The organism is Sulfurospirillum sp. HTRB-L1, from assembly GCF_059415125.1.
Genome location: NZ_JCAHZR010000001.1, coordinates 1 through 57,671 on the forward strand (window position 1 = coordinate 1; position 57,671 = coordinate 57,671).

Sequence of the window (57,671 nt, forward strand, 5' to 3'; positions counted from 1 at the left end):
GAAAATGAAAGCCCAAGACCAACTTAACCAAACAGTCGAGAGATTGATTGAAAAAATCGAACAATGCGGCACAAAATGGATTACCCCGTTTAACTCCAGTTTTCCCCAAAATTACAAAACCAATACAAGCTACAACGGCTTAAACATCATGAACCTTTGGGTGGAAGCAGAAGAGCAAGGCTACAGCACAAACAACTGGCTTACTTTTAATCAGGTAAAAGAGCTCAAAGGACAAGTCAAGAAAGGCGAAAAAAGTACCCCTATTTTCTTTTTCAAACCAATCAAAAAGCTAGTTGAAGATGAAGAGACGGGCGAGCGGGTAGAAAAAACAATCCCCGTTTTAAAAATGTATTACGTTTTTAATATCGAGCAAACCACGCTAGAAGTTCCAGCTCAAGAGCAAAAGAGCGAACGCAGGGAGGAAATAGAGCAGTTAATCCAAAACTACGGAATCCAAATCAAGAAGAGCAACAATCGCGCGTATTATATGCCCGCCAGTGATTATATTGGAATGCCAAATCAAGAAGACTTTTTAAGCCCAGAGCTTTACTACGCTACATTTTTCCATGAATTAGCGCACAGCACAGGCCACACAAGCCGCCTAAATAGAGATTTTAGCGGTAACACCATGGGAGGGCAAAAAGCGCTTAAAGCTTACGCCAAAGAGGAATTAATCGCAGAGACTACAAGAGCATTTTTACAAGTTCACTTTGGCCTAAACACCACCGACATGGAAGAGCAAAACGCCGCCTACCTCAAGGGATGGCTAAAGCCTTTAAAAGAAGATCCAAAAATGCTTTGGAAAATCTTTTCGGATGCATCCAAGGCCTTTAATTTTTTAATCCAATTTACCAAGAGCGAAGAGGCCGCAGCGTAACGCTGCACCTCTTTTTTCAAAAAAACAAAAAGTAACTGAATAAGGCCAAATCAAAAAGGAGACACAAAAAAATGAAAAAAATTCTTTTTTTCCTGCTGCTGCTAGCTAGCGCAGCGTGGGCGGTAGGTGTAACTTCGCGCCTAGGGTATGGCGGGCTAAAAATAGAAAATGAAGTGAGCCTCACAATGCGCGCTTTTTCTTTTGTTTTTGCCCTTTTACCGTTTTTCGCAGCGAGCGCTTTAGCTTTGCAGCAATACAATTTTTTGGTTGAGCGCGAAGAGCAGCAAAACCAAACCACGGCGGCTTTTGTGCGCGCTACGCGTATTTTTGGAGGGTTTATCGCCGGAGCACTTATCGTTTACTGCTGCTATGGTGTTTTTGGTTTGGTTTTTTTGGGCCGCGATTTTAACGCAACTTGGGGTGCGCTTGTCGTGACGCACTGGCTTGATTTTTTTGGAATTGCACCGGGGCCGACGGTAATTGAACTTTTTTTACAGGAGCTAGAAAAAGGCAATATCCCTCTAGACTAAAAAAGTAACTGAATAAGTGCAAATCAAAAAAAAGGAGAGAAAAAATGGAAAAGAAATTTGAAAAATTCGCAATGACGCAAAAGCAAGTCGATGCGGGCGTTGCGCAGTGGCTTAAAATCGGGTTGATTTTAAACCCCAGAGAAGATCGTAATCGTGTTGCGGGAGGCGTAACGCACGCGTTGCACGAGCTCAGCAACTACGCGCCTTTCATTCCAAAAATCCAGCACAGCGCGCGCGGCGCTTCGCTTGCGCTGCTCCACTATGACCGTGGCGCGCACTTTTGCATAGCACAATACGACCTTAACACGCCCTACAACGCTGTGGACGTACTGAGAGACAATCAAATCCACGAGAATTTCATTCTCATGCTCAAACCGCACGATTCGCTTGGAATCAAAGAGCAATTATTTCTTCAAACTAAATGTAAAAACTTTGGCGTTTGGTATGACGCAGAAGATCATTTGCAGAGCAGAAACAGCCTAAATCGCGCTCTTGCGCGAGTTGGCTTTAATGATGTTCCAATGCCCACCCCAATTGTCAAGCAGTCAAAAAAGCGCAGCTTTGAAGAAAGCTTCGCTTGTGCAAAACAAGAGCTTATCGGACATTTCGAAGAAAAGCTAACTTCGTTTTGCGCGGCGCTAGAAAAAGTAAAAAAAAGCGGAATCAAAATCGAAGCGAGCGAACTCGACAGGATGATCGAAGAGCTAAATCTAGCAGCTAGAGACATAGTGCCCGCAAGCGAAGCTCAAGGCAAAATCGTCTTAAACGCTAAAAAATTTCAAATCAGAGAAATGGCGGGTGAGAAATGAAAAAGCAAAAAGCAAAGGCAAAAAAGCGAAATTACGTCCAAACGGATATTTACTATTTTTTGAATCTAAAACCAAAAGGAGAGAGGAAATGAGAGTAAAGACATATAGCGCTCTAGCTCAAAGTTACAAGGAGATAGGCGAAACAGAAATTGCAGAAGCGCAAATGTGCGAATTTTTCGAAGAGAAGCGCAAAAAAATTGTAGAAAAAAACGAAATTTTTTCGAAAATCAAAAGCATAGGATGGGCACTGGTGGTGCACGATCATTCAATTAGCGTGCTGGATTTTAGCAAAAAAGGAGATCGTGTTTACGGCGTGAGGGTTGCGATCGAGGGCAAAATCGAAAAAATACATGAAGACGTGACGGACGAAGACGTTCAAAAAATAGCAAAAATTTTAAAAATGGAGGTGTGAAATGGAAGATAAAAAAAGTCTTGAAGAAGTACTTGAAGAGATTCGAATAGTGGTGCCGGAATTGCAAGATGCGGGCAAGGCAGGACAAGACTTGCTGCGCGCGCTTAAAGAGCTCAAAGTTCAAGAAGCACAAACGGCGAAGAGCATAAGCTCAATCGCTCAAAGCGCAGAGCTTATCAGCTCAAAACTAGGAGCGGTGGAGGAAAACGAAGAAGCGATGCAGGCGCTCTTTGAGCGAATTCGCGATGTCAAAAATGCGTTTGCGAAAAAGAGCAGCGCAAATACTGTTCTTGTGGGTTTCGTCGCGGTTGTGGCGTTTACGCTTGGCACTTACACAGACTACGCGAATTTTAAGCAAACAGGTTTTATGGGCTTGCTAAAGCCCGCACAGCAAGTTGTGCAGCAGGGTGTTGCTCCAGAAAAATACGCTGAAGCTCTAGCACAAATCAACAGAATAGAAAACGAAAAGTTTCCTTTTTTTTGGAAAAATTGGGATGGTAAAGATAGCGATATTCACAGAGTGCATATCGAATTGCCTCATGGGTGGAGCGTGACATATGAAGATAAAAACATGATTTGGGTTGGCAAAAAAGCGAACTGAATAAGTGCAAAAGAGTAAAGAGTTGCCCCCCTGCGGGGGCTTACATGTAAAACCAAAAAGGAGAGAAAAAATGGAAAAGAAAAATATTATAGCGGTTATCGGAACAAAAGGAGGCGTTGGTAAAACCAAAATTTCAACACAAGTTTTGCCCGTGGCGCTTGTAGGAACAGAATTCGAACTTATCGAAATGGACAATAATAATAGAACTGCAACTGCGCTAAACAAGAGCGCTTTTTTGGAGGGAAAATTCAAAAGTGTAAATATGCAGGCGAGCGAAGAGGAGCTTGAAAAAATCTTTATCGATTTAATAGACGATGAATCTAAACGCTACATTATCGATGTTGGCGGAGGGGACGATACGATTAAGTTTTTAAAGTTACTCGAAGAAAATAATCTCACGAACAATACACTTTTTTTAATTCCCTACACCCCTGATTTTGAAGCGATTTCAAATCTTTTTGAGACGATAGAAAAAGTAAATCAACATGATTTCATGTTGATTTTGAATAACATTTTTGAAGACAAAAAAGATCATATGATGTTTGCGCATGGTGATTCAGAATATGGGCTTGTTGATATAGAAGAGCAAGTCGGTAAAGAATTCTTTTTTAAACTACCTTCAACCACGCTTTTTTCGCTTGCTGTAGCAAAACACAAAGCTACTGTTTGGGATATTGCAGAATACGCGCGGAATCTGTCTAAAGAAGAACTTCACGAAAGCTTTAAACCCCTTGCAAAAGATGAGCGGCTCCTTCTTTTGCGAAAATGGAAAGACGCGCAAAAGATACTGTCATATTTTGAGGGAATAGAAGTAAAGCGCTTGATCGACGCGGTTCAAAAATATATGGGACTGGCATGATCACAAGGGGGGCAAATCCCCCCTTGTGTATCCCCCCGATTATCAAATCGGGGATGATTACTTCAAAGGAGAGAAAATGAAGCTCGAAAGATGGCTTAAAGAAGTCAAACCGAAAGTTCGAAGCAAGCTAGATACCAAACTCGAAGAAATCGCTACGCTAAGAGAACGAGGATATACCCAACTCCAAATCACAGAATTTTTGAGATTGAATGGGGTTGAGACATCACAAACAAATATCTCTTTTTTTCTCGACAAGAAAGTCAAAAACAAACCCAAAATGGAAGAAGTTCAAAAACCCAAAACAGAAGAACCAAAACAAACTCCTGCAACGCAAGAAAAAGTTGAACCAAAAACGACAACTGAAAAGCCAAAAAATAAGCTTCAAGCTCTCATGGATTCGGAAATCAAGACAGACTGGGAAGCTAAATTATCCGAATTGCTCAAATATCGAAAAAAGCCCTAGATTTAGGGCTTTAGCAATGTTTACCAAACTCGTAGCAATATCTAACGAATTCATAGCAATGTTTACCAAACTCATAACGAACTCATAGCAAATTCATAACAACTCAAAGAGCACCACACAGCACGCCCTGGCGGGTGCTTTAAGAGTCAAGAATTCAAATACAAGTGTTTTGAAGTGAAGCAGATCCGGGATTAAGGGCGATGTGCTTGTTTGATTTGGATTCATTATTTTGATACCATTCCATTCATCGTATTATTTACTCACTCACGGTTCACCTCGGTTTAGGCTGGTGCACCTCAGCGAAAAAGGGTCAAAAAAATGTACAAGACTATAAGTGTTTTTATTGGTGCACTAATGTTTTTGTCTACTATTGCAATGGCAGAAATGCCAACAAAAGATGAGCTTGCTAAGCTAAGGCTATACTTTGCTTCAATACAGCCCACTCTACTACCAGAACAAAGTAAGCAAAAAACAAAAGAAAACGTGGGATATTGGTATATGGAAAAAGCCGCTCATCGCGACGAATTTTCTGAGGCAAAAGAATTTGGGGATACGCATAAGTTTTTGGAATACTATGACAAATTGGTTGAAAGGGTTGAGCTATTTAGTGACATATTGGATCAAATGAAGCAAAAAAACTACACTCACTATTTTTTTGGGCAACTAGGGAAGTACGATGACAATATTGAAGGATTTAAGGTATATGCTGATGATTTTCTGGACAAACAATTCATGTACGAATTTGACAATAGTGTCGAATCTGAATTTGCAAAATTTAATCAATATGGTCGTTGGATTAAGTACAAGGTATCAAACTATAATGAAGAGCATTTGCTTTTGCGGTTTGGCAAAGAGAACTCTCGTAAATTTCTGAAAGATATCCGAGAGTTCTCGGAAAAAAATCGCTTAGACCACAATAGATTTGTTGTAGCGGTAAATTACAAACTTAAGTCTGCAACACCAATGACTAGGTCTATTGGTATAGACAGTCTTGTAATGGAAATACAAAGTATAGAATTTTACTTGCGAGGCAACAATAAAGAGACTCCTCTTATAGGTCCTCTGGCTACCAATACTATCCAATAAATTATCCTTTGGAAACTCTACCCAGTCGACCCGCATCTGCTGGGTAGGTTGGGCTCCAAGGCGAATGATAAGTTCATCTAGTTTGGGTTGACTTCTTAACTCATATCTTTGAATAACTTGCTACAACCAACGTAAACTTCCCTTGTAGCCTAGCTTCTTAATCTCTTTATAAATAACTGTTAAAGGAACTTCACTTTTTGTCCCTTTTGCCATCTCTAGCATCTTGGCAATATGGGGAATTTTCGTGCAATGCCACTTTTGCTCAATTCTTCGCTAAAAACTTCTTTATCGTCTTAATTTCAGCTTTTTTAACACTCAATTCCTTTTCAAAAATTTAAAAATGGAGTTACCAATTTAACTTGGCTCCTTAAGGCTTTAAATCAAAATTTTACGCGTATATTTGACAAAAATATCAATAAAACTAGAAAAATTCCCACTTCGTTTTTTTCTCCTAAAATAATACAAATTCCCAAAAATACACAGCTCACTTTCTTTTTTCCTGCAACGAGAAAAGCAACTGAATAAGGCCAAATCAAAAACAAAAAAGGACCAAAATGCTATCAATTTCCAAGTTCCAAACAAGCGGTCAAGCGGCCCAATATTTCCAAAAAGACATAGATTATTATCAAAAAAATCAAGAGCTTGGAGAGTGGTCCGGCTCACTTGCTGCTGCGCGTGGCCTCACTGGCGAAATCACTAAAGAGAGCTACCAAGACTTTGCAGATCTCATTGAATCAGCAGACAATGAGCGAAGCGGATTCGATATGACATTTAGTGCGCCGAAGTCAGTATCAGCTCTTCATGCTGCAGCCAACCCAACTGTAAAACGCTTGATTGAAGAAGCCCAGCAAGAGGCGAACGGAGAAACCATGGAATATGCGCAGCGATATATTACGTATCGTGAGCGCACAGAAGAAGGCCGCCACCATTTCACGAACAACGGCCTTGCCATTGCTTCATTCCATCACTTCACGAACAGAGACGAAGAAGCGCAGATTCACACGCACAACTTCGTAGCAAATCAAACCATCAATAGCAAAGGCGAAACTGTAGCAATCGACAACCGCCAAATTTACCAGAACCAAATCCTCTTAGGACAAATCTATCACCAAAAACTCATGCAAAAACTACAAGAAAAACTTGGGCTCGACTATGAAATTCGCGATTACAAAAAAGACATTTTCGAAATCAAAGGCATAAGCAAAGAAGCTAGAGAAGCTCTCTCTTTAAGACGTGCTGCAATTGTAGCGCGCGTAGAAGAGATGAAAGCAGAACCAAAGTTTAAAGAAAAATACGGAAGAGCGCACGAGCGCGAACTGTTTCGAATTGCAACTCTTGAAACGCGGAATGCAAAAAAATCGCATGACTACAGCGAACTCGAAGAGCTAGAGCAGCGTAACCGCGATACGCTAGCCGCTCATGGAATCACAGAGGACTACGTAGATACACTAATCCAAGAAGCCCAAACCCAAGAAGCAAAACAACCAACAATCACAGTCGAAGACTTAATAGCCGAAGCGGGCAAAATCGTCACAGAGCAAGAATCAACTTTCACTCACGAAAAACTCCTAGCCGCGTCGATCAAGCTCAACGCCTTGCACGGATTCACACACAAACTAGAATCTATTGAAGCCCAAATCCAAACCCATCAAGACATCATCAAACTTGATGAAAAAACCTACACGACAAAAAATATCCTAAAAATTGAAAGCGAAATCAAGAACAAAATAGTTGAATCTCAAACAGACTACGAACCTCTAGCGACCAAAGAGGCAATAGACGCACACCTGAGCCAATATATTCACTGCACCAGCAAAACTCTCTTCGATCACATTGAAAAAGGCGAAAAAGCAATCAAGTTGGATCAAGCAAAAATGATTCGCGAAGTCCTCACAAGTGAAGCTTCAATCAACATCATTCAGGGTGACGCAGGTACGGGCAAGACCGCTGCGGTTAAGGTCGCAAAACAAATAATAGAAGAGCAAAACCCCGATAGATTCGAATTCGTAGGCCTTGCGCCAACAAGCCAAGCAGCCTTGGGGCTTGAAGAAGACAGCGGAATCAAATCAGACACGATTCACGCTTTTTTAAAGAACCAAGACGAACCACAAAAAGAACGTATATATATAGTAGATGAAGCGGGTATGATTGACAGCCCACTGATGCACCAGCTCCAGCAAAAAATCGAAGAAAAAGGCGGGGGAAAGATACTCTTCATTGGCGATTCAAAACAGTTTCAAAGTATCGGGGCAGGCGGGATTTTTACGCACTTGCAAAAAGAGATTCAAATCTCAGAGCTCAATGACAAAACAAGACAAAAAACCGAAGTTTTGCGCCAAGTCGTCAAAGCCATTGAAGAGCAAGACACCGTCAAGGCGTTGAAAATCCTCACAGACACAAAAGCAGTACACGAGAGCCTAGACCTCGCCAAAATTGCCCAAAAATGGGACAAAGACACTTTCATTATCGCTTCCACAAACGCGCTCAAGGACCAAATCAACGCGCAAGTGCGCTCAAATCTAGGGCTCCAAGGCGAATCCTTCATCACTCGTCAGAGCGAGCGAATACAGGGGCTAGAGAGCCGAAATATCCATAACTACAAGTCCGGCCAAGTGCTTTTCGCACAGCAGGGAATGAAAAGCATGAAAGCGGGCCAAGAGGGTGAAATCCTCAAAGTAGATACCACAAGCCACACAATCACCGTTGAAATCAAAAATGCAAAAGGCAAAACTCACGAAGCGATAATCGACGTGCGCGAGCAGGGCGGAAACATACAAGTCTACAGAGAAGAGCAGCGCAATCTTGCGCTTGGCGACCAAGTCGTTTTTTTGAAAAAAGACCGAAAGCTAGGCGTTGCCAATGGCACTAGGGGCGAAGTTGTCAAAGCGGATGAAAAAGGCAATATCGAAATCAGAACTTCCAAGCACAAGACAGTCAAGTTTCATATATCTCAATACGCATATCTCGATCATGCTTATGCCTTGACAGATTTTAAAGCCCAAGGGGCAACAGCCAAGAACGTCATAGTCGCTGCAGATTCACGAATCGCAACAAACAACTCTTTCTACACTCAAATCACCAGGGCAGCAGAGAGCGTAGAGCTACACACCGACGACATCCAAAAACTCACTGAAAACGCAGCAAGACGCCAGCTCAAAACTTCTACGCTTGGCTACGACGCAGAGCTAGAAGTAGAGCCCAAAGAACAAGAGCGAACCCCAGAGCCCCAAGCGAAAAAGCTTGAAAAATCAGCCCTTAAGGCAATCCCAATCACGCAGATTATGCTCACCAAGGCCAAAGCTATGGTAGACAATCTCAAGCTTGGATTCAAAGTCGCAAAACTCCACAACCAATACGCTTACAGCAAATTCAAAGACCACAATCACAAAAGCTATATTCGCACAATTCAGCGAAATAACGCCGTAGCTGTTACGTTAAACAATGGCAGCACAATCAAGCTTGCAGGAGTGCGAAACACCAAAGACGCTGCAGCGCTGCTGCAAAAGCACGGAATCGAGTTCCTAAAAATCGAAAAAATCGAAGCAGCTAAGGTGGGTTTTGGAGCTATCTTTTTAGACGCTCGCGCAAATTGGGTAAACGAACTGAATAAGCAAGACGAAACAAAAGTCGCTGCACAAGCAGCCAGCCAACCAAAACCAAAAGGAGAAGAAAAAATGGAACTAACACGAGAAACAATGCTGAATGCGCTTGAGCGTCAGCATGAGCTTGAAGACGCATTCAAAGAAATGCTTAGAATCGAGGGCGATGAAACACAAGCAGATCACGCAGAACATATTCGCTGGTCGATTGAAGAGAAATTGAGTGCGAATGCGCTTGATAATGATCAAATTCACTTTGCCCTCGAAAACGAGCGCTACGAAATTATGGTTGCTTGCGCTGAACTCGTCAGAAACAACGAGATGGACGAAAGCGAACTGAATAAGTTTTTCGAACAAGACGAAAGCTATCGAGAGACATACGAAGTCGCACAAAACGCGCTAGAGCAGAAGCCCTTCTATGAAGCAGCAGAGCTTAACTACGCAGAAGCAAAAGAGCTTAATAGCCAACAGCAAATGCGTCAATAGCACCAGTTGCCCCCTTTTGGGGGCTTACATGTAAAAAACCAAAAGGAGAGAAAATGACAAGCTTGACAGGCTTTGCGCCCTTGGGTCAAGAGATAGTATCAGCTGCAGCGCTTGCGCTAATCACTTACTATTTTTACGTTACTTACTTCAAAGTAGTTGAAACGCCGGTACTCAAAAAGCACCGTTTTGGCTATTTTAACCCTTCGTATTTTGCTTTTCGTTCCCAACTACGCGGGTTGCGATGGGCGCTTCCTGCAACGGTCAAAAACAGTTTGGGTGAGGGCGACGTATACATTAACAACTTTGCTTTTGCGGATGAAATTCGCTTTTTTCGCACCAAGTTTTTGCGCAAAATCACTAAAAACGTGAGAGCTCATTTAGAGATAAAGAAACTGGCATATCAGCTTTTGGTTTTTGGAGAGATGGGAACCGGTAAAACAGAGTTCTTTTGGAATCTTCTTTTTGAATTACGCAAATATCGCACTATCGTTTACGACACTAAGGGTGATTATCGCAATGTGCTTGTTAACGGCACAAGGGGTTGGAGCGCAAATTTTTACGATCAAAACGGGCGTGTTTGGCATATCTTTAGAGAAAAAAACTTCTACGATATAGTAGATTTTTTTAGCAAAAACATTATCACCGCAGCGATTGGCAATGACGATAACAGTAACTTCTTTGCAAATAGCGCCGCAGAGCGGATAAAGGCCATACTCGAAAAAGCCTACTTGCGCCAAAAAGACAGCAGCGGCGCGTGTCCTTGGAAGCTTTTTTTGGAAGAAATTACAACATACGAAAACAGCGTAAAAAATCAAAGCGCAAAAGAGAATCAGGATGTTTTTAACAACGTAATCTTAGTGCTTGAATTCCTCAAATTTTGGGCGTGGAGAGCCCGCCAGAGCGATACTCGCTTCTTTACTATCAGCGATTTTTTCAACTCGCGCGACAAAATGATCCTGCACGCGCCAAATCGCAAAATTCAAAGCTTCTACGCGGGGCTTCTATCTGTTATCATTTTTGAACACTCAAAACAGCAAGATCTCAAAGACAGAGACGAAAACGAGCAAGACGATTACACTGTTTACTTGTTAGATGAATTTTTACAAGTTGGCCTTGACGCCGGAGCGCGAACGAAACTTCACACGTTTTTACGTTCAAAAGGCGGAATTCCGGTAATCGGAACCCAGAAGTTGCCAGATAATGACAAAGACGCGGGAGAGCTTGTGAACTCTTCTTACGGAATCATTCTGTTTCAAATCAGTGATGAAAAAACCCGAAAATACCTTGAGGGCCAGTTTGATAATGTGGAATACCACGAGTATCAAAAACAGGGTAAAGAGCTGCGGCGCGATGTGAGGAATAAGCCCTTTATTTCGGCCCAGCAAATCCTTGAAATTCCAAAATTTCATCACCTTTGCTTATTGAAACGAGCAGAGAAAAAATCAGGCACGACTTTCATTGATAGCTTTTTGAGCGACTTCATGAACAAAGAAGACGTGGGCGGGAATGGCATTTATTATTTAGCAAAAAACGAACTAGTCGACAAAAAAGAGTTCAATATTTTCAAAGTCAAACCAATTGTTGAAATCAACGAAGACAACTTTAAACGTGAATTACACAAGTTAGACGCCAAATCACTCAAAGAAGCCGCAGATCGAAAAGCAGAAATTGAGCGCAAAAACAGTGAGAAGCGAAACGCAGTGGAGAAAAAACATGCAAAATAAAAAACTTCTCAATAACATACTTGCAGCCCTTGGGCTGCTTATCGCAGCTACATCACTCGTTACGCTGATTGTGGCGCTAAAGGTGACAGCAACAATCCCGTTTCACGGGCCCGTGACAACCCCGTCAGCGCTGCTACTTTTCTTTGTTTATTTTGGCGGCATGATGATTTTTGGCGTAGGAAAATGGCAGGCCGACGAGGCTCAAAAACAAATCGAAAAAGAAAAAGGAGACAACAATGTTGCTAGACAAAACTAATCAATTACGGGCAAATATTTTAACAGCGCGCGTGGCGCTTTTTTCAGGTGTGGCGGGACTTTTTGCTTCGCTGTTTTCACTGCATCAAGCGTTTTACTCACCGTTTGCGTTTGCAACAAACGCTGTAGTCGCTGCACTATTTGTAGCTGCGGTTTTAAGCTTTGGGCTAATTCTTTGGGCTCAAAAAGCAAGCGCGAAAGCTGCGCGAGAATGGACTGAGCACGCAGAGGAAGAAGAGGCGAAGAAATGCCCAGCCGCTGCGCTTCGCTTGGCTTCAAAACGTGCCCGCGCCCAAGAGAAAATGCAAAATCAACTGAATAAGGGCAAGAACGATTAAAAAGGAGAGAAAATGGAACGTTTAGCTTGGGGAGTTTTTGCCTTGGGGTGCTTTTTTAGCATCCCTTTTTTGTTAGATAGCAATTTTTTGCTACAAAATAACATGTTTGGCAGATGGGATTTTTATCTCAAAGGCCTTGCGCTGCTGCTTACTGCTCACTTGATTCTAGGCTGGTTTGAGAAGGAGACAGCATGAAACGCTTACTCCTTTTTGCTCTTGCGCTTATGCTTGCGCTACCCGCGCTAGCCACTACTCAAATCAATGAGATTCTCCAAACAAGCAACAGAATTCCGGCGTGGACCGCGCCGCGGTGGGATATGTTCAAACCCGCCGATTATCAAGCGTGGAATTCAAGCCACAATTTTAATGATCAGAAATTTCGTGCAGAGATTTACTTCCGCGACCCTGCAAATCCGGGCGCGCAAGTTGGGCGCGAACGCTCTTTAAACCTCTTTGCTGGCCGCGAGCCCAGCAGCGCGAACATAACTGACGTGTTGTGCCCAGTTGGCACAATTAGCGGAAACGGCGGGGTAGAGTTACTTGAAACGCGCGTTAAAGGTTTTACAAACTCAGACGTTGTTTGTTCGTACATGATGTCAAACAAAGACATTGTTGATTTTTCTTATCGCAAAAGCTATTTTGCAGAGCGTACAAGTCCAGACAGAATCAAAATAGAAAAGCGCTTTTTTGGCATTGATCAGCTTGAAATCCACAATGCTGCTTGGAAAAAAAACACAGACGAATTCTATTCAAAAATGATTACAGAAGTAGACAACTTCGTTAAGAATAATCCAATCGACAGCAGCTATACACTTGCAAACGTCATGACAGGAATCATCACGCTGGATGAAAATTACGCACTTGGAACAGACGCAGAATCACGCTTGATTTTAGCCCCAAAAGTGTATGAAAACTTAAGTCCAGAAACGCTTGCTTCTATGAATCTTACGCAGCTTGGGATGATATGGAATGTCTCTAAGACAATTTGGTCGGTCATGATTGATTTTGCGCTCGTTTTGGGACTAATGGGAATGGCTTACAGCGGACTAGTTAGACCCGCGGTTGAGGCGCACAGAAACGACACGACTTTGGATTTTAGCAGTAGTTTTGGTAGCACAAAAGGCCCGCTAGCTTCGCTTGGAATGATTATCTTAATGTCTCCAATTTTTCCCACAACAGCAATGATGAATGAGGGAAAGCAAGAGCTTGATGCTCAGCAAAGCGCGTTTCAGTACATGGTGCAATATGGCACGCAGACAGGCAACACGATTGCGAACAAGCTAGCCCTTGAGCTTGATCAAGTCGTTCAAAAAAACTTAATTAACAGCGTTCGCATTAGACACGTGTCTCAAAACGACGCTTTCTTCAAAATGATTCAATACGATGTGCCTTTGTGGATCGCAGCCGTTGATGACTATCGTATATGTCAATTTGCGGACCCCGGCAAATTCATACGCTCAATCGCAGAGCCGTTGCCCGCTTGGCCAAAGGGCGCGCTTGTGACTTACGAAGCGTGCAGGGACGCTGAAAAAATGCTAAAACAGCGCCGCGCCACGACGCAGAATAATATTATCACATACATGCAGATGTTGGCGCGGCAAAGCGATACAGAATTTAAAGATGGGTTTTACAATATGTGGGTTTCATCCACCCGTGAGCGGCGCGAACATGGCTGGTGGCAAATCGTTACGAATTTTCCTGCAAGCTCGATTCTTGCTACAAAATACATAGCACGTTGGAGCGAGGAAAAGCACGCTTACGCTGAGAACAGCGAAGCTCAATTCTTAAATCGAACAAACATCAATCACGATGAAGACGAGATTAGTCGCTTCATCCCCGACCCCGTAGCCATGGAGCGCGAAGGAGCGCTGGCGCGCGCTAGCAAAAACCTTAGCGGTGAGGAAGGGATAAAAGAGGGACTACAAGTGCTTACGTCTACAGCTGCGTATCATTTAATACCTGGATTCACGGGCTTTCAACGCGCGATAGGCGACGTGGCGCATGAAGCTGCAAAGCAAGGCGCTATAGGGACAAACGCAGTTGGCGGTTGGATCAAAAAAGCGGGGGCAGGCCTTGCTGTTGGCACAGGCGTGCAAAGCCTTGGCGTTGGCGCGGTAATTGGTGGGGTTGCGTATGTTGTGGGTACACTCGTCGAGTGGGCGAGCGCAGTTGCGCCCGTTATCGCTAAAATTATCGCGATGATCACTGCCGTTGAGATTTTTGATCAACTTTTAGAAGCTATAGTCGTCACAGTTTTGATTTTGGCGATGATTTTGAAAATTATGCTTTGGATTCTACAACTAGCAGTGACTATGTTAGTTTCTCCTTTAGTTATTTTCTACTCATATTATGTGAAAGACAAAGAAGTTGTGAAGACTTTCTTAAGTCGTACAATGTTTGTTACGCTTCTTTACCCCGCGCTGATTGTGATTGGCGGAACACTAGCGTGGGCGGGAATATTCTTAATCGATATGTTATACAATATGATTTTTTCGGGCGCGCTTCGCGGACTTGAAAATTCGGTGGCTGCAATTGCCACAACCGGCGCGATGGGATTGATTGAAGAATTTGCACAAACCGTCGTGTTTTATTCGATTGGATCTCTTCTATTGAAAGTCGTGAAGATAGTGTGGATCCTATACATTATTTTCCGTTTGCCAACATGGCTAGAAAAACAGCTTGGCATGGATGGCTCAATGGATATAAGCAATTGGAGCATGAACGACGCAATGCGCGGAATGAGAGCATAATCTCTCCCCTTGGGCGGCCCAACCGCCCCTAAAAGGTTGGGTGCTTGCGCACCCTTCCACCTCTTTTTTTTCTGCTGCTCTTGGATAATAAGAAAGCATCTCACTCAAAATCTCCCGTCTTCGCTTATCTACTTTCATCTTCGCACCTATATCCTACCATCTACTCCCTCGCATTTCAAGGGGCAAGTAGCGAGCATATCCTCACTTCGTTGCGGTATCCCTCTCTATGGCTTGCGCCACCCCCTGAAATACTCTCTCGCAGATGCTAACGGTCGGCGCCGAAGATGAAGATAAGCGAAGACGGGAGAAAGATTTAGAGAGCGAAAACACTCTTTTTTATTAGAGCAGCAGGAAAAAAGAGAAATTGCCTCAGAATCAGAAAAAGCTCAACAAGAGAAAGTTTTTAAAAAGCGAACTGAATAAGTGCAAAAGAGAAAAGAGTTGCCCCCCTTTTTGGGGCTTACAAAAATTCAAAAAAAAAGGATATGAGATGGATTATAGAGCAATACATAGTGCAAACAAGAGAAATGCTTTTTTGCACAGACAAAGCAAACGCACGATAAGAGCGAAAGATTTTAAAATTGAAAATCTTCTGAACGAATATGGCAATATCGACAGAACAGCAAAAACAGATAGTTTTGAAATTGGGATAGCAGATGAAAAAGGACAAAAGTTCTTAAGTGAAATTGGTGTCAGTCATTATAAAAAAAATAATGGTTTTGAAAAAGTCTATGGAAGAAATGGAAAAATACATTATGAACCAACTTTTTTAAAAACTACTTTTTTTTCCAAAGCAGAATTTGTTGAAAAATTACCAAAAAAGCGAAAAAAAGAGGCAATTGAAGTTTTTGGGGAGAAGGTTGTAAATTTCAAATTCGAGAAAATTACAATTTTCGATTATTTTGAAAAAACTAGAGCTAATTTTACAAGAGAAAACAAGAAAAGCATACTTGAGAAATACTCAATGAGCTACAAAACACACGACCTAAAAAAAGAGAATGCAAAAGTAAGTGATTCAAACTCACAATACTGGATTTTTCCACACAAGAGAAGAAAAAACGATTTTGTAATCGTTAGAAAAGCAAATCATTGGGGGGCTGTCGCGAGTTGTGAGTGGAATATAGATAAAGAAGACTTTAGCTACACATTTGGCGTTGCAAAGTTAGCTGATTTTGAAAGAATTGAACCCATCCTAATTTAAATAAAAGGAAAAAAAATGAAAAAGAGTAAAAAAGTTTTAGGGGTTTTGGGTGCGGTTGTGGTGCTTGGTTTAATCTTAATTGCAACAACCGGGGGTGAAAAAGAAGAGCGCTGGAAAGCGAGCGAACGAGTGAATTACTACAAATCGCAAGGACATGATCTTGATGCTGCGTGGGACTTGATGAACGAGGAATGGCGCAGAAAATTTAAGGCCGAAAACGACGCATTCAGAACGCACAACGCTAGAAGTTTCAACTACTGAAAGGAGAGAAAATGAAGAATAGAGTTTTTGTTTTTGCGCTAGCCCTTTTTTTGGGCTTTGGCGCTTTTTTGGCAGGTGCTGCTTCGTCTCACAATGGTGCGAAAGAAGAGCTCAAACAAGCTAGGCTCAAGCTTGAGCAAGACTTCAAGCTTGAGCTCGAACGACGGCTAAAAGTGGCGAAAATGGAGCAAGAAGCATTAAAAAGAGAGATAGAAGTTCGTAAACGTCACGGCGGCTGGACTGAGGCGGAATTGGGGCTTGTGTGGTTGGGCGAAAAATGCCCAGAATGGGCGGTTGACGCGATGGTTGAAGGCACAGCACCTTTGCGTTACAAATGCGTGTATCAAGTCGAGCAAAAAAGGAGAGAAAATGGAACTCACTGAAATCAAACGGCGCGGCGAAGAAGAGGCGCTTGGGTGGAGTTTCATCAACAAAAAAGGTGAAGAGTACGTTTTGTGGCGAAAGATTGTAGATCACTCTCTTAGCGAAGAGGAAGCGCTTGCGCTTGCAACTGGAAAGACGATAGAACTCAAGGGCTTGACGAGCAAAAAAGGCAATAAATTTGATGCTTTTGCTAGTTATTGCACGAAAGAAAAAAAAGTGATTCTTAGCTTCCCAGAGCGTGAAACTCCAGCAGCGCCAGCGCAGTCTGTGCAGGAAAAGAGCGTGGAAGATCGTGTTGCTGACTTTTTTCCAGTGGAAGACGCAGACGAATACGAAGATGACGGAGATGACGGGGATGAGCCTTAAGCTCTCCCCCTACTTTGCACGTAAAAACAAAAAGGAGACCCAAAAAATGCCTAGAGCAAAACACATATATCCACCAAGAGGAAGTGTGCTAGATGCACACGTGGAAGAAGCACGATACATGATTAATTCTTGCGGGCGCTCAAGGCGCGCTGCTTGGATCCAGATCAACAAAAAATTAGAGAAGAAATTCACATACGACGGATTTTGTAAATGGTGGCGAAAATGGAGTGAAGAATAAAAAAGAAGCGGCGCGGGGTAACTAGCCCCACGCCTTGAGCTACATTAACTTGAGTATATAATATAACGCAAGCATAACATAACCGACTATTGCAATGAGTTCTAGGCTCATTATGGCATTACCTCCTTTCTCGGTAATCCCACCCCAAGCCCGAAATAGCCAAAAAAAAAGCCCCATGCCTCATAAGAGACACAGGGCACCTTGAAAGGGGGCACGGCGGTAGTTAAGCGCCTTGCCACAATTTAACCTAGAATTGCAATAGTCTGTTTGCAGTTCGTTGACCTGCACGGATGGCGAAACTGCAAAGTAGTGAATTATCTCGATTTAGAACTTAAAAAGTGTTGAATTCACAAGCCATCTAACCAATCCGCCCACCACTGTACCAGGGCTTTTTTTTCTTCGAAATATTTCATTTTATTGCTTCTATTGTAAGCAGCTTTAACTTTATTTTGCTCTGCATGGGCAAGGCAAGCTTCAATTATATCGCTAAAAAAACCATGTTCTGATATTTTTTCGTGTGCTATCGTAGAAAACATTGATCTAAAACCGTGACTAGTCATTTTATCTTTCCAGCCCATCCTTAGAATTGCGTAATTGAGAGTATTTTCACTCATGGTCTTGGTATTCGTGATTGCACTTGGAAAAACGTATTTGCTTCGCTCAAAAGAATAGGGCTTAATTGTATTAATTACGCCAAGTGCTTGTTTTGAAAGAGGCAGTATAAAATCCTGCTTCATTTTCATTTTTTTTGCAGGAATATCTAAAAATCCTTTTTCAAAGTTAACTTCATTCCACTCAAGATAGCGAAGATTATAAGGCCGCAGAAAAACAAAAGGGGCAAGTTTGAGGGCAAAAATAGTGCTAATATCAGCGCGCGAGTCACGTTCAAATATTTTAATATCATCCATCAGACTTTTAATGTCTTTCTCGTTTGTGAGCGCGGCCACGTGACGGACTTCTTTTCTCTTTAATGCGCTTCGCTTATCTATGTCACCCACGATATTATGTTCAACGTATCCATAGGTAACTGCATACTTGTAAATTCTCTCTATATTGTTCAGTATGCGCGAAGTAAGTTCAAATATTTCTTTCTGCTGCATTGCGCCCACAATATTTAAAATATCAAGACGTGTTATCTCTTTAATATCTGTATTTCCAATTGCAGGAAAAACGTGCTGCACTAATCTACTTCGTGTTTTTGCTAAAGTTATAGCGCTCCACTCGCTTTCCATTATGTTTAACCATTTCTCAGCGATAGCTTCAAATGAGTTTAGGATTGGGTTTTTCGCTAAGGCAGGGTTAATTCCATCCTTTAGTCGTTCTTTGGCCTGGATTGCTTTTTCGCGTGCCTCTTTGAGTGTTGTGCTAGGGTAGGTGCCCAGAGAGATTGATTGGCGCTTATCGGCAAAACGATAATCAAAACGAAAAAATTTTGTACCGCTTGGACGAATCACGAGGTAAAGATTGTTTCCATCACTTAGCTTAACGACTTTGTCTTGTGCTTTTGCTTTGCGTATCGCGGTATCAGTGAGTGGTGTAGTCATTTTTGGCATTTTGACGGTACTCGCTTTTTAAGAATTGTTCAGTACCGTCAATAGTACCGTTAAAATTTTGAGATTTAGCTAAATAGCATGATATAAGTTGAGACAGGGTGAGACAGTCAAAGTTCGATTTGATGGACGTTTTGAAGCGATTTAAGACTTTAAGAAACAAGGAGGTGGTACCTGAGGGCGGACTCGAACCGCCACGACATCACTGCCACTGGATTTTGAATCCAGCGTGTCTACCAATTTCACCACTCAGGCGTTTTAAAAAGAGAAGAGAATAGTACAAAAAAAAAGCTTAAGGCTTTGTAAAAAACCCTAAGCTTTAGAAAAAAATTAACAATTTAGAGATTATTTGCCTGCTACTGAATCTTTCAGTTTTTTTCCTACTTTAAATTTGACAGCCTTGCTTGCAGGAACATCAACAACTTTGTCAGTTCCTGGTACGCGAGCTTTGCGTGCAGCACGAGTTGCAGTACTAAATGTTCCAAAACCGATAAAGCTTACGCTTTTGTCAGCAACAAGTGCATCACCGATTGTCTCAAGTGCGGCATCAATTGCCTTTTGAGTATCTTTTTTTGAAAGCCCTGCTTTCTCTGAAACCGCCTGAATAAATTCAGCTTTCTTCATTAGCCATCCTTTAATGAGTTGTAATTCGGGCATTGTACAATGTTTTTTTGGAAAACACAATAATATTTTCAAAAAAATAGTAAAGAAATATACCGTATCGTCGATGTTTGACACAGTGGAATCAAAATTGCTTATTACCTATAAAGAAAAACAGGAGACGTTTCATGCGTATTACAAACCAACTCTTTTTCAATAACAACCTCGGCAACTACCAAAACAGCATGAAAGGGATGTATGATACCAATCAGCAACTCGCCAGTGGACTAAAAATCCAATACAGTTTCCAAGATACGGGAATCTACGTTGATGCTATGCGTTTAGATTATGAAGCCAACACCTTGGCTCAAGTGAAACAAACTAGCGCCAAAGCGCAAACCTTTGCTAACAACACAGACAAAGCCTTTAACCAGTTTGCCAGTTCCCTCGACCAGTTTAAAATCAAACTGACCCAAGCGGCCAATGATGGGGCCATGTCCCAAACAAGCCGTGAAGCAATTGCCAATGAACTAGAAGCCATTAAAACCAGTCTTATGAGCATTGCTAATACGTCCATTAATGGTACGTTTTTATTCTCTGGAAGTGCTACAAACATTAAGCCAATTAGCGCGGACGGTTCTTACAATGGCAATGGTGAATCTCTTAGCGCCCTTGTGGGCTCACAAGTAGAGCTTGCTTATAACATTGATGGGCAATCGCTCTTTTTGGGATCAAGCGGGGACTACAGCAAGAAAGTCTCTAGTAATATGCCTATGTTTAACTTGACGCAACTTTATCCAGCCGTTATGCAGGGCAACGAAGGCGAAATCTCAACCCAGGCGTACCTCAAATCCACCGATACGATTCGCGATATGGTGGGCGATACGGACGCCGATACTACCAATGACCCCAATACTGTCTTTTACCTCTCCGGGGTTAATAGCTACGGTGAGTCATTTGAAACAAAAATAGAAATGACAAGCGATGCCTCGGTGGAGGATTTTTTAGAACGCATTGGCCACGCCTATGGCAACACTTCAACCAATAAACTCGTTGATGTTTCCTTGAACGATTATGGTCAAGTCGAAGTAACAGATTTAAGAAAAGGAAGCAACCAACTTGAGTTTCATGTTTTTGGCGCCATTGATCGCAGCGCAGCTGCGGGTACGGCGGGCAATGCAGACGTGACTGATTTGGATTCTTTATTTGCCAACCCTGATGTGGATGTGGTGGAATTTATGCGCAGCGATTTTGGTGCTAATGCGAGCCTTAGTACTGTTGCGTCTAGGGAAGATTTTTCGCGACCTGGCATTTATAAAATGGGCACACCCCTCACTCTAGAAGATGGAAGCAATGCCAAAGCTACCACGAGCCTTGATGCACTTTTCCCTTCTAATGTTGACCATATTATGGTGGGAGCGACCCAAGTTGATGTCGCTGGCAACACCGTCCAAGACGTACTTAATGCTATTGAACTTGAAGCGGGACTTCCTGCTGGAAGTGCACGCATTGAAAATGGGCAAATTCTTGTGGAAGATGCTACAGGCACGTTCTCGCTCACCATGACTGCTCAAAACGCCGCCAATGTGGATGTGGCAGGGTTTAAAACCTTTGATGGGGCTAATTTTGAGCGCCGCGGTTTTGAACTTGATGGCAACCAACTCTCTGGCAATATTTCTCAAATCATAAGCGAAACGGGTGCATACGCCGTTGCAAGCACAAAACTTTCTGAAGCTTCTAGCACAGGAACGGTTGAGGGAACGACGTTTGTATTGGACGTCGTGGACATTTATGGCAATGTGCGAAAGGTGGAGATTGACCTAGCAAGCCCCCAAAGCACCTTTAGCGTTGACATGGACAACGATGGGGTTATGGATAACACGTATGCCATTTTTAATGGAAATGGTGCAGATACGGCGGCCGATGATGTGACGTACCGACAATTGATGGATATCGTAGGGATGGTAACAGCCGATGTATACCCTGCAACGGCTGATGCTGCGGGATATAACACCGCCATCACCAATTACCGCAACCGTGTTGATGTGAGTTTGGACTACCAAGGGCAGATGCAAATAGTAGATAAAACAAGTTCTGTTTCGCAAATGCGTTTAAGCATGTACGATGCAAATGCCGATGATTTTGGCGCGGCAAGTGCACTGAATTTTATGTCTAATAATGCCATCGTGATTGATGCGCCTTCTTTGGATATTTTTAAAGACCTAGATGCCATGATTGAAGCCGTGCGCAATGGAACCTATCGTGCCGATGGAACAAATGGCGATCGAAATCCGGGGATTCAAAACTCCCTTGAGCGCCTTGACCACATTATGGACCATTTTACAAGGCAGCACACAAAAATCGGCTCTTTATCTAATGCTTTGGAAAATTCTAAAGATCGAGCAACGCTTTTGGAGGTAAATGTTAAGTCTGTTAAGTCCGAAATTATTGATGCAGACTATGGCGCAACCATGATGCAATTTCAACAATACACCCTTGCTTATCAGGCCATGCTTTCGGCGGTTTCGCAAATCAATAAGCTCTCTTTGGTAAATTACATGTAAACTAAGTGAGGGGTTGGTATACTCTAGGTTTTGATTTACATGTAAAGGATTGACGATCTTACGCGAAATACTCTTCATTTTATCGGTAGCATTTTTAGTCTATTTTGGTATTGCAACACTCGTAAGCGAAGCCGCTTTTGTGGGCTCTTTTGGCCGAGGATTAGGGCTTTTAAACCAAGAACTTTTTGGGTACCTTGGGTTTGTGTATCCGTTTTTATTAATCATCCCTGCCTTTGTCGCGTACCGCCTCCAAAACCTTAGTGCTAGGGTTGCTGAAATCACCCTCTCAACACTGTTATTGTTTGCCAATTTTCTTATTTTTCAAGCTACGGTTGTGCACGATGCCTTGCGCGGTGAGATTGGGTTTGCCATCGTTGAGATGCTCCAAACCTTTATTGGCACCTTTGGCGTGTGGGTGTTTATCGTCATGGTGTTTGTGCTTTCGTTGGTGATTTTGTTAGATTCAAGTTTCGATGTTTTTGTAAAACTTTTTAAACGTAAAGCTTCCTCTTTGATGCAAGACCTTCCCAGGCCGTCGTTCTCTTCGGAAAAAAAAACACCACCACCGGTTAAAGCAACACCAATATTTGTGCCAGAACCAATAAAAGAATTCTCTTCCAAGCCGCGTATTTTAGACGAAGAAACTCCTTTTATTGTCGAGGAAGAAGTGCTTAGTGTTTCGCTAGAACCCCAAGAAGTATCCCAAGAACCACTCCAAGAAACCGCCATGGAGCTGCCCGTGCACCACGGCGGGGTTGAAATCCTTAATGAACTCGAAGAAAACAAAAAACTCCTCGAAGAAATCGAAAAAGGGGAGCAAGAAAAGCCCAAGGATTTTAAACTTCCTTCTTTAAAGTTTCTTGCCGACCCGCCCAAAAAAGGGTTGCAAATCAGCGAGGCGGAAATCGACCAAAAGATTTCTGATTTGCTCGATAAACTGCGTCGCTTTAAGATAGACGGCGATGTGGTGCGCACCTACACAGGCCCTGTGGTCACGACCTTTGAGTTTCGTCCTGCGCCGCACATCAAAGTCTCAAAGATTTTAACCTTGCAAGATGACCTTGCTATGGCGCTTAAAGCCCAAACCATCCGCATCCAAGCGCCTGTACCGGGTAAAGATGTGGTGGGCATTGAGATTCCCAACAAGCACATTGACACCATTTACCTCAAAGACATTTTAGAAAGTGACGTGTTTAAGACCTCTTCTTCGCCACTGACCATTGCGCTAGGGAAAGACATCGTGGGTAATCCTTTTGTAACGGACTTGAAGCGCTTACCCCACTTGCTCATCGCGGGAACCACGGGAAGTGGGAAGAGTGTGGGGATTAACTCCATGTTGCTTTCGTTGTTGTATCGCAACTCTCCTGATACCCTGCGCCTCTTGATGATTGACCCAAAGATGCTTGAATTTTCCATGTACAATGGCATTCCTCACTTGCTTACCCCAGTTATCACCCAAGCCAAGCAAGCGGTGACGGCACTGGCTAACATGGTCATGGAGATGGAGCGACGCTATCAAATCATGAGCCGAACCAAAACCAAAAACATCGAAGGTTACAACGAAAAGTGCAAGCGGGAAGGCAAGCCGCAATTGCCCTTCATTTTGGTGATTATCGATGAGTTGGCGGATTTGATGATGACAAGTGGAAAGGATGTGGAGTTTTACATCGCCCGTTTGGCGCAAATGGCGCGCGCGAGCGGGATTCACCTCATTGTAGCCACCCAGCGCCCTTCGGTGGATGTGGTCACAGGACTCATTAAGGCCAATTTGCCCTCACGCATTAGCTATAAAGTAGGGCAAAAGATTGACAGTAAGGTCATTTTGGACTCCATGGGGGCCGAATCGTTACTAGGGCGCGGGGACTTGCTCTTTACGCCTCCTTCTTCCCCTGGGCTTATCCGCCTCCACGCGCCATTTGCCAGTGAAAAAGAGATTGAGACGGTGGTGGAGTACCTTAAAACCCAACGTGAAACCCAGTATGACCAAAGCTTTTTGAAAGAAAGTGGTTCGGAAACTGGCGGCGCGGGAGGGGAATTTAGGCCAGAAGATGGGGACATTGATGAGTTGTTTGATGAAGCCAAGAACATCGTTTTGAGTGAGCAAAAAACCTCCATCAGTTACATTCAACGTCGCCTTCAGATTGGCTATAATCGTGCTGCGCGGATTATTGAACAGCTTGAAAACATGGGCGTTCTCTCGGCGCCAAATAACAAGGGCCAACGCGAGATTCTTGATTAAGCTTTACATGTAAAGGACGCGTGTGCATCTTATTATTGAATTTTTTATTGGCCGTCCTAGGCTAAATTATCTCCTTTTTTTCTTTTTGATTTTATCTGGCATCGTGGCTTACATGACCATGCCCAAAGAAATCTTTCCGCCGTTAGCACTTGATAAGATCTCCATCACGGGGTTTTATTCGGGTGCTAGCCCCAATGCCCTTGATAAAATGGCGGTTTCTCGGATTGAGGATGAGATTAGCAATGTCTCTGGGATGCGTTCCGTGGAATCCACCATCGCTTCTGGGCGTTTTTCTATGGTGATTGAGCTAGAAGAGAGTGCCGATAAAAACGACGTTCTTCAAAAGGTTAAAGACGGCATTGCGCGGGTGCGCCCTGATTTGCCCGCTGATATGGACGAGCCCAACGCGACACTCTTTGCCTTTTCGATTCCCCTCATTCTTGTCAACATCAGCTCCGACACCCTTAGCATCGATGCGTTGGTGGAGATTGCCAAGGCATTTAAATCAGACCTTTCTCAGATTGAAAACCTGACCAACTTGCAAATTTACGGTGAGGGTGAGCGCGTGATTGAGATTGCCCTTGATACACGTAAGCTCGAAGCTTATGGGCTTTCTTCCGCCTCAGTAGCAACAGCTATTGGGCGCATTTCTTCTATTTTTCCCATCGGAAAACTAGAAGAAACTGGCGGCAAACACGCGTTTATTTCGACCCATAATGGCAAAGAACCCCACGAACTGCTTCGCACCTTGCTTCGGATTGATGGAAAAACATTGCACCTTGGCGAGGTGGCGACCATCGAAAAGCATTACACCCAAACCGACACCCTCTCTTCCTTTGAAGGCAGACGTTCACTGAGTGTGAACGTGGCAAAAACCGAAGAGGGTAACGCTATGGCGCTGGCAAAGCGGGTCAAAGAGCGGGTCAACGAACTGGCGAGTCGCTACCCTGAAGTGACCGTTGGAACGTTTTCTGACACTTCCGTGTACATCGAAAACCGCCTCAATACAGTGGTTTCCAACATCCTTTTTGGGCTTATCTTGGTTGGTTTGGTGATGCACCTGCTTGTCAACCACCGCATTTCATTGGTGGTGATTATTGGGGTGCCTACTTCCTTTATCATTGCACTTTTATTCATGGACATGGGAGGGTACAGCATCAATATGATGACCCTTTTGGGTGCGCTCATTGCCATTGGGGTAATTGTGGATGATGCGATTATCGTGGCGGAGAACATCCAACGTCACATTGAAGAGGGGATGGAGCCAAAACAAGCGGCGATTGTGGGGACTAAAGAAGTCGTTACTCCGGTGCTAGCCGCGTCCTTTACGACGATTTTTGCTTTTTTGCCCATGCTGATTATGAGCGGTGAGATGGGACAATTTATCAAGCTCATTCCCATTGCCATTAGCGTTCTTATCTTGGCTTCATTGGTTGAATCGTTCATCTTTTTGCCCATTCACGCTTCCCATTTATTGCGAGCACGCGACAAGCAAGTGGACTGGTCGCGGGCGATGGAGGCTTACATCAATGTTGTGCGTAAACTCATCAAATACCGCAAAACTACCTTGTTTACCTTTTGGATTTTGGTTCCTGCGTTGATTGTTGGGGGATTTGCGCTGAGTAAGTTTAAAATCTTTCCAGAGTTTGATGGCGACCAAATGAACATTAGTTGCAAGCTTCCTGTGGAAACCACCCTAGAAGAAACCCATGAAATTGCTAGGGCTCTTGAGGCGGAGGTTTTGCGCTTAAGGGAGAAGTATTTTATTGAAAATGTGACGGTGATTTCGGGCTTTCGCATGAATGCCAAGGGAGAGGGGGAAGAGGGGAATAACTTGTTTCACCTTTTTGTGGATTTGAAGCGGGCCAAGCCTGATAATATCGTCTCCAAGTACATCACACCCCTTCTTTCTTTTGATCTTAAAAGCATGCACTACGAGCGTACGTTCAAGTCTTATGACATTGAAGAAGAGTTACGAGAAGAACTTGCGGCGTTCATGGCACAGTATGAAACGGTAAATTTTGAAGTCAAAGGGCCAAACGCAGGCGTGGTGAGCATGCCTATTGAGCTTTTTGTGTACGCAGTGCAAGACGAAGATGCTCAGGCGGCTATTGCGCGCATTAAAGAGGCGCTAGGGAAGATTAAAGGAACCAATACCATTGGCGATGATGCAGCCCTTGGCGCACCAGAAATCAAGCTCAAAGTAACCTCTTATGGGGAGATGTTGGGGGTGGATGAGGGAACCCTTGCACGGGTTTTGGGCGAATACTTTTTAGAATCCTCCCGCGCCAAAGGCTTTGACAAAGAGGGCTATTTGGATGTAATTTTAAAGGAAAAAAACCACAATTCCCTAGAGCGGCTGTACGGTTTTATGCTGAATTTGGACTCGGGAAAACAAGTGGCATTGCGGGATGTGGTTGAGTTTATTGAAGTGGAAAATTACGAAAAAGTCTTTAAAAAAGACGGTAAAAAACGGTGGATGGTTTTTAGCAATGTGGCGAGCGATGTGACCCCTACTGAGGTGTTAAAAGCCCTCAAGCCCACCCTTGATGCCATCGCCAATGAAGGTGTGGTGAGCGTGGGATTTGGGGGAGAAAAAGAACAAAACGACCAGCTTGTCCGCGAAATGAGCATGGCGAGTGCTATTGCGTTGTTTTTGATTTTTGTAGTGCTTTTGGTGATGTTTGATTCGTACCGTTTGGCGTTTATTATCCTCTCCGTCGTCCCTTTCTCCCTGCTTGGAGTGGTGGCAGGCCATGCACTCATGGGGATGGATTTGTCCATGCCTTCCATGATTGGCGCTTTGGGGTTGGCGGGCGTGGTGATTAATGATGGGATTATTATGCTTGATTTTATCCGCAAGACCACAACCCTTGAAGCACTTTTGGCGCGTGCTAAATTGCGCCTTCGCCCCATTGTCTTAACGTCCATCACTACCCTTGTGGGACTCTCTACGCTCATCTTTTTCCCCTCAGGCCAAGCGGTCATCTTGCAACCCTTGGCGGTTTCGTTGGGCTTTGGATTGTTGTGGGGAACCTTTTTAAATCTTGTCTATTTGCCCACGCTCTACGCGTTCGTTACTAAGGCCAAATAGCCCTTACATGTAAAGGGTTTACATGTAAGGGAAAATGTTAGGATTTTGGAGGAACGAGTAGCTTGCCTAAGTCGCTTGAAAAAGGAAAGACGATGGTGTTGGTTTTATCCCCAGAAATGTCGTTGAGGGTTTGCAAGTAGCGCAACTGCAAAGCTTGGGGGTTTTGGGCTAGGATGTTGGCCGCTTCTAGGAGATTTTGACTCGCTTCAAGTTCGCCTTTGGAGTTGATGACTTTAGCGCGGCGTTGGCGTTCGGCCTCGGCTTGTTTGGCGATGGCGCGAACCATGCTCTCATCAAGGTCGATGTGTTTAATCTCTACATTGGAGATTTTAATCCCCCATGTGTCGGTTTGTTTGTCCAAAATCTGCTGAATGTCGTGATTGAGCTTTTCTCGTTCGGCGAGCATCTCATCTAGCTCATGGCCGCCCAATACAGAACGCAGAGTGGTTTGGGCCAGTTGCGACGTAGCGGCACTAAAATCTTCCACCTGAATCACTGCTTTTTCGGGGTCAATGACGCGGTAGTACACCACCGCATTGACCCGCACAGAAACGTTGTCGTGAGAGATGACATCTTGGGAAGGAACATCCAACACTACCGTACGCAAGTCCATCTTTTGGATTTTTTGAATCACAGGAACGACCAAGATAAGCCCCGGACCTTTGACGCCCGTGAAACGCCCAAGGGTGAACATAACCCCGCGCTCGTATTCTTGTAAGACGCGAATGGAAGCCGCAACAATCATGAGGACAATCATTGCAATATAAAGTGTAGTAATCATTTTTACTCCTTTGGATGGATGGGTTTAAGCGTAAGCTTGAGGCCTTTGAAGCCCGTAATTTCAACGCGTTGGTGCAGGGTGAGTGGCTCATGAGACTTGCCCGTCCAAAGCTCGCCGTGGGATTCTACCAGGTAGCCATCTTCTGTGATTTTGACCACTTTGGCTTCTTGTCCGATGAGCGTTTCTGTGCCCGTGGTGGCTTTGATGGAGCGGGAACTTAGTGCCATTTGCATCACGTAGACGAAAAAAGTCACCGACACCAACGCCACCGCAACGATGAGAGGGATGGAGATGCTGTTGCCAAGGGTTTGCGCGTCAAAGAGGAGCACGGAGCCCAAGCTAAAGGCGAGAATCCCTGCAATGCCAAAAATACCAAAACCGGTGACAAAAACCTCGCCAATCATCAGTGCAACACCAAGACCAATAAGCGCCAATCCCGTATAGTTAAAGGGCAAAAGGTTAAAAGCGTACAAGGCTAAAAGCCCACTGATGAGCCCGACAAGCCCAGGCAAAATAGCACCGGGATTTAGCAGTTCAAAAAAGATGCCATACATGGCTAAAAGCATGAGTAGGTACGCAAAAGTAGGGTTGGAGATGATGGATAAAAAGGCGGTTTTAAAATCAGGCTCAAGGCGTTCAAGCAGCACATCGGCAGTTTCAAGGGTGCGGGTTGTGGTGGCATTGAGCTGAACGCTAGTGCCATGCAAAGCAACCAAAAGAGCCGGGATATCTTCGGCAACAAGGTCGATGACACCTAATTCAAGAGCGGTATTTGCAGAGATGCTAGCCCCGTCTTTAACGGCTTTTTGGGCCCATTCGCTGTTGCGCCCGCGAAGTTCGGCGAGGCTTTGAAGGTACGCGCTTGCATCGGCAAGCACCTTTTTTTCCATAGCACTAGGGAGCGCGTCTTCTGAAGAGACCAAAGAAACGGGCGTGGCAGCACCAACGTTTGTTCCTGGCGCCATGGCTGCTACGTGAGAAGCGTAGAGTAAGTACGTTCCCGCACTCGCGGCGCGCGCACCCTTGGGCGAAACATAGACCACCACAGGAAGGGGCGCGTTGGTGATTTCTTGCACCATTTCTCTTGTGGATTCAAGCAGTCCCCCTGGCGTGTCGAGTTCTACGATAATCAAAGACGCGTGAGTGGTGTTGGCGTGGGCAAAGGCATGCTGCAAGTGGGCAACACTCGCAGGAGAAATGGCGCCTTGAATGCTTACATGTAAGACAGAAGAAGCCAACGCAATCGTGGCAAAAAGAAGTAACCCAAATAGATGTCGCATCGTTCCCTCCTTGGGCAACGTTGACTGGCTTTGGCGTCAGTGCAAATAACAGGGTACAGCGTACGGAAAGTTTTGTCAAGGGAGCCAACAAGGGCCCATGGATTGGCCAAGTTAGAGGGTTTTTAAAACTTAAACATGCATAAAAAGGAAATAAAACCGTCATTTCTTAACCCCTTTTTATTTTAAAAATACGCTACAATCCAACAAAAAAAGGAAGGTTATGTCTATTACACTTCAGGGCCACGATGTCGCCCAAAAACGCCAAGAGATTTTAGAGTACTTTTACCGCACTTTTGACACCGACGAAGCCTTGTACGGGTTGCTAAAAAACGATGAGGGTTTTTTAAAACAACCCAATCACTTGCGCCACCCGCTCCTCTTTTACTACGGACACACGGCGACGTTTTATGTGAATAAATTTCTCTTAGCAGGGCTTTTGAAAGAGCGACTCAATGAGCATTTTGAGTCCATCTTTGCCATCGGGGTGGATGAGATGAGTTGGGATGATTTAAACAGCGCCAACTACGCATGGCCCAGCGTGGAAGAGGTGCGCGCGTACCGCCAGCAGGTGCGGGAAGTGGTAGGCGGCATCATTGAGCGGTTGGAGTTTACCCTGCCCATCACGCCAAATTCTCCCATGTGGGCGGTGCTCATGGGGATTGAGCATCAAAATATTCACATCGAGACAAGTTCGGTGCTGTTTCGAGAGCTAAACCTAGCGCACCTTAACGAAGGGGTGTTTTTAGCACCTATGGAAGAGGGCGAGGGCGAAGCGCCGCAGAACAACCTCTTACATGTAAAGGGTGGAGCGTTTACACTTGGGGAGGATTGGGATGCGCCAACGCATTACGGGTGGGATAACGAATTTGGCACCCATGAAGTGGAGCTAGTGGATTTTGAAGCCAGCCAATACCTTGTGAGCAATGGCGAATTTAAGGCGTTTGTGGAGACGGGTGCGTACGAAAGTGGGGAGTATTTTTCCCAAGAGGGCAAGGCGTATCTAGGCTTTACCAAGGCTAAAGCGCCCAAGTTTTGGCGCAACAAAGGCGGCGCGTGGGTGTTGCGGCAGATTAGCCGTGAGATTGCCCTGCCCCTTGACCATCCTGTGGAGGTGAGCTTTTACGAAGCGGAAGCGTTTTGTGCGTGGAAAAGCGCGTGCCTTGGAAAAGAGGTGCGCTTGCCAAGTGAAGATGAGTACTACGCCCTAGCGCGCTTCACGCACGCCTTTTCTAAAGAGGCCAATGTGGGGCTCAAAAAAGGCTCGGCGGTGTCGGTTAAAGCCCATGAATTTGGGGATTTTTACGACGTGCGGGGCAATGTGTGGCAGTGGAGCATCACGCCTATCTACCCCTATGAGGGGTTCAAAACGCACCCGTGGTACGATGACTTTACGGTACCGACCTTCGATGACCGCCATGCACTCATCAAGGGCGGGAGTTTTGTGAGCCTTGGCAACGAAACCCTGCCCAGCGCGCGGTACGCCTTTCGCAAGCATTTTTACCAACACGCGGGCTTTCGCTACGTGCATTCGGCCAATCCTGCGCCCACGCACCTAAACACCAATATTTACGAAACCGACGCACTGCTTTCTCAGTACTGCGACATGCACTATGGAAATGAGCATTTTGGGGTGGCAAACTTCCCAAAACACGTGGTGGAGTTGCTCTTGCCTTATGCCAAAGCGCGCGGAAAGGCCTTGGATTTGGGCTGTTCGGTAGGGCGGGCGAGCTTTGAACTGGCCAAGCATTTTGACGCGGTGGAGGGGATAGATTTCTCGGCTAATTTCATCCGCGTGGGCGTGGCGCTTCAGCAAAAAGGCACGCTAACGTACAACGTGCCCACCGAGGGAGAATTGCGCACGAGTGTACATATAAACCTACAAGAGCTTGGCTTTGAAAAAGAGGCGCAAAAAGTCGGGTTTTTTCAAGGGGATGCGTGCAACCTCAAGCCCCATTTTAGCGGCTACGACCTCGTGCTGTGCAGCAATCTCATCGACCGTTTACGCACTCCGCAACTCTTCCTGGAATCCATCGGCGAACGGCTCAACGAGAACGGCCTTTTGGTGCTTGTCTCGCCTTATTCGTGGAACGAAGCCTACACCCCAAAAGAGGCGTGGCTAGGGGGATTTTACCGCGAGGGCAGGGCAGTACACACCCTAGAAAACCTCCAGACCATCCTTAAAGACTGGAGTTTGTTAGGCTGTCACGAAGTCCCCTTCGTCATCCAAGAAACCGCCCGCAAATTTCAACACACCCTCTCTCAAATGAGTGTGTGGAAAAAGGGGTAGGGGGTTTACATGTAAAGCCCCAAAGGTTTTTGGGTGCTTTACATGTAAGGATGTTTTGGCGGCAATAAACCTTAAGTTTGAATGTGGTAGGATTTTTGGGTTTAAGGGTGTGGAAAAAAGGACTGTTTGGTTTAAAAAGTAGCCTGTCCCCATTTTCTGCAAATTCCAATACATGTACTCCCTAATGAATGTATGGAGGAAGGGATAGAGGGCTTACATGTAAAGCCCTAAAGGTTTTTGGGTGCTTTGCATGTAAGGGTGTTACTGGTGGCAATGAATCCTAAGTTTGGATGTGGTAGGATTTTGGGGTTTAAGGGAGGTGAAAGGTGGAAACTGTCCCCGTTTTTCGTCTTGGTGTATTTAGCCGTTATAGCAAGGAAAATTATGCACTACAAATCATTTTCAGTAAGAGAAATGAATACGGCAGAAGAACTGTGGGAAGCGCTAAGTCCAACCAGAGAAATTATTGCCCAGCCATGCAATTTAATTTTTAGAGGGCAAGCAAATGCTAATTGGGGGCTAATACCATCTGTGCTCCGCTCCGATTCATCTAATCTAGCTGGTCGAGTTTGGGGCGCGGGAGTAAAAGCGGAAGAGCAAATTTTTACTGAAGTTAGGTTGCTTGAGGAGTTTGCTGATTTTTGTGATCAAATTGGAATAAGAATACCTAATGACTCAATTGAGTTTAGAAAGAGCGCTTTACGTTTCGACAATCAAGATAGTTTTTATAAAAATCCCACTCTTTGGCCGAATGAAAAACTACTTGAGGTTATGGCTCTTGCGCAGCACCACGGTGTTCCAACTAGGCTGCTAGATTGGACGAAACAACCTTATGTGAGCGCCTATTTCGCTGCAAGTGGCGCGCTTTCAAACCATTTGAAATGGGATGCAGGCGAAAAGCTCGCAATATGGGTTTTAAATATAGAGCAAATAAATTTATATCGCACCGTTAAAATTCTGAAAATTCCGGGCTCAGTTACCCCTCATCTTTCCGCTCAATCCGGGCTATTTACAGTACATCCTCATAATGGTTTAAGAGGGGGTGAATTTGAAGTGCGTGGCCTTGAAGAGGAATTTGCAACTCTGCCGAATAGCCCACTTTTAAAAATCACCTTGCCAGTAGAACAAAGTTGTAGGTTGTTGGAATTGTGTGCAAAAGCCAGTTTCACGGGGGCTACTATATATCCTAGTGCGGACGGTGCTGGCAAGGCGGTAATGGACAGCATGAATATTTGGGCATATCAAAAGCTACAACAAAGCAATCAAGCGGAGGCAGGTTACTTCAAATCCCATTTATGCCTAAAATGCTTACATGCAAAGGTGGTTTTATGGGGCCAGAAGTTTATTACTCATCTCTTGGCCTAAATGGCTTTTTAAAGTTGTTTATGGAGCTTGGCTGTATCATCAGGCACTTAGAGTTTGACCAACCCCCAGAGGCGCATGCTTATTTGGTGGTAGAAAAAGCCTAATAAATGCTCCAAAAAAACAGCCAACGCGTGGCAGTTTAGCCCAAGCAAACATTTGTGTTTACGGTTCCTATGGTTACGTTCAGTAATTTTGCATTGCCTGTCCCTTGGGCGGGTGTTAGTACCAATAAAGGAAAAATCTAAAATGCCAAGACCACAAAATAAAGAGCAACTGCTAGAAGAAGCAAATGCCAATTTTGAAAAACTATGGAAATTGATTGAATCCATGCCCGAAGAGGCGTTAAATACTGAATTTGATTTTTCAGATGATTTGAAAAAGAAAGAGGCGCATTGGGGGCGTGATAAAAATCTTCGAGATGTATTGATTCATCTTTACGAATGGCACCAGTTGCTTTTAAAGTGGATTAAATCTAATAGAAATGGAAATAAAGCAGATTTTCTTCCCCAGCCCTACACATGGAAAACATACGGAGAGATGAATATTAAATTTTGGGAAATGCATCAAGAAACCAAGCTTGAAAATGCCAAAAATATGATTAAAGAAAGTCATCAAAATGTACTATCTTTAATAGAAACTTTTTCCAATGAAGAACTTTTTACTAAACAATACTTTGATTGGACGGGTACAACTACACTAGGAAGTTATTGTGTATCAGCTCTATCAAGTCATTATGATTGGGCGACGAAAAAAAATCGTGCACACATAAAGAAAGTATCTAAATAATATTTATATGTGCTAACAAATCAGTAAAACAGTTGCGCCAAGAGTTGGTTTTGCTGTTGTTGATGCTGGAATTCCAGTGGCGCAAGCTAGGAGGATTAACCCCATGAAAACAACAACCGCTTTTTGGCGCCCGTGGAGTGATCCGGGGCTAGAGCATTTGCAAATAACCCATACTAGCAGTGGCATTATTGCCAAGGGGGTTATCGTGAGGATTTTAAATGCGACTGGCTTTCACGCTACCTATCAAATCACTGCCGATGCCCATTGGCGGTTTCGCAGTGTAGATTTGACCGTTTGTACCGACCATACACGCCGCCTTTTCTTAGCCACCGATGGCGAAGGAAATTGGCAAGATGAAAAGGGCGATGCGTTGCCGCAACTGCAAGGGTGTTTTGAAATCGACATATCCGCTACGCCGTTTACAAACACACTCGCCATTGGCCGCTTGAATTTAGAGGTCGGAAAATCCGAAGCAATAACAACAGCTTACATTCGTCTTCCGCAGATGAGCGTCCAAGCCGTGCCTCAACGCTACACAGCCCTAGCGTGGGACAAAGACAAGAGTGCTTATCGATACGAGGGGTTGTTTCGGGATTTTACAGCCGTGCTTCCTGTGGATAAAGACCTTTTAGTTGTGGACTACCCAGAAACGTTTCATCGCGTTTTTCCTTAGGGGTTTTTAGGCTTTACATGTAAGGCTTTTATGATAAGCGGAGATGATGTTTTTTAGAACATTGTTTTGAGTAGAAAGCTAAATAAACTTTATGGAGAAAACAATGAAATACAACAGTGAAGAGCTAGAACTTCTAGAGATGATTGAAAACGATGAAATGAAATCTGTAGCATTTGACAATGATGCGATAAAAGCGATGGCAGGGGACACGCTCGACTATCTCAAGCAGAAAAAACAGATTAGCATCAACATAAAGCAGTCGGATTTGGACTTTATCAAACAAAGGGCAAATGACATAGGCATTTCGTATCAAAACATCATCCAAGCCTTGATACATAACTACACTACAGGAAAACTCAAACTGCGCGTGTAAAGCCTGTTTTGCTTTAAAAAGTAGCCTCACTCCTCCTTTTTCTTGAGTTACATGTAACGATTCTAACAAAAGCACAACAAAAAAAGTTATTTAAAATACTAATCCTCATTTTCTGCGGTGGCCCGATTGGGAGATTGCATTTTCGCTATACTTGCTTAAAAAAAATGAATATTTTTATTTCCAAGGAAAGCAGATGAGGAGAAATCCCCTTTTTTATTTATGTGCCACTTTAGTGTTTGCCTATATCGCGGCGACTCCACTTTTAGCAAAAGACCGCCCTGCGCTTTTTCAGGCCATCTCCAACAACAAAATCGATACTGCAAATGCGTTGATAAACAGTGGCGCGGATGTAAATGTGGTTTATGACAAAAAAACGCCACTGTGCGAAGCACTTCTGCGCAAAAACTACGCTATAGCAACGCGCATCATTCACGCGCCAAGCGTTGCGGTAGATAAAAGGTGTATCACGATTGACCGAAATTATGATGAGTGGGAGCGCACACCGTTGATTATCGCGGTGCAAGAGGGTCAGGTAGAACTCGTTGACCTTTTGCTAGAAAAAGGTGCCGACATCAACGGAAGAGATAAGATAAATGATGAGCCACTTTCCAATGGAAATACCCCCTTGATGTACGCCGCTGGATTTGATAAAATCGAGCTGGTTTCGCGCCTTTTGAACAATCCTAAAAAACCAGACGTTAATGCTAGAAACAAACGGGGCAAAAGAGCCTTGTGGTACGCTTCAGAAAATGAAAATCTCGACATAGTGAAAACCCTCTTTGCCTATGGCGCAAAGATAAACATAGCAGATAGCGCAGGTGCTTCCATATTGACCACGACTATTGAACACAAACAGTATGATGTTTTGGATTTTCTTGTCGCCAAGGGCGCGGACATCAACCATGCAGACAAGATAGGCCATACGCCGCTTATGGCAGCTATTGGTGCTGAGGATAGTACGCTAAGGTATGTCGAAAAATTCTTAAGTTTCAAGCCAAAACTAAATGATATTCCCCAAGAAGATGCGGCGTTACATGTAGCAACGCATATGCGTTCGGTTGGCGTGATAAAACTCTTGCTAGACAATGGGGCGCAGATAGACATCGCCACTTCTTCTGCTAAACGCACTGCACTCCACAACGCCGCCATTTCAAAAAACAAGGATGTGGCAGAGTATCTTATCAAGCGGGGAGCCAAAATGGAAATCCCCGATAGCGCGGGCCACACTCCTTTGATGGGGGCTACCGTACAAGCCGACCCTGAGATGGTGCAACTTCTCATCAAAAGCGGGGCGGCTGTTGATGTACGACCTTCTTCAAATATCTTGCTAACGCCTTTGGTGGCGGCCGCGGCTAATATTGACCCTTTTAAGCACAAAGATTACATCTCTATCATCAAAACTTTGCTGGACAATAAAGCAGATGTTAACTTTCAAGCTGGAAATGGAAGAACAGCACTCATCGCAGCGGCTCAAAGCTCCGATTACGCGCAAGCTTATGAAAAAGCGGAGTTGTTGATTGCAAAAGGTGCCAATCTAGACATCGTCAATGACAAAGGAGAGACGGCACTCATGCTTGCTAGCGGTACTGGCAACGGCAAGCTAGTAAAGCTTCTTGTCCAGAGCGGCGCTGATGTCAATGTAAAAAATGGCGCGGGAGAGTCTGCGGTGAATTATGCAAACCGTCAAAACAATCAAGCCATAAGCACAACACTTGTTGAAAAAGGGGCAAAAACAGAGGCGCCCAACATCAAGCAACACGTAACGCTAAGTTCGCTTGTCGGCACGTGGGAAGGCTATCAAGATGACCTTCCTCAAGCTGTGTATAAAATCGTTTTGGGCAAAGACAGCACTTATGATTTTGCTTCTAGGCTAACACCCCAAATCCTGAAAAATTTCCCCGCAGGTTCTATGAACCCAGTCATCGCGGCGCATAAAGGTAACTACACCATCAATAACGACATCCTCATCTTGTACCCAACGGGCATAGCACCTGTCTCGATGCACTGGAAGCTAGAGAAAAACACATTGGTACTTGACAACAAAATCAGATTGAAAAAGCCTTACATGTAAAGCCTTGAAATTTCTAGGCGCTTTTAGTTGTTACTCCACATTTTTTATTCCCATTGAAAATTTATCTGATATGATTGCTCTACCTAGAAAAAGGGGAACAGATGAAACCAACCATGATTTACGGAACAGCGTGGAAAAAAGAGAAAACCGCGACTTTAGTAGAACTTGCTATCCAAAATGGTTTTCGCGCTATAGACACGGCGTGCCAACCAAAACATTACAATGAAAAGCTTGTTGGCGTGGGAGTACAACGCGCACTTGCGCAAAACAATCTCACAAGAGAAGCGCTTTTTTTGCAAACAAAATTCACGCCCCTAGGTGGCCAAGACCCAGACAACACTCCCTATAATCCCACCGACCCCATCGAAAAGCAGATCAAAACCTCCCTAGCCGTTTCAAAAGAAAACCTCCAGACAGACTATCTGGACTCTTTGATACTTCACTCTCCGATTTTTCCCTTTAGTGAGCTAGAAAAAGCATGGAGGGTCTTTGAGGGGTTTGTGGCAGACGGGGACGTGCGGCAGATTGGGATAAGCAATTGTTATGACATCGACCTTTTTAAAAAACTCTACGAGGTTGCTGCCATCAAGCCAAAAGTCTTGCAAAATAGATTTTACGATGGAACCTCTTACGACAAAGAGCTCAGAGCCTTTTGCAAAGAAAACGAGATTTCTTACCAAAGTTTTTGGTCACTAAGCGCAAACCCCCATCTTTTGGGCTCAAAAGAGGTTTTAAAACTTAGTGCAAAATACCAAAAAACCGCCCCTGTCATTTTCTACAGGTTTTTAACCCACCTAGGAATCACACCGCTCAATGGAACAACATCCCTCGCACACATGCGGGAAGATTTGGACATCTTCTCTTTTACCCTAGAGGAGGGCGAAATTGAGGGCATCAACGCGCTTCTTTGAGCTTGCCAACCGCCACAAAGCATAAAACAGGAGAAACCATGCGCACAGTGAAACATACCGCTTCATTTGTCATCCACCAGCCCGCCAAGGAGCTCTTTCCCCTCTTTAGCGCCGAGGGAGAAAAGCTATGGGTGCCAGGATGGGATTACGAAAACATCCTAGGAAGCACGGACTTGCATGAGGATTATGTATTTGTGACCAAAAGCCACGACCACGCCGCGTCTGAAGCTGTATGGATAGTGAAAAAATACGAGCCAGAAGAGTATTTGGTGGAGTTTTACAAGGTAGAATCAAGTGAAAAAATCGGCATTATCCGCGTCCAATGCACCCCACTTGAAGCCTCCAAAACAAAGGTGCACGTCACTTACCAATACATCAGCCTCTCAGAAGCGGGCGAGCGGTTTGTTTCCAGTTTTACCCCTTCCAAATACAACGCCTTCATCGCCGAATGGGAAGCGCTGTTGGTGCAGTATTTTGAGGCAAAACACTAGCACTGGCGGTATGTTTTAAAGAGGTGGGTGAATAAGAAACAAGAGGGGGTATTTTTCATGAAGGGCTCCCTTGATGCCAACCCAATTTGCTTAGCCTAGTTAGCATCAAGAGATATTTTTATTAATGTGGTCTTAGCTATAAATGGCGTCTTTTGTCTAAGACCACCGTCCAATGGACACTAGGCTTCCCAAGAAAAGCCTAGTGTTTAAGACGTTCAAGCACTGAGTTTTTTGCTCATGTCAACGACAGAGGTTTTGATGATTTCCCATTTTGTTTCAAAGGTTCGCTTCATCGCATCATAGGTACTTTCTGAAGATTTTGACAATTCAGAAAGTTTCGCTTTGCCGTCTTCAATTTTTTCTTCAAAAATCTTGATTTCTTTGTTCATCCTGATTTTTTCATCAGCAGTCGCGGAGGCTGCTTTTGCGCGAAAAAGCTCAACTTGTGCTTTCCATTCGTTTAGTTCTGCTTGGATTTTTTCTAAATAAAGTTTTTTAGTGTCCATTTTTATGCCTTTATTGTTTTTTTTAACCCTGTGTCATAAGACACGTCTGCCTTGAATAATTCTAACGAGCACCACGACCAATGCAATGACCAAGAGAATGTGGATAAACCCTCCCATGCTATAACTCGTGATTAGGCCAAGTGCCCACATGATAACCAGTAAAAGTGCAACAGTATATAGCATGGGAATCTCCTTTTATTTCTTCATCGATGCATCAACACTCATGGTATTGATGACATTAGAAACACCATCGACATCCTCGACAAGCTTAGTGACAAGGTCTGCTTCGGCCGCATTTTGTGCTTTTCCACTTACCGTAACAACACCGTCTTTGGTGGTAACCTTGGTGTTAATGGCACTGGTTGAGGCGCGAGAAAGCAGCGTCATTTTTACTTGCGCAGTGATAGACGCATCATCCATCTTGTCGCCCATGGTTTCTTGTTTTTCAAGTTTCATGTTATTGACAACACGTTTGACACCTTCAACATCTTTGGCGTACTGGGTTGTGAGGTCTTTTTGGGCCGCACTTGTAGCTGTACCTTTTAGGGTAACAACGCCGTCTTTGACGTCTACTTCTGTTTTGCGCGCACTCACGTTACCGCTGAATACGAGGGCAGTTTTCACTTTCATCATAATCCAAGTGTCGGAGCTCTCAGGTGAGCGGTCTTCTTTTACGACAATCTTATTCTCAACACTTTTAACGCCCACAATGGCTTCGGCTGTATTCTCAGCCATGGGTTTGTGCGCATCATTAAGGACTTCGCCCGATAGAACGACAACCCCGTCTTTAGACGTAATGTTGATTTTTTCATCTTTTAAATAGGTCTTGTAAACATAACTTTTTTTGAAAGACGACTCAATGGTATCATCCACGCTAGAACCCAACGCGGAGGTGCTAAGTGCTACTGCTGTCACAAGAGAGAGGGCTACAGTGCCACATAAACGCTTGAGTGTGATGGCATTCGCATCATGCAACATACTCATTTTTGGGTCGCTTCAGTTTTTTTTGGGTCCAATTTTGGATCTACTTTTGGCTCTACTTTTTTCGGATCAGCAATCTTTGGCTCATCTTTTTTTGGATTATTTGCATTGTTTTGACTCTTGTTGTTGTACATGGTCTATCCTTTTTTTTGAGTAGAGCGTAGATATTGGGTAGAACGAAAATCCTAAATATTCACCGTATGCAAAAGAGTGTCACAAGGGGGTTTACCCTTGCACGTTCTTTTACAGAGTGACAGTATGTAATAAAGAGGTTATTTTTTGGTTATTTTAATCCTTACATGTAAGGAAAAAAGCTTTACATGTAAGGGCGTTTTAGCGGGTTATTGTTGAAGCTTTTGATTGATTTTTTCAAGGGTAGCTTGGGACTCTACAACGAAGACTCCCCCTGCATTTACAGCCGCGAGTGCGTGAAGTTTTGCTTCGTGAAGCTTCTCTTCTCTCATGAGCGAACGCGCTAGGTTGTTAAGGACGGCAGGGTCATTTGGCTTTAACACAAGGGCGTGTTTGTACTGTGCTGTTGCACTTAGATACTCTTTCATCCCAAAATGAATATTGGCCAACATCATGGTGCCTAAAAACGACGAAGGATGTTGTTTGGCGTATTGCATTGCTGCTTGCTTGGCATGGTCTTCGTAGCCCACTTCGGCCATATCGGCGATGGCTTTTACTGTCTCTATTTCATCAGAAGCCTCGGGCAACAAGGGCGGTTTAAGTGCTACAATAGCCCAGCTTCCCCCGCGTTCAAAAAAGGTTTCAAATGTATCAAAACGCATCCATGTTTGAGTGCTTTTGGCGCCAGAGAGGTAAATGTATTCCGCCTCTTTATCAAAACCCGTGACAACAGCGTAGTGCCATGTGGGCAAGGAAACAAGCCCCAAATTAAACAGTACTAAAACAGGCCTGCCGCTAGAAACCTCACTTAAGATGGAAGCAAGATTGGGGGTGAGCGCATAGGGAATGAGACCGTAACGCCTTGCTGTCGCTTTCATTTCCACTTGCAATGCTCCTTTTAATTCGGGCGTAAAGGAGCTTCCTATCACATCGGCGTAAACAAAAGCAACGCGTTGATCTTCTAGCAAGGTTGCCATAGACGAAGGCCCACAAAAGTATTCCTCTTGGGGGTAGAGCGTTACGGAGAGTTTTTTGGACGCCAAAATCGACGTATTGGCAGAGAGGTGGTCGTAATTTTTAGAAGCACACCCTACAAAAAACACCATAGCGGCACATAAAAGCAAGTACCTCACTGAACGCTTCTGGTGAAACTATAAACTTTTGTATACCCTAAAATGTCAGTCACCAATAAAACAAGAAAAATAAACACGATGACACCGATGATGCCTCCTGCGCCCGCACCTGCTGGCAAGGTGTCTATCTTGTGGCTAATCTGAGAAAGCTCTTCTTCTGTGAGCGAGGCGAGCCTTGCTTGGATGTTGTCATTGCTCACACCAAGTGCTGCAAGCTTGGCTTGGACTTCTTGCTTGTTGAGAAAACTATCAATGCTACTTATGGCGCCTGTTTTGTGCAGCAATTGTTTTGTACTGATAACTTCAGCAAACAGGGATGTCGTAAATAGAGAAAGTGACACAAAGAAAGCGATAATCAGTTTAGAAGTGTTCATCATAAACTCCTTGGATGTAAAAAGTAGCTACAAGCTTGTCTCAAGCACAGGGGATTCTTATGTCACATCATTGTCTTGTGCGGTTATTTTTTGGTTATTGGGGCGGCGGTATCGTGGTGTTTACTATCCGAAGTATTCAAGGGCAAATATTACGCTATAGTGAGGGAACCGTATACTTTTTACTACTTCGCAAAGGAGGCGCTATGTTGGATTTAGGTGCAATGGCGTGTTGCAATCGCTACACGGTTTTATGCGTTGATGATGAAGAAGAGTTTTTAGAATACCTTAGCTCCATCCTTAAGCGCTATTTTTTAAACGTTTACGCTGTTTCCTCCGTAAAGGAAGCCTATGCCATCATTGAAGAACACCCCATCGATATGATTATCACCGATTTATACATGCCCAAAACCAATGGTATTGATTTTATTAAAAAGATTCGTTCCGAACGTTCTGCTGTCCCTGTTATTTTTCTCACCGCATGTTTTGAAAAAGATTTTTTGCACGCGGCTGTTCCTTTGGGGCTTGATGCTTACCTAAGAAAGCCCGTTGTGCTTGAAAAGCTCTTTTCCACCCTTCAGCAAACCATCGAACACATGGAACACCGTTCTTCTAAAACCTATGTGCTCAAAGGAGGCGTTTCCTTTGACTTGGTCGATGAAATAGTCTATGTCACCTCAAGCCGTAAAATCGTTGATGTGACTAAAAAAGAGTTAGCACTGTTGTGTTTGCTCATCAAAAACGAACACAATATTTTAAGCAAAAGCGTTATTGAAAGCTATTTGTGGGAATTTGAGAGCGTGGCGGAGAGTTCTGTTAAGACACTCGTAAAAAAACTAAGGGATAAAATCGGAGAAAGTGCTATCGCGACGCACAGTACGATTGGTTATTCTATCGTACTTGAGGAGCGTGCCTTGTGAAAATATATACCTACCGTTTTGTTTCCCATGAAGATTTTTCTTTGTTTATCGCCCAAAAAGAGTTGGATTTAGCTTCTAATATTTTTGTCATGTGCTATTCTGGCATTGACGACCAAGCTGTGAACCAAGAGATTCTTTATAGCATCAAATCCTTGTTGCCCCAAGCTTCCATCATGGGTTCCACTACCGATGGGGAGATTTTTGAAACAGAAGTCATGGTGCATTCTTTTGTCCTTTCGTTAACCACCTTTGAGAGCACTACCTTGGAAATAGAGCTTTTTACAGCAGAACAAGACTCCTTTAAAGCAGGGCAGATGATTGCCCACGAAGGGGTGAGGTTGGGCGCAAAAGTGGCGATTATTGTTGCTGATGGCATCGTCACCAACGGCGATTTTTTGATGGATGGGGTTAATTCCGTGGCACCTTCACTTGTAGTAGCAGGAGGATTAGCCGGAGACAACGGGCGTTATGAAGAGAGTTTCATCTTTTGTGATACCCATATCAAATCCAAAGCCATTGTGGTGGGGTATCTCATCAGTGACACACTAGAGGTTTACCACACCAAAAGTTTCAACTGGGCACCTATGGGGCCAAAGTTTAAGGTCACGCGCGCAGATAAAAACTGCATCTACACGGTCGATAACATCTCCGTCCTTGAGCTGTACCGAAAGTATCTTGGCTCCGCTTTAGCCCAAAAACTTCCCCAGGGAGGCATCGAATTCCCCTTTGTCTTTTACAAAGAGGGGCATTTGATAGGGCGTGCGCCCATCCGCTTAAACGGAGACGGTTCGGTGGTTTTTGCGGGTAATATCTCCGAGGGCGAAACCATCCAATTTGGTTTTGGCGACATCGATGCGATTTTAGCGGATGCGAAGGAAATCATCTCAGACTTGGCAAAGTTTGGCCCTGAAAAAGTGATGGTTTTTTCGTGCATGACCCGCAAAAACTTTTTGGGTGAAGACGCGTACAATGACTTTGAAGGGCTCTCGTCTGTGGCGCCCACGACAGGCTTTTTCACCTATGGAGAGTTTTTTCACGACTCAGACCACAAGTGCAACTTTTTACTCAACGAAACCATGACCGTCTTGGGGCTAAAAGAAGTGACACAAACCGCTCAGGGCAACATACGCCACACAACCTCGCATTCTAGAAAAAAGAGCCCCTCGGTCCACCGCTATTCTGAAACCTTTAACGCCTTGTTGCACATTGGCGAACAAACGGCGTTGGAACTAGGCGCATTAAATGCCACGTTGAACGAGAAGGTCGACGAGGCGGTGCGGCGGTATCAGGCGTCTGAGGAGTTGATTATCATCCAAGCACGTTCTGCTATTATCGGGGAGATGCTAAGCATGATAGCCCACCAGTGGCGCCAACCCCTTTCTATCATCGGCATGGTGATTAGCAAAATGCGTCTTAATACCCTGGGTGCGAAAGAGAAAGATGAGGAACTTTTGGCAGATATTGACGTGATGGACCGCAACGTGAGTTATCTTTCCAACACCATCGAAGACTTCAAAAACTTTTTTAAACCCAAGGTGCAAAAAGAGTGGCACAGCGCTTCGATGATTTGCGAACAACTGCGCTCCTTGGCTGACCCGATTCTTAAAATGTACAACATTGATTTAGAAATCAAATTAAACGACGATAGAAAATTTTTCATTTACGGAAGCGAGTTGGTGCAAGTGCTACTCTCCATCGTCTCTAATTCCAAAGATGCCATTTTGGAACAAAACCATGAAAATGGAAAAATCACCATCGTTTGCGAGTACAAAGCGCTCAAGGCGATGTACCGTTTTTCCATTTTCGATAACGGAGGAAGCATTGCTGCAAATATCATTAAGGTCATGTTTGAGCCTTATGTTTCCAGTAAAGGCATCACGGGCACGGGGCTTGGGCTTTATATGGCAAAAACCATTATTGAAAAGCATTTTAGGGGAAGAATTAGCAGCAAAAACACCAAGGATGGAGCGTGCATCACCGTAGATTTTCCCATAGCAACCAAAGAGATTTTGCCTGTGGAAGTTCTGTAAAGGGCGCGGGCCACGCTCTTTAAGCTTGTGCCTCTCTTTACTCTTCTAGTTAATCCACGCTCTCCTTGGGAAACCTAACTTCTTTGTGCTAAAATGCATGAAAAATCCCCCTAGGAGCCTTTACATGGACTTTTTGACCGCTTATGAAACTGCTAAAAAAGAACGCCAAGCCCTTGGTGTCCCTCCGCTTCCTCTCAACGCCCAAGAAGCCGCCCAAGTCGTCGAGCTGTTAAAAACAAGCCCCTCCCAAACCCTTTTAACCCTTCTACGAGAGCGCGTTTCTCCGGGTGTTGATGAGGCGGCTTACGTCAAGGCGGCATTTTTAAATGACATCCTTGCCAAAAACGTTACATGTACACTCATTTCACCCCTTGACGCGGTGGAAATGCTAGGCACTATGCTAGGAGGCTACAACGTTGACCCTTTGGTTGGCGCCCTTAGCCATGAAGAGCCTGTTGTTGCTAAAGCCGCCGCAGAGGCACTTAAAAACATCATCCTTGTGTACGACGCGTTTAACGCCGTTGAATCCCTTGCCAAAACCAACGCGTACGCCAAGGAAGTCTTAGTCTCTTGGGCAAATGCCCAGTGGTTTACCTCCAAGCCCGCACTCCCAGAAAAAATGACCCTCGCTGTGCTCAAAGTCCCCGGCGAAACCAACACTGACGATTTGAGTCCTGCTAGCGAAGCCTTCACCCGTAGCGACATCCCCTTGCACGCGAATGCCATGCTTGTCAAGCGCCAAGAAGGAAGCTTAGAAACCATCGAAGCACTCAAAGCCAAAGGGTACGAAGTGGCCTATGTGGGCGACGTCGTAGGCACAGGTAGTAGCCGAAAATCAGGCATCAACTCCATCCAATGGCACATGGGCAAAGACATCCCCTGTGTTCCCAACAAGCGCACAGGCGGGGTGATTTTAGGCACGACTATTGCGCCTATTTTCTTCAACACCGCCGAAGACAGCGGTGCACTTCCTATCGAAGTAGACGTAGATGGCCTTGAAACAGGTGACATCATTGACGTTTACCCTTATGAGGGCAAAGTTGCCAAAGAGGGCAAGGTGGTTTCCACCTTCAAACTTCTCCCCACAACCCTAGCAGACGAATACCGCGCGGGTGGGCGCATTTCGCTCATCATCGGACGCGGGCTTACCGCAAAAGCAAGGGCAAGCCTTGGCATGGAGGCTGAGTCTATTTTTGCCAAACCCATTCAACCTGTTGCCAAAGAAGGTGCAGGATTCACCCAAGCCCAAAAGATGGTCGGACGCGCATGTGGCGTAGAAGGCATTAGGCCAGGCATGTATGTGGAGCCCTTAACCCTCACCGTAGGCAGTCAAGACACCACTGGCCCCATGACCCGCGATGAGATCAAAGAACTCGCCGCCCTTGGCTTTAGCGCGGATTTTGTGCTTCAAAGCTTTTGCCACACCGCGGCATACCCAAAACCCAGTGATGTCAAACTCCAACACACCTTGCCTGATTTCATCCGAAACCGTGGCGGCGTGAGCCTCAAAGCAGGAGATGGCGTCATCCACTCCTGGCTCAACCGCATGGTACTTCCTGACAGTGTGGGTACAGGCGGCGACAGCCATACACGCTTTCCCATCGGCATCTCTTTCCCCGCGGGTTCTGGCCTTGTGGCCTTTGCGGCAGTGACAGGTTCCATGCCTTTAAACATGCCCGAATCCGTCCTTGTGCGCTTTAAAGGCGAGATGAACCCTGGCATCACTTTGCGCGATTTGGTCAATGCCATCCCTTACTACGCTATCAAAATGGGCCTTTTAACGGTGCCCAAGAAAAACAAAAAGAACATTTTTGCAGGTACGATATTGGAAATCGAAGGCTTGCCTAAGCTCAAAGCCGAACAAGCCTTTGAACTTTCCGACGCTTCGGCAGAGCGTAGTGCGGCAGGATGTTCGGTAGCCTTAGACAAAGAGCCTATCGCAGAATACCTAAAGTCTAACATCACCCTCATCGAATCCATGCTCAAAGCGGGCTATGGCGACCCTGTAACTCTAAAACGACGTGCCCAGAAAATGCAAGCGTGGCTTGAAAATCCAGAGCTTGTAAAAGCAGATAAAAATGCCCAGTACAAAGCCATCATCGAAATCGACCTTGCAGACATTAAAGAGCCTATCTTGGCGTGCCCCAACGACCCTGATGACGTGGCGACCCTTTCTGAAATCTTGGCCGATGAAAAACGCCCCAAGAAGATTGATGAAGTGTTTGTGGGCAGTTGTATGACCAACATTGGCCATTACCGCGCCCTTGGAGAGGTGCTTCAAGGCGAAGGCCAAGTGCCCACACGCCTTTGGATTGCTCCACCCACCAAGATGGATAAGCGCCAACTCACGGAAGAGGGGTACTACGCACTCTTTGGACAAGCAGGGGCGCGCATCGAGATTCCAGGGTGCAGTTTGTGCATGGGCAACCAAGCCCGCGTGGCCGATGGCGCGGTGGTGTTTTCCACCTCGACGCGCAACTTTGACAACCGCATGGGCGTGGGCGCGCAAGTGTACCTTGGCAGTGCCGAACTTGCCGCCGTGTGTGCCATCCTTGGGCGCTTACCAAGCGTGGAAGAGTACATGTCTATCGTGCCACGCAAACTTGCGGGTAAAACTGAAAACGTGTACCGCTACTTGAACTTTAACCTCATTAAAGACTATGCGTTAGCAGACTAACATGCCGACCCTTCGGGGTCAGGCGTTGGCTCGCTGTGCTCATGAGCGGATTTTCGAGGACATAAAGCACTTAGGAGAGTGCTGTCCGAGAATGAGCGAATGCGTGCAGTGAGCCAACATGTTTTTTTACCCCCATCTTATTTGACATTTGGTACACTTTAGACAAAATTTCTAAAAGGAACACCCATGAAACGTATTGTTTTGGTCACAGGAGCCACGTCAGGATTTGGTTGGGAAATCGCTACCATCTTTGCCAAAGCGGGCGATGCGGTCATCGCCACAGGGCGGCGTAAAGAGCGCTTGGAAGAGCTTAAAAACAGCCTTCCTGAAGCAGATATTTTTCCTCTAGTGATGGACGTTACATGTAAAGAAGAAGTGGCAAAGGCCATCGCCTCCTTGCCTGTGGCGTATCAAGCCGTTGACATTTTGGTTAACAACGCAGGTCTTGCCCTTGGGCTTGAAAAAGCACCCGAGGCGAGCTTGGAAGATTGGGAAACCATGGTAGATACCAACATCAAAGGGGTGTTGTATGTCACTAAAGCGCTCATTAGCGGCATGAAAGAACGCAAACGGGGTTACATTTTCAACATCGGCTCCACAGCGGGCAACTGGCCTTATGAAGGCGGAAACGTGTACGGTGCCACCAAGGCGTTCATCAAACAATTTTCCCTCAACCTTCGCACGGACCTTAAGGGAACCAACATTCGCGTGACCAACATCGAACCTGGCTTTGCCAAAACAGACTTTTCGTTGGTGCGTTTTAAGGGCAACGAAACAAAAGCAGATGCTGTCTACAAAGACACCAAACCCCTTGAAGCCGCAGATATTGCCAATGTCATTTTTACCTGCGCCAACTTCCCAGAACACGTCAACGTGAATTTCCTCGAAGTCATGTCCGTACGCCAAAGCTACGGTGGATTGGTCGTGGAAAAGGATTAATTTGCAATTCGTAGAGATGTTTTATGTGCCCTGTGTTAGGATGGGCAAAATTCTTTCAAGGAGTGAATATGTGTCCTTTTAAAGCCAATGTTGGCGGTGTTGATCGCATCGCACGGATTGTTATCGGTGGGCTTATCATTGTTTGGGCGTTGTGGGCTCAAAGTTGGCTCGGCATCATCGGTGCAGTGGTATTACTTACAGGCGTGTTTCGCTTTTGTGGAGCGTACACGTTGTTCAAGTTTTCTACCGCAGACGAAGAGGGTGATGATTGTTCTAGCGGCAAAGGTTCGTGCTGCAAATAAGCCTTACATGTAAGGCTTATTTTACCCCTTCTTCAACCCTTTTTAACTACAATCCCTTATGAATTACATCGGTTCCAAGGGGGCACTTGCCCCCTTCATCCTCTCATCAGCCACACGCTTTGTTGGCCCTTTGCACGACAAAACCGTGTGCGACCTTTTTGGTGGCACGGGCAGTGTGGCAGAAGCCTTTGGTCTTACATGTAAAGCTCTCATTGCTAATGACGTAGAACCTTACAGCGCCTTGTGGTTGCACCAACGCTTGTGCGGCGTGGCGACCGATGAAGCCTTGCTTGAGCAGATGCGCCACGCGTCGTGCGAGGGGATTGTGTGTGAGCATTTTTCACCCTTGGGCGCGGCAAAACGAGGGTATTTTACCCCGCAAAACGCGCGGAAAATCGACGGAGCTAGGGCGGTGATTGCACGCCATGAAGCAACCTTGCCAGTTGCCCAAACAAAAGCGTTGCTCGCTTCTTTGCTAGATGGGGCCGACCGTGTAGCCAACACCACCTCCGTGTACGGGAGTTTTTTAAAACACACCAAATTTACCGCCACGCAAGCCTTGTCTTTGCGCATCCTTCCCCCTGCGTGCCTCACCAATGCAACGGTGTATAACCGTGAAGGATTGGCTCTTTTGGAAGAGATTGGGGGTGACATCCTCTATCTTGACCCACCCTATAACCACCGTCAATACGGCTTAAACTACCATGTTTTAAACGCCATTGCACGAAACTATGCCCGCGACATCAAAGGCAAAAGCGGTCTTGGAAACTACTACCGCTCCCGTTGGTGCCAAAAACGCGCTGTAGAAGAAGAGTTAAGGGCTACGTTAAAAGCGGCGAAGTTTCGCTACATCCTCATGAGCTATAACGATGAAGGACTCCTAAGCCCAGGGCGCATTCGTGCGATTTTTGAAGAGTTTGGGCGCTATGATTGTGCTAGCCACGCCCATCCGCGCCTTCGTACCTCTAAAAAATCACCCAAAAAAGAGACCCTAGAGACCGTGCATTTGCTCGAAAAAGAGAGCTAAAAGCTAGGTTACACTAAAGTGTCGCCACTATTTTAAAGTGTAAAGAGAAAAGATGAAAGAACACATAAAACCCATCGCTATGGGACTTTTGGTGGTATTTGCCTGTTTGGGCTTGGGGCGGTTTGCCTTTGGGATGGTTTTGCCTCTCATGCAAGAAGAACTCGCCATGAACGCTACCCAAGCGGGCCTTGTAGGAAGTGCTAATTTTCTGGGGTATTTTATTGGCTTGTTTAGTGTTTCAAAAACATACACCCGTTTTGGCCCCTCCTTGCTTGTCTCTTGGGCGCTTTTTGTGCAAGCCTTTAGCATGGTGCTCATGGCTGTTGCACCTCACTATCTTTTAGCCGCGTTGTTTTTTAGTGTCACAGGGTTTTTTGGCGCGTTGGCAAACATCGGCATCATGACGTACATCGCCCAAGTGGTGCCACCCAAGATGAAAGGGCGCGCTACGGGCATTGTGGTGGCTGGCATTGGCTTGGCGGTGATTTTTAGTAGCCTCATCGTGCCAACGTTTGAGAAACTGTTGCCTTACGCGTGGCGCATTAGTTGGGCTGTGTTTGCCCTAAGCATCCTGCTCATTGGCCTGTGGGCGCGCAGTGTGATGGCACGTTTTCTAGTTCAAGCAAATGCACACCACGCCAAGGGTGACACGCTCTTGTTGCGTGACATTGTTTGCTCCCGCGCCTTTTGGCACACGGGTGTACTCTTTTTACTCTTTGGCACCACGGCTATCATGTTTATGACGTTTTTTGTAGCGGCCGTTTCGGACACGTACGGGGCAAGCACGCAGGTTTCAGGTATCTTTTGGGCACTCTTGGGCGTCACAAGCCTTTTTTCAGGCCCCTTTTTTGGCGCGGTGAGCGACACCATTGGGCGCTACAAGACCTTGGCGATACTCTTTGGACTCCAAGCCCTAGCCCACAGCTTGCTCGCCTTTGAAGTGCCTCTTGCGTGGGTGTTTCTCTCCGCAGGCATCTTTGGCTTTTCCACGTGGGCGGTGCCTTCCATCATGGCAACCCTAAGTAGTGAACTGTTTGGCCTTAGCCACACCGCGCGCATCATGAGCCTCATTACACTGTTTTTTGGCGTGGGGCAAATGGTCGGGCCATTGCTTGCGGGCATCATACGTGACCTTACGGGAAGCTACACTTTTGCCTTTGCTTGTTCAAGTTCTGTACTTTTGGGCGCGCTTTTTCTTTCCTTGTATGCCCAGGGGTCTCAAAGGAGGGGTTCATGACGTGCGATTATTTTGGCATCTGTGGAAGCTGTACGCTCCATGGACTAGGTTACGAGGGACAGTTGGAGCATAAAACCCAAGAGGCCAAGGCCTTGTTTGCGCCCTTGGGAGTGCGCGCCCCTGAAGTGTTTTCTTCAAAGATCATCCACTACCGCAACCGCGCCGAGTTTCGCATCTGGCACGAGGGCGAGGCGATAGATTTTGCCATGAATAGTGTGGACGGGAACAGGGTGCTCATCGAACAATGCCCCAAAGCTGATGAAGCCATCAATGCCCTCTTGCCACGCCTTAAAGAGGCACTAAGGCAAAGTCCCCTGCTTAGGCATAAACTCTTTAGTGTGGAGTTTTTAAGTGCCCGCGAGGAGATGCTTGTAACGCTCATCTACCACAAAAAGCTTGACCACGCATGGGAAGAGGCGGCAAGAGAGCTTGAAAAAGCCTTACATGTAAGGCTCATTGGCCGTAGCCGTGGGGTGAAAAAAGTTTTAAGCCAAGAGTGGGTGGTGGATGCTTTACATGTAAAGGAAAAAACCTACCGTTTTAAACTTTTGGAGGGTGCGTTTTCCCAGCCAAACCGCAGTGTCAATGAACAGATGATTGCGTGGGTGTATTCCAAGCTTGACCCCCTTACATGTAAGGATTTGCTAGAGCTTTATTGTGGCCATGGGAACTTCACTTTGCCGCTAAGTAGCCATTTTCGCGCCGTCTTAGCCACGGAAATCTCCAAAGCGTCTATTAAATCCGCTCTTGAAAATTGCACCCTTAATGGCACGCACAACATCACCTTTGTGCGCATGAGCGCAGAAGAACTCACCAGTGCGTTAAATAAAGAGCGGGAGTTTGTGCGCTTAAGGGAAACAGACCTAGAAAGCTTTGATTTTTCCCACGTGTTTGTAGACCCACCACGGGCTGGGATGGACGAGAAAAGCTGTGCCTTTGCGGCGCAGTTTGAGCGCATTATCTACATTTCGTGCAATCCACACACCCTAGCGCGGGATTTGGCAGTGCTTGGCAAAACCCATGAAGTGGCCCATTTTGCTCTTTTTGATCAGTTTCCCTACACGCACCACCTTGAAAGCGGGGTGGTGCTTGTTAAAAAGTAGCGTTGATGGTAATATGTTCAGAAGTAGGTTCGTAGAAACAAAAGGTATTTTTCCCTAATTTTTTCGCCTCATACATGGCTGAATCGGCTTTTTTGATGAGCGTGTTGTACTCTTCGCCATCTTCTGGGTAAAAGGAGATTCCGATGCTAGGCGTCACGCTTAGGGCGTGGTTTTCAACGGTAATTTTCTCTTCAAAAACTTTCAAGATACGCCGTGCGATGAGCGCGGCTTCGGCTTCGGCCTTGATAAATCCCACTAAAATGACAAATTCATCGCCGCCAAAACGCGCAAGTACATCGATTTCCCGAAGGGTTTTGGCGATGCGCTTGCCCGCTTCTATAAGGACGTTATCGCCCGCATCATGCCCAAGGGTGTCGTTGATGGCCTTAAAATGGTCAAGGTCAATGAACATGACCCCAAACATGGAGCCATTGCGTTTGGAAAGTTTTGCCATGGATTCAAACTGCTCCTCAAAGCCAAGGCGGTTGGAAAGGCCAGTGAGTTGGTCGTGCCTTGCAAGATAGCTCGCCTTTTCTTGCATCTGAATCATCTCTTTAATGTCCGTTTGAATGGCGATGTAACTCACTATCTCGCCTTTTTCATCCGTCACAGCCTTGATGGTCATCCACAGCACCACCTCTTGGCCGTTTTTGCGCCGATTGTGAATCTTGCCGCGCCACAATTTATTTTCAAGAAGTTCTTGCCACATGCTCTCGTAAAACAGTTTATCGGCTTTTTTTGCCCGCAAAATAGAGGGGTTTTTGCCTGCTATCTCCTTAAGCGTATAGCCGTACATCTTCACAAACGCGTTATTGACTGAACGGATACGGTTTTTTTCATCGGTAATCACAATGGCTTCTTCTACGTGTTCGAACACGGCCGCAGACTCTCGCAAGCGCAAGGATTGCTCCACATACTGCGTGATGTCAAGTTTGATGGCAAGGTAGTTGGTTAGTTTTCCATCAATAAACACGGGCACAATGGAGGCTTTTTCGTAATAAATAGACCCGTCTTTGCGCTTGTTGATAAATTCCCCTTGCCACTTCTCCCCACGGTCAAGCACCGCGTTCATGTGGGCGTAAAACGCAAGGTCGTGTTTGCCAGATTTTAAGATATTTGGATTTTTCCCCAAGGCTTCTTCGGGAGCGTAGCCTGTGGTTTTCTCAAAACCATCGTTGGCGTAAATAATGTGCCGTTTGGGGTCTGTGATGACAACCGTATTGTCGCTATTTTCCACCGCATATTTAAAAGCTTGCAACTCCCGTCGCACCAACACAGCGCGGCGGTATTTGAGCGCCACCATCCCAAAGGCAAGCAAGATACACGCAAGTAGCGCTGTTGTGGCAAAAAAGAGCGCTGATGGGCCAAGGGTTTGGTACATGTAAACCAGAAAAAAAAGGGAAAGAAAAAAAGAGCAACCTAACAATAAACAAGGAAGATACGTGATAGTCGTTAAAAATTGACTCTTTTGTTTCATGATGTTACACCTTTGCAATGTCCATGGCGGTGAAACTAACTTTATAAATTTATGCTAAAAATATCTCATGATTGTAACAAATTTATGCGTGAAAGCAAAGGGTAAAAGTAATGTGCCTCAAAGGCATGTTGTGTTAAAATCAGCGCTTTTTACGCTCTACATGTAAAGGAAGAGACCATGCCAATACTACACGAACCCACCACCCAGCAGCTGCGCGAACTTTTTGAATCCATTCAAACCATTGCCATTGTTGGCCTTTCGCCTGATAGCTCCAAGCCCTCCCATCACGTGGCGGCGTATTTGCAAAAAGCAGGGTTTCGCATCATTCCCATCTACCCCAAAGAAGAGACAATTTTGGGCGAAAAAGTCTACCGAAGCCTTGAAGAAGTCGATATACCTATCGATATGGTCGATATGTTCCGAAAACCACAAGTTGCGGACATTTTAGTCGAACAACTCCAACACCGCAAAGAGGTCAAATGCCTTTGGCTTCAGCTAGATATCCGCAATGACAATGCCGCCCAAAAAGCCTCTCAAATGGGCCTAACGGTCGTCCAAGACCGTTGCACTAAAATCGAACACCAAAGGATTTTTCACCCATGGTCCCTTTAAGTCACATCATCCAAGCCAAGCGTCGTATTAGTGCTATCATCAATAAAACACCCTTTTCAAAAGCTCCTATCTTAAGTCAAATGGTGGGCGCAGAGATTTACCTTAAAAAAGAAAACCTCCAGCTTACAGGGGCCTACAAACTTCGCGGGGCGTACAACAAAATCGCCTCCTTAAGCAACGAAGAACGCGCCAAAGGCGTCATCGCCGCTAGTGCGGGAAACCATGCCCAAGGGGTGGCTTACAGTGCCAAAACCTTTGGTATCAAAGCCATCATCGTCATGCCCGAAGCCACGCCACTGCTTAAAGTCACAGGGACGAAAGATTTGGGTGCAGAGGTTATCTTGCATGGGGATAATTACGACGAGGCTTACGCTTACGCGCGCCAACACTCCCAAGAGCATGGCATCACTTTTATCCATCCTTTTGAAGATGACGCGGTCATCGCAGGGCAGGGCACCGTCGCCCTTGAGATGCTTGATGCAATCAACGACCTTGATATCGTCGTGGTGCCCATTGGCGGCGGCGGGCTCATTAGCGGTGTGGGTTCGGCTATTAAACAACTTGACCCTAAGATTAAAGTCATCGGAGTGACCGCCAAGGGCGCACCTGCGATGTATGAATCTTTTAAAGCCAAACGTGTCATTCACTCCAAAAGTGTGCGTAGCATCGCCGATGGTATCGCGGTGCGCGACACTAGTGAGAGCAACCTAGCGCACATCTTAGAGTGTGTGGATGACATCGTGCAAGTGGATGATGAAGAGATTGCCACGGCGATTTTGTTTTTACTAGAGCGTCAAAAACTTGTGGTAGAAGGGGGCGGGGCAGCGGGTGTCGCGGCCATCATGCACCACAAATTTCCTTTTGAAAAAGGGATGAAAATCGGAACGATTTTAAGCGGGGGGAACATCGACGTGCAAACCCTTGCCGTCATCATCGAAAAAGGACTCATTAAATCAGCACGAAAGATGATTATCTGTGTGACGTTGGTGGATAAACCTGGTGCACTGATGCGCCTGACAGACATCTTGCGTACTTCCAACGCCAACATCATCAAAATCGACTACGACCGCACGTCCACAACCCTTTCGTATGGGGATGCGAACATTACCATCACCCTTGAAACCAAGGGCGAAGCACACCAAGAAGAGGTGCGCAACAACCTAACCAAGGGTGGGTATGATTTTACAGAGACGTTTTAGCTTTGTTCTAAAGGTGTCTTAAAACTGCAAAGAAGAGGTTTTCACCCCTCTTTTTGCAGTTTTTCATAAACGCTAAAGAGTTCTTCACGCAGTTCATCCGCCAACGCTTCGCCATCTTCAACCGCTTGGCTTACAAAAGAGTCAAGTTCACTAAGTACCGCAAACATTTCTCCCTCGACCCTTTCTCTCGAATCGCGCTTTGAGCCCATGGTTTCAAAAAAGACAAGTTTGCGAATCATGTCGGAGAGTTCTTCAAGGGCTTTTTCTTCGTTTTCTCCCTCTTTGAGGATGTAGCGAGGCTCAAGGGTTTCCTTGGACGTGTCAATATCTTTCTTGATGGTGCGAATTTTCTCTTGCACAACACCCGCAAAGGTGGCGTACACTTGGGTTCCTGTGGAATCCCCTTTAGCATCAAGCCGTTGGGTGATTTTCCCAATTTGTTTAATCATAATAAACCCAACAGCCATCGCGACAACAATGGCGGGTAAAAAGTCTTCCATTTAACGGTCCTTTAGTGTTTTCGTTGAGTGTAAGACTCCAAGCCCACAAGGAGCAAGGCGATCCAAATCAGCGAAAAAGTAATGATTTTTCCTTGTGAAAGGGGTTCATTATACACAAGCACGGCTAAGAGTAGGTTGATGGTGGGTGCAAGGTACTGAAAATACCCAATAGTACTCAAGCGCAGCCTAGAAGCCGCCGAAGCAAAGGCTAGAAGAGGGGCTACGGTTACAGGCCCTGCGAGCATCAACAGCCACGTTGTTGGCGTATCAAACGCAAAAGAAAAAACACTCGTGTGATGGTAAGACAAGAGGGCAAGATAGCCAAGCGCTACAGGAAAAAGCAGTAATGTTTCGATGTAGAGTCCTGGCAAAGAAGGAATGGCGACTTTTTTACGGATCAACCCATAAGAGGCGAAGGAAAAGGCAAGGGCAAGGGAAATGACAGGCAAAGACCCAAGGGCATAGACTTCAAATCCAACGGCAACAAAAACCAAAACAATGCCTACCCCCTGAGCACGCGTGGGCGTCTCTTTTAAAAACAAAAAACCAAACAAAATATTTACAAGAGGGTTGATGTAATACCCAAGGCTAGCTTCAATGAGCATGTGGTTATTGATTGCCCAGATAAAAATCAACCAGTTTGTGGCAATAAGACACGAAGAGAGGACCAGCATCGCCAAGAGTTTTTTATTGGCAACAAAGCGCACGATGGTGTGAAGTTGGTGTTTAAAGGTTAAGATAAAAAAGAGAAAAACCACCGACCACACAACCCGATGCAGTAAGATTTCCGTGGGCGGAACGAGCGCAAGGGATTTAAAATAAATAGGTGCAAGACCCCACATGGTAAAGGCACTCAGTGCATACAAGACGCCGTGCTTGGTGGCAGTTGGAGAAAGGGTGTTCAAGGGGACTCTTTTTTGAGAGGATTGTAACGCGATTTACGTTACAAAATCCTTTCGTTTGTTGTCCCTTTTTTGTAATGAAAATTGGCTATAATCGCACATGTTTCCTTGGGAGAAAGCTGTGTTTGACAAAGAGTCTATTAAATTTAAACTTATTTTTGTCATATCCTTAGCTATTGCCTCTATGATGGCTTTACTCATCCTTCTTCAGCTCTTTGGCACTAAATTCCTTGAAAAAAAAGTAGAACAAAGTTCCCTAGAACACATCCAACACTACTCCCAAAACACCCAAAGCGTTCAGCTTAAGCTGTATGAACAAAGTTTGGATTTTTATATCGAAACAATTGCCCAAATCCTAACATACGATCTTTACAATGTGGACACAGAAGCAATCTTGCAAAAAGCGCAAAAGTTTATGCTTCATGAAGGACTTTGCACACTCTCAGTATTGGACACCGTTTCGCTCACCGAAGTAGCCAGAATCGACAAGAGTATTAACAATACATGTAAAACAAAAACAATCGAGCTTAGCTATAAAGATAACAAAATAGGGATTTTAAACCTTTCTTACACCCTTGAACCTATTCATGAGCAAATGCGTGCTAATCAAGCATTAATCGCAGAAAACACCAGTGAACTTAAAAAAACACTCAAAACCACCACCCTTTCAAGTATTGGGGTGCAAATTTTCCTTTCGCTCTTTGTTATGGCGTTTCTTTTGATGTTTGTTGCCACGCAGATTAATAAAAATGTCATCACTCCTATTTATAAAATGCTTGAAGAAATGAAACAATTTCGTGAAGAAAAAATTCTCACCATCGACCACGCTTACTATAAAGAAGAAGATGAAATTGGTAAGCTGATGCATTATTTTCACAAGCACATTGCCACACTCATTAACCGCCTCAACAAACGGGCAAATTACGACGGACTAACCCAACTGCTCTCACGCCAACGTCTTTTGTATGACCTGGGCTCACAGCAACAATTTTTACTCGCTATCGTGGACATCGACCGCTTTAAAGAAATCAACAATTACCTTGGCATTTCATCGGGTGACCATGTGTTAAAATCAACTGCGGAGCTTTTGAGTCGCTTTTTTGACCCACTTGATTACCGCGTTTACAGGTTAAGTGGCGATGAGTTTGCTATTCTAAGTTACGGAGACTACACTGCCAACGCCCTGGCATTCAAACAAACTATTACGCATTTTCTAGATGATTTTGAAAACCAAGAGTTAAGTTTTGGCGACGAACACCTCGTGCTTTCCATGAGTGCTGGCATGGCTGATAGCAATGCCGATGAACCCATAGTTGCGG

53 protein-coding genes and 1 tRNA gene (1 of these 54 running past the window's edge) are annotated in these 57,671 nt (G+C 45.0%); 40 read left to right on the plus strand and 14 right to left on the minus strand.

Annotated features, from left to right (window positions below):
• Positions 1-4: 4 nt before the first annotated feature.
• From AC5SLM_RS00005 to AC5SLM_RS00090, 18 genes are all read left to right on the plus strand, one after another.
• On the plus strand, positions 5-877 hold the full coding sequence (locus tag AC5SLM_RS00005; RefSeq protein WP_495249384.1) for an ArdC family protein: 873 nt from the start codon (positions 5-7) through the stop codon (positions 875-877).
• Between the two features lie 71 nt (positions 878-948).
• Positions 949-1,407, plus strand: a complete 459-nt coding sequence (locus AC5SLM_RS00010; protein ID WP_495248867.1) for a hypothetical protein — start codon at positions 949-951, stop codon at positions 1,405-1,407.
• Between the two features lie 44 nt (positions 1,408-1,451).
• Positions 1,452-2,216, plus strand: coding sequence for a hypothetical protein (locus AC5SLM_RS00015; RefSeq protein ID WP_495248868.1), 765 nt, complete (start codon positions 1,452-1,454; stop codon positions 2,214-2,216).
• A complete protein-coding gene (locus AC5SLM_RS00020) occupies positions 2,206-2,628 on the plus strand; it encodes a hypothetical protein (RefSeq protein WP_495248869.1) in 423 nt (140 codons plus the stop codon). Before AC5SLM_RS00015 ends, AC5SLM_RS00020 begins: the two co-directional genes overlap by 11 nt.
• Position 2,629: 1 nt before the next feature.
• Positions 2,630-3,229 carry a hypothetical protein gene (locus AC5SLM_RS00025; protein WP_495248870.1) on the plus strand — a complete coding sequence of 200 codons (600 nt, stop codon included), beginning with the start codon at positions 2,630-2,632 and terminating at the stop codon, positions 3,227-3,229.
• A 70-nt stretch (positions 3,230-3,299) separates the two neighbouring features.
• Positions 3,300-4,088, plus strand: coding sequence for a hypothetical protein (locus AC5SLM_RS00030; RefSeq protein WP_495248871.1), 789 nt, complete (start codon positions 3,300-3,302; stop codon positions 4,086-4,088).
• 76 nt (positions 4,089-4,164) lie between these two features.
• A complete protein-coding gene (locus AC5SLM_RS00035; RefSeq protein WP_495248872.1) occupies positions 4,165-4,551 on the plus strand; it encodes a hypothetical protein in 387 nt (128 codons plus the stop codon).
• 318 nt (positions 4,552-4,869) lie between these two features.
• The gene (locus tag AC5SLM_RS00040; protein WP_495248873.1) at positions 4,870-5,637 is read left to right on the plus strand and encodes a hypothetical protein; all 768 of its coding nucleotides are present in this window, start codon (positions 4,870-4,872) and stop codon (positions 5,635-5,637) included.
• A 554-nt stretch (positions 5,638-6,191) separates the two neighbouring features.
• A complete protein-coding gene (gene mobF, locus AC5SLM_RS00045; protein WP_495248874.1) occupies positions 6,192-9,722 on the plus strand; it encodes a MobF family relaxase in 3,531 nt (1,176 codons plus the stop codon).
• 53 nt (positions 9,723-9,775) lie between these two features.
• The gene (locus AC5SLM_RS00050; RefSeq protein ID WP_495248875.1) at positions 9,776-11,446 is read left to right on the plus strand and encodes a type IV secretion system DNA-binding domain-containing protein; all 1,671 of its coding nucleotides are present in this window, start codon (positions 9,776-9,778) and stop codon (positions 11,444-11,446) included.
• The gene (locus tag AC5SLM_RS00055; protein ID WP_495248876.1) at positions 11,436-11,702 is read left to right on the plus strand and encodes a hypothetical protein; all 267 of its coding nucleotides are present in this window, start codon (positions 11,436-11,438) and stop codon (positions 11,700-11,702) included. The genes AC5SLM_RS00050 and AC5SLM_RS00055 overlap by 11 nt, the downstream gene beginning before the upstream one ends.
• Positions 11,683-12,039, plus strand: a complete 357-nt coding sequence (locus AC5SLM_RS00060) for a hypothetical protein (RefSeq protein ID WP_495248877.1) — start codon at positions 11,683-11,685, stop codon at positions 12,037-12,039. Before AC5SLM_RS00055 ends, AC5SLM_RS00060 begins: the two co-directional genes overlap by 20 nt.
• A 12-nt stretch (positions 12,040-12,051) precedes the next feature.
• Entirely contained in the window at positions 12,052-12,234 is a 183-nt protein-coding gene (locus tag AC5SLM_RS00065) for a hypothetical protein (protein WP_495248878.1), read from the plus strand.
• Positions 12,231-14,789, plus strand: coding sequence for a hypothetical protein (locus AC5SLM_RS00070; protein ID WP_495248879.1), 2,559 nt, complete (start codon positions 12,231-12,233; stop codon positions 14,787-14,789). The genes AC5SLM_RS00065 and AC5SLM_RS00070 overlap by 4 nt, the downstream gene beginning before the upstream one ends.
• A gap of 490 nt (positions 14,790-15,279) precedes the next feature.
• The gene (locus AC5SLM_RS00075) at positions 15,280-15,990 is read left to right on the plus strand and encodes a hypothetical protein (RefSeq protein WP_495248880.1); all 711 of its coding nucleotides are present in this window, start codon (positions 15,280-15,282) and stop codon (positions 15,988-15,990) included.
• Between the two features lie 15 nt (positions 15,991-16,005).
• Positions 16,006-16,251: a hypothetical protein gene (locus tag AC5SLM_RS00080; RefSeq protein ID WP_495248881.1), complete on the plus strand. Its 246-nt coding sequence runs from the start codon at positions 16,006-16,008 to the stop codon at positions 16,249-16,251.
• Positions 16,252-16,262: 11 nt separating this feature from the next.
• Positions 16,263-16,634 (plus strand): hypothetical protein, encoded by a 372-nt coding sequence (locus tag AC5SLM_RS00085; protein WP_495248882.1) that lies wholly within the window; start codon positions 16,263-16,265, stop codon positions 16,632-16,634.
• Positions 16,621-17,001: a topoisomerase C-terminal repeat-containing protein gene (locus AC5SLM_RS00090; RefSeq protein ID WP_495248883.1), complete on the plus strand. Its 381-nt coding sequence runs from the start codon at positions 16,621-16,623 to the stop codon at positions 16,999-17,001. The genes AC5SLM_RS00085 and AC5SLM_RS00090 overlap by 14 nt, the downstream gene beginning before the upstream one ends.
• A gap of 585 nt (positions 17,002-17,586) precedes the next feature.
• On the opposite strand, the gene AC5SLM_RS00095 is transcribed toward AC5SLM_RS00090, so the two are convergent.
• The 3 genes from AC5SLM_RS00095 to AC5SLM_RS00105 all read right to left on the minus strand — a co-directional run bounded on the left by AC5SLM_RS00095 (position 17,587) and on the right by AC5SLM_RS00105 (position 19,413).
• On the minus strand, positions 17,587-18,783 hold the full coding sequence (locus AC5SLM_RS00095; RefSeq protein WP_495248884.1) for a tyrosine-type recombinase/integrase: 1,197 nt from the start codon (positions 18,781-18,783) through the stop codon (positions 17,587-17,589).
• Between the two features lie 174 nt (positions 18,784-18,957).
• Positions 18,958-19,044, minus strand: a tRNA-Leu gene (locus AC5SLM_RS00100).
• A 90-nt stretch (positions 19,045-19,134) separates the two neighbouring features.
• Positions 19,135-19,413 (minus strand): HU family DNA-binding protein, encoded by a 279-nt coding sequence (locus AC5SLM_RS00105; protein WP_495248885.1) that lies wholly within the window; start codon positions 19,411-19,413, stop codon positions 19,135-19,137.
• A 164-nt stretch (positions 19,414-19,577) separates the two neighbouring features.
• Between AC5SLM_RS00105 and flgL the strand changes: the two genes are divergently transcribed.
• The 3 genes from flgL to AC5SLM_RS00120 all read left to right on the plus strand — a co-directional run bounded on the left by flgL (position 19,578) and on the right by AC5SLM_RS00120 (position 27,286).
• A complete protein-coding gene (flgL, locus tag AC5SLM_RS00110; protein WP_495248886.1) occupies positions 19,578-21,953 on the plus strand; it encodes a flagellar hook-associated protein FlgL in 2,376 nt (791 codons plus the stop codon).
• A gap of 379 nt (positions 21,954-22,332) precedes the next feature.
• Entirely contained in the window at positions 22,333-24,192 is a 1,860-nt protein-coding gene (locus AC5SLM_RS00115) for a DNA translocase FtsK (protein WP_495249385.1), read from the plus strand.
• Between the two features lie 22 nt (positions 24,193-24,214).
• Positions 24,215-27,286, plus strand: coding sequence for an efflux RND transporter permease subunit (locus tag AC5SLM_RS00120; protein WP_495248887.1), 3,072 nt, complete (start codon positions 24,215-24,217; stop codon positions 27,284-27,286).
• Positions 27,287-27,323: 37 nt separating this feature from the next.
• Here AC5SLM_RS00120 and AC5SLM_RS00125 read toward each other — a convergent pair whose 3' ends face one another.
• Together AC5SLM_RS00125 and AC5SLM_RS00130 are read right to left on the minus strand one after the other, a co-directional pair.
• The gene (locus AC5SLM_RS00125) at positions 27,324-28,067 is read right to left on the minus strand and encodes a slipin family protein (protein WP_495248888.1); all 744 of its coding nucleotides are present in this window, start codon (positions 28,065-28,067) and stop codon (positions 27,324-27,326) included.
• Between the two features lie 2 nt (positions 28,068-28,069).
• Positions 28,070-29,347, minus strand: coding sequence for an NfeD family protein (locus AC5SLM_RS00130; protein WP_495248889.1), 1,278 nt, complete (start codon positions 29,345-29,347; stop codon positions 28,070-28,072).
• Between the two features lie 220 nt (positions 29,348-29,567).
• On the opposite strand from AC5SLM_RS00130, the gene ovoA reads away from it, so the two are divergent.
• The 8 genes from ovoA (at position 29,568) to AC5SLM_RS00170 (ending at position 38,304) form a co-directional block, all read left to right on the plus strand.
• On the plus strand, positions 29,568-31,634 hold the full coding sequence (gene ovoA, locus AC5SLM_RS00135) for a 5-histidylcysteine sulfoxide synthase (protein ID WP_495248890.1): 2,067 nt from the start codon (positions 29,568-29,570) through the stop codon (positions 31,632-31,634).
• A 384-nt stretch (positions 31,635-32,018) separates the two neighbouring features.
• Positions 32,019-32,999 (plus strand): FRG domain-containing protein, encoded by a 981-nt coding sequence (locus tag AC5SLM_RS00140; protein WP_495248891.1) that lies wholly within the window; start codon positions 32,019-32,021, stop codon positions 32,997-32,999.
• A gap of 246 nt (positions 33,000-33,245) precedes the next feature.
• The gene (locus AC5SLM_RS00145) at positions 33,246-33,785 is read left to right on the plus strand and encodes a ClbS/DfsB family four-helix bundle protein (RefSeq protein ID WP_495248892.1); all 540 of its coding nucleotides are present in this window, start codon (positions 33,246-33,248) and stop codon (positions 33,783-33,785) included.
• 103 nt (positions 33,786-33,888) lie between these two features.
• Positions 33,889-34,458, plus strand: a complete 570-nt coding sequence (locus AC5SLM_RS00150; RefSeq protein WP_495248893.1) for a putative glycolipid-binding domain-containing protein — start codon at positions 33,889-33,891, stop codon at positions 34,456-34,458.
• 103 nt (positions 34,459-34,561) lie between these two features.
• Positions 34,562-34,831 (plus strand): hypothetical protein, encoded by a 270-nt coding sequence (locus tag AC5SLM_RS00155; RefSeq protein WP_495248894.1) that lies wholly within the window; start codon positions 34,562-34,564, stop codon positions 34,829-34,831.
• A gap of 193 nt (positions 34,832-35,024) precedes the next feature.
• Positions 35,025-36,902, plus strand: a complete 1,878-nt coding sequence (locus tag AC5SLM_RS00160) for an ankyrin repeat domain-containing protein (protein WP_495248895.1) — start codon at positions 35,025-35,027, stop codon at positions 36,900-36,902.
• A gap of 101 nt (positions 36,903-37,003) precedes the next feature.
• Positions 37,004-37,813: an aldo/keto reductase family protein gene (locus AC5SLM_RS00165; protein WP_495248896.1), complete on the plus strand. Its 810-nt coding sequence runs from the start codon at positions 37,004-37,006 to the stop codon at positions 37,811-37,813.
• Positions 37,814-37,851: 38 nt separating this feature from the next.
• A complete protein-coding gene (locus tag AC5SLM_RS00170; RefSeq protein ID WP_495248897.1) occupies positions 37,852-38,304 on the plus strand; it encodes a hypothetical protein in 453 nt (150 codons plus the stop codon).
• Between the two features lie 215 nt (positions 38,305-38,519).
• Here the strand turns inward: AC5SLM_RS00170 and AC5SLM_RS00175 are convergent, their stop codons facing one another.
• From AC5SLM_RS00175 to AC5SLM_RS00200, 6 genes are all read right to left on the minus strand, one after another.
• Positions 38,520-38,810: a sll1863 family stress response protein gene (locus AC5SLM_RS00175; RefSeq protein ID WP_495248898.1), complete on the minus strand. Its 291-nt coding sequence runs from the start codon at positions 38,808-38,810 to the stop codon at positions 38,520-38,522.
• Positions 38,811-38,843: 33 nt separating this feature from the next.
• The gene (locus tag AC5SLM_RS00180; protein ID WP_495248899.1) at positions 38,844-38,993 is read right to left on the minus strand and encodes a lmo0937 family membrane protein; all 150 of its coding nucleotides are present in this window, start codon (positions 38,991-38,993) and stop codon (positions 38,844-38,846) included.
• Positions 38,994-39,005: 12 nt separating this feature from the next.
• Entirely contained in the window at positions 39,006-39,794 is a 789-nt protein-coding gene (locus AC5SLM_RS00185) for a BON domain-containing protein (RefSeq protein ID WP_495248900.1), read from the minus strand.
• Positions 39,791-39,925: a hypothetical protein gene (locus AC5SLM_RS00190; protein WP_495248901.1), complete on the minus strand. Its 135-nt coding sequence runs from the start codon at positions 39,923-39,925 to the stop codon at positions 39,791-39,793. Before AC5SLM_RS00190 ends, AC5SLM_RS00185 begins: the two co-directional genes overlap by 4 nt.
• A gap of 207 nt (positions 39,926-40,132) precedes the next feature.
• On the minus strand, positions 40,133-41,056 hold the full coding sequence (locus AC5SLM_RS00195; RefSeq protein ID WP_495248902.1) for a PA2778 family cysteine peptidase: 924 nt from the start codon (positions 41,054-41,056) through the stop codon (positions 40,133-40,135).
• Entirely contained in the window at positions 41,053-41,430 is a 378-nt protein-coding gene (locus AC5SLM_RS00200; protein ID WP_495248903.1) for a PA2779 family protein, read from the minus strand. Before AC5SLM_RS00200 ends, AC5SLM_RS00195 begins: the two co-directional genes overlap by 4 nt.
• 203 nt (positions 41,431-41,633) lie before the next feature.
• Here AC5SLM_RS00200 and AC5SLM_RS00205 point away from each other — a divergent pair, with 203 nt between their 5' ends.
• The 8 genes from AC5SLM_RS00205 to trmA all read left to right on the plus strand — a co-directional run bounded on the left by AC5SLM_RS00205 (position 41,634) and on the right by trmA (position 51,662).
• On the plus strand, positions 41,634-42,347 hold the full coding sequence (locus AC5SLM_RS00205) for a response regulator transcription factor (protein WP_495248904.1): 714 nt from the start codon (positions 41,634-41,636) through the stop codon (positions 42,345-42,347).
• Entirely contained in the window at positions 42,344-44,377 is a 2,034-nt protein-coding gene (locus AC5SLM_RS00210; protein ID WP_495248905.1) for an FIST N-terminal domain-containing protein, read from the plus strand. Before AC5SLM_RS00205 ends, AC5SLM_RS00210 begins: the two co-directional genes overlap by 4 nt.
• A gap of 124 nt (positions 44,378-44,501) precedes the next feature.
• Positions 44,502-47,054, plus strand: coding sequence for a bifunctional aconitate hydratase 2/2-methylisocitrate dehydratase (gene acnB, locus AC5SLM_RS00215; protein WP_495248906.1), 2,553 nt, complete (start codon positions 44,502-44,504; stop codon positions 47,052-47,054).
• 186 nt (positions 47,055-47,240) lie between these two features.
• Complete coding sequence (locus tag AC5SLM_RS00220; RefSeq protein ID WP_495248907.1) at positions 47,241-47,993, plus strand: SDR family NAD(P)-dependent oxidoreductase; 753 nt, start codon at positions 47,241-47,243, stop codon at positions 47,991-47,993.
• A gap of 68 nt (positions 47,994-48,061) precedes the next feature.
• Positions 48,062-48,295, plus strand: coding sequence for a YgaP family membrane protein (locus tag AC5SLM_RS00225; RefSeq protein WP_495248908.1), 234 nt, complete (start codon positions 48,062-48,064; stop codon positions 48,293-48,295).
• A 58-nt stretch (positions 48,296-48,353) separates the two neighbouring features.
• Complete coding sequence (locus tag AC5SLM_RS00230; protein ID WP_495248909.1) at positions 48,354-49,322, plus strand: DNA adenine methylase; 969 nt, start codon at positions 48,354-48,356, stop codon at positions 49,320-49,322.
• 52 nt (positions 49,323-49,374) lie between these two features.
• Positions 49,375-50,559: an MFS transporter gene (locus tag AC5SLM_RS00235; RefSeq protein ID WP_495248910.1), complete on the plus strand. Its 1,185-nt coding sequence runs from the start codon at positions 49,375-49,377 to the stop codon at positions 50,557-50,559.
• A complete protein-coding gene (gene trmA / locus AC5SLM_RS00240; protein ID WP_495248911.1) occupies positions 50,556-51,662 on the plus strand; it encodes a tRNA (uridine(54)-C5)-methyltransferase TrmA in 1,107 nt (368 codons plus the stop codon). The genes AC5SLM_RS00235 and trmA overlap by 4 nt, the downstream gene beginning before the upstream one ends.
• On the opposite strand, the gene AC5SLM_RS00245 is transcribed toward trmA, so the two are convergent.
• Positions 51,652-53,139 carry a diguanylate cyclase domain-containing protein gene (locus AC5SLM_RS00245; RefSeq protein WP_495248912.1) on the minus strand — a complete coding sequence of 496 codons (1,488 nt, stop codon included), beginning with the start codon at positions 53,137-53,139 and terminating at the stop codon, positions 51,652-51,654. The genes trmA and AC5SLM_RS00245 overlap by 11 nt on opposite strands.
• A 177-nt stretch (positions 53,140-53,316) precedes the next feature.
• On the opposite strand from AC5SLM_RS00245, the gene AC5SLM_RS00250 reads away from it, so the two are divergent.
• Together AC5SLM_RS00250 and ilvA are read left to right on the plus strand one after the other, a co-directional pair.
• Positions 53,317-53,751 (plus strand): CoA-binding protein, encoded by a 435-nt coding sequence (locus AC5SLM_RS00250; protein ID WP_495248913.1) that lies wholly within the window; start codon positions 53,317-53,319, stop codon positions 53,749-53,751.
• Positions 53,739-54,950 (plus strand): threonine ammonia-lyase, encoded by a 1,212-nt coding sequence (gene ilvA / locus AC5SLM_RS00255; RefSeq protein ID WP_495248914.1) that lies wholly within the window; start codon positions 53,739-53,741, stop codon positions 54,948-54,950. The genes AC5SLM_RS00250 and ilvA overlap by 13 nt, the downstream gene beginning before the upstream one ends.
• Positions 54,951-54,991: 41 nt before the next feature.
• On the opposite strand, the gene AC5SLM_RS00260 is transcribed toward ilvA, so the two are convergent.
• Positions 54,992-55,450, minus strand: coding sequence for a hypothetical protein (locus AC5SLM_RS00260; RefSeq protein WP_495248915.1), 459 nt, complete (start codon positions 55,448-55,450; stop codon positions 54,992-54,994).
• Between the two features lie 11 nt (positions 55,451-55,461).
• The gene (rarD, locus tag AC5SLM_RS00265) at positions 55,462-56,355 is read right to left on the minus strand and encodes an EamA family transporter RarD (RefSeq protein WP_495248916.1); all 894 of its coding nucleotides are present in this window, start codon (positions 56,353-56,355) and stop codon (positions 55,462-55,464) included.
• Positions 56,356-56,473: 118 nt separating this feature from the next.
• Here rarD and AC5SLM_RS00270 point away from each other — a divergent pair, with 118 nt between their 5' ends.
• On the plus strand, positions 56,474-57,671 hold the 5' portion of the coding sequence (locus AC5SLM_RS00270) for an EAL domain-containing protein (protein WP_495248917.1). It continues 821 nt past the right edge of the window; 1,198 of the gene's 2,019 nt are visible here — the first part of the coding sequence; the start codon lies at positions 56,474-56,476; its stop codon lies off the right edge, out of view.

What these genes read in the sequence shown, in the direction of transcription:
- AC5SLM_RS00200 (WP_495248903.1), bottom strand. Translation starts at nt 41,430, where the DNA reads ATGAACACTTCTAAACTGATTATCGCTTTCTTTGTGTCACTTTCTCTA.
- AC5SLM_RS00095 (WP_495248884.1), bottom strand. Translation starts at nt 18,783, where the DNA reads ATGACTACACCACTCACTGATACCGCGATACGCAAAGCAAAAGCACAA.
- flgL (WP_495248886.1), top strand. Translation starts at nt 19,578, where the DNA reads ATGCGTATTACAAACCAACTCTTTTTCAATAACAACCTCGGCAACTAC.
- AC5SLM_RS00070 (WP_495248879.1), top strand. Translation starts at nt 12,231, where the DNA reads ATGAAACGCTTACTCCTTTTTGCTCTTGCGCTTATGCTTGCGCTACCC.
- AC5SLM_RS00075 (WP_495248880.1), top strand. Translation starts at nt 15,280, where the DNA reads ATGGATTATAGAGCAATACATAGTGCAAACAAGAGAAATGCTTTTTTG.
- AC5SLM_RS00035 (WP_495248872.1), top strand. Translation starts at nt 4,165, where the DNA reads ATGAAGCTCGAAAGATGGCTTAAAGAAGTCAAACCGAAAGTTCGAAGC.
- AC5SLM_RS00085 (WP_495248882.1), top strand. Translation starts at nt 16,263, where the DNA reads ATGAAGAATAGAGTTTTTGTTTTTGCGCTAGCCCTTTTTTTGGGCTTT.
- AC5SLM_RS00245 (WP_495248912.1), bottom strand. Translation starts at nt 53,139, where the DNA reads ATGAAACAAAAGAGTCAATTTTTAACGACTATCACGTATCTTCCTTGT.
- AC5SLM_RS00235 (WP_495248910.1), top strand. Translation starts at nt 49,375, where the DNA reads ATGAAAGAACACATAAAACCCATCGCTATGGGACTTTTGGTGGTATTT.
- AC5SLM_RS00220 (WP_495248907.1), top strand. Translation starts at nt 47,241, where the DNA reads ATGAAACGTATTGTTTTGGTCACAGGAGCCACGTCAGGATTTGGTTGG.
- AC5SLM_RS00080 (WP_495248881.1), top strand. Translation starts at nt 16,006, where the DNA reads ATGAAAAAGAGTAAAAAAGTTTTAGGGGTTTTGGGTGCGGTTGTGGTG.
- AC5SLM_RS00150 (WP_495248893.1), top strand. Translation starts at nt 33,889, where the DNA reads ATGAAAACAACAACCGCTTTTTGGCGCCCGTGGAGTGATCCGGGGCTA.
- trmA (WP_495248911.1), top strand. Translation starts at nt 50,556, where the DNA reads ATGACGTGCGATTATTTTGGCATCTGTGGAAGCTGTACGCTCCATGGA.
- AC5SLM_RS00050 (WP_495248875.1), top strand. Translation starts at nt 9,776, where the DNA reads ATGACAAGCTTGACAGGCTTTGCGCCCTTGGGTCAAGAGATAGTATCA.
- AC5SLM_RS00105 (WP_495248885.1), bottom strand. Translation starts at nt 19,413, where the DNA reads ATGAAGAAAGCTGAATTTATTCAGGCGGTTTCAGAGAAAGCAGGGCTT.
- AC5SLM_RS00155 (WP_495248894.1), top strand. Translation starts at nt 34,562, where the DNA reads ATGAAATACAACAGTGAAGAGCTAGAACTTCTAGAGATGATTGAAAAC.
- AC5SLM_RS00260 (WP_495248915.1), bottom strand. Translation starts at nt 55,450, where the DNA reads ATGGAAGACTTTTTACCCGCCATTGTTGTCGCGATGGCTGTTGGGTTT.
- mobF (WP_495248874.1), top strand. Translation starts at nt 6,192, where the DNA reads ATGCTATCAATTTCCAAGTTCCAAACAAGCGGTCAAGCGGCCCAATAT.
- acnB (WP_495248906.1), top strand. Translation starts at nt 44,502, where the DNA reads ATGGACTTTTTGACCGCTTATGAAACTGCTAAAAAAGAACGCCAAGCC.
- AC5SLM_RS00205 (WP_495248904.1), top strand. Translation starts at nt 41,634, where the DNA reads ATGTTGGATTTAGGTGCAATGGCGTGTTGCAATCGCTACACGGTTTTA.
- AC5SLM_RS00130 (WP_495248889.1), bottom strand. Translation starts at nt 29,347, where the DNA reads ATGCGACATCTATTTGGGTTACTTCTTTTTGCCACGATTGCGTTGGCT.
- AC5SLM_RS00185 (WP_495248900.1), bottom strand. Translation starts at nt 39,794, where the DNA reads ATGAGTATGTTGCATGATGCGAATGCCATCACACTCAAGCGTTTATGT.
- AC5SLM_RS00230 (WP_495248909.1), top strand. Translation starts at nt 48,354, where the DNA reads ATGAATTACATCGGTTCCAAGGGGGCACTTGCCCCCTTCATCCTCTCA.
- ilvA (WP_495248914.1), top strand. Translation starts at nt 53,739, where the DNA reads ATGGTCCCTTTAAGTCACATCATCCAAGCCAAGCGTCGTATTAGTGCT.
- AC5SLM_RS00090 (WP_495248883.1), top strand. Translation starts at nt 16,621, where the DNA reads ATGGAACTCACTGAAATCAAACGGCGCGGCGAAGAAGAGGCGCTTGGG.
- AC5SLM_RS00190 (WP_495248901.1), bottom strand. Translation starts at nt 39,925, where the DNA reads ATGTACAACAACAAGAGTCAAAACAATGCAAATAATCCAAAAAAAGAT.
- AC5SLM_RS00030 (WP_495248871.1), top strand. Translation starts at nt 3,300, where the DNA reads ATGGAAAAGAAAAATATTATAGCGGTTATCGGAACAAAAGGAGGCGTT.
- AC5SLM_RS00015 (WP_495248868.1), top strand. Translation starts at nt 1,452, where the DNA reads ATGGAAAAGAAATTTGAAAAATTCGCAATGACGCAAAAGCAAGTCGAT.
- AC5SLM_RS00165 (WP_495248896.1), top strand. Translation starts at nt 37,004, where the DNA reads ATGAAACCAACCATGATTTACGGAACAGCGTGGAAAAAAGAGAAAACC.
- AC5SLM_RS00125 (WP_495248888.1), bottom strand. Translation starts at nt 28,067, where the DNA reads ATGATTACTACACTTTATATTGCAATGATTGTCCTCATGATTGTTGCG.
- AC5SLM_RS00180 (WP_495248899.1), bottom strand. Translation starts at nt 38,993, where the DNA reads ATGCTATATACTGTTGCACTTTTACTGGTTATCATGTGGGCACTTGGC.
- AC5SLM_RS00140 (WP_495248891.1), top strand. Translation starts at nt 32,019, where the DNA reads ATGCACTACAAATCATTTTCAGTAAGAGAAATGAATACGGCAGAAGAA.
- AC5SLM_RS00115 (WP_495249385.1), top strand. Translation starts at nt 22,333, where the DNA reads ATGCTCCAAACCTTTATTGGCACCTTTGGCGTGTGGGTGTTTATCGTC.
- AC5SLM_RS00145 (WP_495248892.1), top strand. Translation starts at nt 33,246, where the DNA reads ATGCCAAGACCACAAAATAAAGAGCAACTGCTAGAAGAAGCAAATGCC.
- AC5SLM_RS00040 (WP_495248873.1), top strand. Translation starts at nt 4,870, where the DNA reads ATGTACAAGACTATAAGTGTTTTTATTGGTGCACTAATGTTTTTGTCT.
- AC5SLM_RS00065 (WP_495248878.1), top strand. Translation starts at nt 12,052, where the DNA reads ATGGAACGTTTAGCTTGGGGAGTTTTTGCCTTGGGGTGCTTTTTTAGC.
- ovoA (WP_495248890.1), top strand. Translation starts at nt 29,568, where the DNA reads ATGTCTATTACACTTCAGGGCCACGATGTCGCCCAAAAACGCCAAGAG.
- AC5SLM_RS00025 (WP_495248870.1), top strand. Translation starts at nt 2,630, where the DNA reads ATGGAAGATAAAAAAAGTCTTGAAGAAGTACTTGAAGAGATTCGAATA.
- AC5SLM_RS00250 (WP_495248913.1), top strand. Translation starts at nt 53,317, where the DNA reads ATGCCAATACTACACGAACCCACCACCCAGCAGCTGCGCGAACTTTTT.
- AC5SLM_RS00005 (WP_495249384.1), top strand. Translation starts at nt 5, where the DNA reads ATGAAAGCCCAAGACCAACTTAACCAAACAGTCGAGAGATTGATTGAA.
- AC5SLM_RS00060 (WP_495248877.1), top strand. Translation starts at nt 11,683, where the DNA reads ATGTTGCTAGACAAAACTAATCAATTACGGGCAAATATTTTAACAGCG.
- AC5SLM_RS00160 (WP_495248895.1), top strand. Translation starts at nt 35,025, where the DNA reads ATGAGGAGAAATCCCCTTTTTTATTTATGTGCCACTTTAGTGTTTGCC.
- AC5SLM_RS00010 (WP_495248867.1), top strand. Translation starts at nt 949, where the DNA reads ATGAAAAAAATTCTTTTTTTCCTGCTGCTGCTAGCTAGCGCAGCGTGG.
- AC5SLM_RS00170 (WP_495248897.1), top strand. Translation starts at nt 37,852, where the DNA reads ATGCGCACAGTGAAACATACCGCTTCATTTGTCATCCACCAGCCCGCC.
- AC5SLM_RS00055 (WP_495248876.1), top strand. Translation starts at nt 11,436, where the DNA reads ATGCAAAATAAAAAACTTCTCAATAACATACTTGCAGCCCTTGGGCTG.
- AC5SLM_RS00175 (WP_495248898.1), bottom strand. Translation starts at nt 38,810, where the DNA reads ATGGACACTAAAAAACTTTATTTAGAAAAAATCCAAGCAGAACTAAAC.
- AC5SLM_RS00225 (WP_495248908.1), top strand. Translation starts at nt 48,062, where the DNA reads ATGTGTCCTTTTAAAGCCAATGTTGGCGGTGTTGATCGCATCGCACGG.